54 protein-coding genes and 4 tRNA genes (1 of these 58 cut by a window edge) are annotated in these 56,215 nt (G+C 67.6%); 30 read left to right on the forward strand and 28 right to left on the reverse strand.

Annotation, left to right across the window (positions count from 1 at the left end; translation table 11 throughout):
- The coding region (locus H7I41_RS05355) for a GntR family transcriptional regulator (protein WP_264011537.1) at positions 1-456 on the reverse strand (456 nt) is incomplete at its 3' end.
- Positions 457-505: 49 nt separating this feature from the next.
- On the opposite strand from H7I41_RS05355, the gene H7I41_RS05360 reads away from it, so the two are divergent.
- Together H7I41_RS05360 and H7I41_RS05365 are read left to right on the forward strand one after the other, a co-directional pair.
- Positions 506-988 carry a carboxymuconolactone decarboxylase family protein gene (locus tag H7I41_RS05360; RefSeq protein WP_264011538.1) on the forward strand — a complete coding sequence of 161 codons (483 nt, stop codon included), beginning with the start codon at positions 506-508 and terminating at the stop codon, positions 986-988.
- Between the two features lie 431 nt (positions 989-1,419).
- A complete protein-coding gene (locus H7I41_RS05365; protein WP_264011539.1) occupies positions 1,420-1,758 on the forward strand; it encodes an aminoglycoside phosphotransferase family protein in 339 nt (112 codons plus the stop codon).
- Here H7I41_RS05365 and H7I41_RS05370 read toward each other — a convergent pair.
- The 5 genes from H7I41_RS05370 to H7I41_RS05390 all read right to left on the reverse strand — a co-directional run bounded on the left by H7I41_RS05370 (position 1,755) and on the right by H7I41_RS05390 (position 5,324).
- The gene (locus H7I41_RS05370; RefSeq protein ID WP_372503681.1) at positions 1,755-2,117 is read right to left on the reverse strand and encodes a TFIIB-type zinc ribbon-containing protein; all 363 of its coding nucleotides are present in this window, start codon (positions 2,115-2,117) and stop codon (positions 1,755-1,757) included. The two genes, H7I41_RS05365 and H7I41_RS05370, sit on opposite strands and share 4 nt — an antisense overlap.
- Positions 2,118-2,278: 161 nt before the next feature.
- Positions 2,279-3,109 carry a galactan export ABC transporter permease subunit Wzm/RfbD gene (gene wzm, locus H7I41_RS05375; protein WP_264011540.1) on the reverse strand — a complete coding sequence of 277 codons (831 nt, stop codon included), beginning with the start codon at positions 3,107-3,109 and terminating at the stop codon, positions 2,279-2,281.
- Entirely contained in the window at positions 3,106-4,008 is a 903-nt protein-coding gene (gene glfT1, locus H7I41_RS05380) for a galactofuranosyltransferase GlfT1 (RefSeq protein WP_264011541.1), read from the reverse strand. The genes wzm and glfT1 overlap by 4 nt, the downstream gene beginning before the upstream one ends.
- A complete protein-coding gene (wzt, locus tag H7I41_RS05385; RefSeq protein ID WP_264011635.1) occupies positions 4,005-4,811 on the reverse strand; it encodes a galactan export ABC transporter ATP-binding subunit Wzt/RfbE in 807 nt (268 codons plus the stop codon). Before wzt ends, glfT1 begins: the two co-directional genes overlap by 4 nt.
- A gap of 12 nt (positions 4,812-4,823) precedes the next feature.
- On the reverse strand, positions 4,824-5,324 hold the full coding sequence (locus H7I41_RS05390) for a bacterial proteasome activator family protein (protein WP_264011542.1): 501 nt from the start codon (positions 5,322-5,324) through the stop codon (positions 4,824-4,826).
- A 301-nt stretch (positions 5,325-5,625) separates the two neighbouring features.
- On the opposite strand from H7I41_RS05390, the gene H7I41_RS05395 reads away from it, so the two are divergent.
- A complete protein-coding gene (locus H7I41_RS05395; RefSeq protein ID WP_264011543.1) occupies positions 5,626-6,822 on the forward strand; it encodes a cysteine desulfurase-like protein in 1,197 nt (398 codons plus the stop codon).
- A gap of 12 nt (positions 6,823-6,834) precedes the next feature.
- Here H7I41_RS05395 and H7I41_RS05400 read toward each other — a convergent pair whose 3' ends face one another.
- A complete protein-coding gene (locus H7I41_RS05400) occupies positions 6,835-7,818 on the reverse strand; it encodes an NAD(P)H-quinone oxidoreductase (RefSeq protein WP_264011544.1) in 984 nt (327 codons plus the stop codon).
- A gap of 65 nt (positions 7,819-7,883) precedes the next feature.
- On the opposite strand from H7I41_RS05400, the gene H7I41_RS05405 reads away from it, so the two are divergent.
- Both H7I41_RS05405 and H7I41_RS05410 read left to right on the forward strand, forming a co-directional pair.
- Positions 7,884-8,396 carry a MarR family winged helix-turn-helix transcriptional regulator gene (locus tag H7I41_RS05405; protein ID WP_264011545.1) on the forward strand — a complete coding sequence of 171 codons (513 nt, stop codon included), beginning with the start codon at positions 7,884-7,886 and terminating at the stop codon, positions 8,394-8,396.
- A gap of 19 nt (positions 8,397-8,415) precedes the next feature.
- Positions 8,416-8,505 (forward strand) — tRNA-Ser (locus H7I41_RS05410).
- 14 nt (positions 8,506-8,519) lie between these two features.
- On the opposite strand, the gene pdxR is transcribed toward H7I41_RS05410, so the two are convergent.
- On the reverse strand, positions 8,520-9,908 hold the full coding sequence (gene pdxR / locus H7I41_RS05415) for a MocR-like pyridoxine biosynthesis transcription factor PdxR (RefSeq protein ID WP_264011546.1): 1,389 nt from the start codon (positions 9,906-9,908) through the stop codon (positions 8,520-8,522).
- A 47-nt stretch (positions 9,909-9,955) separates the two neighbouring features.
- Between pdxR and H7I41_RS05420 the strand changes: the two genes are divergently transcribed.
- Together H7I41_RS05420 and H7I41_RS05425 are read left to right on the forward strand one after the other, a co-directional pair.
- Positions 9,956-10,366 (forward strand): DUF4345 family protein, encoded by a 411-nt coding sequence (locus H7I41_RS05420; protein WP_264011547.1) that lies wholly within the window; start codon positions 9,956-9,958, stop codon positions 10,364-10,366.
- On the forward strand, positions 10,363-11,253 hold the full coding sequence (locus H7I41_RS05425) for an NAD-dependent epimerase/dehydratase family protein (protein ID WP_264011548.1): 891 nt from the start codon (positions 10,363-10,365) through the stop codon (positions 11,251-11,253). Before H7I41_RS05420 ends, H7I41_RS05425 begins: the two co-directional genes overlap by 4 nt.
- Here H7I41_RS05425 and H7I41_RS05430 read toward each other — a convergent pair.
- Together H7I41_RS05430 and H7I41_RS05435 are read right to left on the reverse strand one after the other, a co-directional pair.
- Positions 11,240-12,064 carry a crotonase/enoyl-CoA hydratase family protein gene (locus H7I41_RS05430; RefSeq protein WP_264011549.1) on the reverse strand — a complete coding sequence of 275 codons (825 nt, stop codon included), beginning with the start codon at positions 12,062-12,064 and terminating at the stop codon, positions 11,240-11,242. The two genes, H7I41_RS05425 and H7I41_RS05430, sit on opposite strands and share 14 nt — an antisense overlap.
- Before the next feature lie 21 nt (positions 12,065-12,085).
- Positions 12,086-12,532, reverse strand: a complete 447-nt coding sequence (locus tag H7I41_RS05435) for a hypothetical protein (protein WP_264011550.1) — start codon at positions 12,530-12,532, stop codon at positions 12,086-12,088.
- Positions 12,533-12,573: 41 nt separating this feature from the next.
- Here H7I41_RS05435 and H7I41_RS05440 point away from each other — a divergent pair, with 41 nt between their 5' ends.
- Positions 12,574-13,146: a TIGR03086 family metal-binding protein gene (locus H7I41_RS05440; protein ID WP_264011551.1), complete on the forward strand. Its 573-nt coding sequence runs from the start codon at positions 12,574-12,576 to the stop codon at positions 13,144-13,146.
- Here the strand turns inward: H7I41_RS05440 and H7I41_RS05445 are convergent.
- Positions 13,143-13,613 (reverse strand): DUF4334 domain-containing protein, encoded by a 471-nt coding sequence (locus tag H7I41_RS05445; RefSeq protein WP_264011552.1) that lies wholly within the window; start codon positions 13,611-13,613, stop codon positions 13,143-13,145. The genes H7I41_RS05440 and H7I41_RS05445 overlap by 4 nt on opposite strands.
- A complete protein-coding gene (locus H7I41_RS05450; RefSeq protein ID WP_264011553.1) occupies positions 13,610-14,665 on the reverse strand; it encodes a pyridoxal phosphate-dependent aminotransferase in 1,056 nt (351 codons plus the stop codon). Before H7I41_RS05450 ends, H7I41_RS05445 begins: the two co-directional genes overlap by 4 nt.
- 96 nt (positions 14,666-14,761) lie before the next feature.
- Here H7I41_RS05450 and H7I41_RS05455 point away from each other — a divergent pair.
- The 6 genes from H7I41_RS05455 (at position 14,762) to zwf (ending at position 17,889) form a co-directional block, all read left to right on the forward strand.
- A tRNA-Ser gene (locus H7I41_RS05455) sits at positions 14,762-14,850 on the forward strand.
- Between the two features lie 57 nt (positions 14,851-14,907).
- A tRNA-Arg gene (locus tag H7I41_RS05460) sits at positions 14,908-14,980 on the forward strand.
- A gap of 45 nt (positions 14,981-15,025) precedes the next feature.
- Complete coding sequence (locus tag H7I41_RS05465) at positions 15,026-15,409, forward strand: nuclear transport factor 2 family protein (protein WP_264011554.1); 384 nt, start codon at positions 15,026-15,028, stop codon at positions 15,407-15,409.
- A complete protein-coding gene (locus H7I41_RS05470) occupies positions 15,409-15,912 on the forward strand; it encodes a metallophosphoesterase family protein (RefSeq protein ID WP_264011555.1) in 504 nt (167 codons plus the stop codon). The genes H7I41_RS05465 and H7I41_RS05470 overlap by 1 nt, the downstream gene beginning before the upstream one ends.
- Entirely contained in the window at positions 15,905-16,318 is a 414-nt protein-coding gene (locus H7I41_RS05475) for an MmcQ/YjbR family DNA-binding protein (protein ID WP_264011556.1), read from the forward strand. Before H7I41_RS05470 ends, H7I41_RS05475 begins: the two co-directional genes overlap by 8 nt.
- Positions 16,319-16,365: 47 nt before the next feature.
- Positions 16,366-17,889 carry a glucose-6-phosphate dehydrogenase gene (gene zwf, locus H7I41_RS05480; RefSeq protein WP_264011557.1) on the forward strand — a complete coding sequence of 508 codons (1,524 nt, stop codon included), beginning with the start codon at positions 16,366-16,368 and terminating at the stop codon, positions 17,887-17,889.
- On the opposite strand, the gene H7I41_RS05485 is transcribed toward zwf, so the two are convergent.
- On the reverse strand, positions 17,886-18,224 hold the full coding sequence (locus H7I41_RS05485) for a winged helix-turn-helix transcriptional regulator (RefSeq protein WP_264011558.1): 339 nt from the start codon (positions 18,222-18,224) through the stop codon (positions 17,886-17,888). The genes zwf and H7I41_RS05485 overlap by 4 nt on opposite strands.
- A 94-nt stretch (positions 18,225-18,318) precedes the next feature.
- Between H7I41_RS05485 and H7I41_RS05490 the strand changes: the two genes are divergently transcribed.
- Genes H7I41_RS05490 through H7I41_RS05500 form a run of 3 tightly spaced genes read left to right on the forward strand, consistent with a single transcriptional unit; the run spans position 18,319 to position 21,976 of the window.
- Positions 18,319-19,191: an NAD(P)-dependent oxidoreductase gene (locus H7I41_RS05490; protein WP_264011559.1), complete on the forward strand. Its 873-nt coding sequence runs from the start codon at positions 18,319-18,321 to the stop codon at positions 19,189-19,191.
- A gap of 8 nt (positions 19,192-19,199) precedes the next feature.
- A complete protein-coding gene (locus tag H7I41_RS05495; protein WP_264011560.1) occupies positions 19,200-20,057 on the forward strand; it encodes an NAD(P)-dependent oxidoreductase in 858 nt (285 codons plus the stop codon).
- A gap of 41 nt (positions 20,058-20,098) precedes the next feature.
- Positions 20,099-21,976: an alkyl/aryl-sulfatase gene (locus H7I41_RS05500; protein ID WP_264011561.1), complete on the forward strand. Its 1,878-nt coding sequence runs from the start codon at positions 20,099-20,101 to the stop codon at positions 21,974-21,976.
- Between the two features lie 5 nt (positions 21,977-21,981).
- Here the strand turns inward: H7I41_RS05500 and H7I41_RS05505 are convergent, their stop codons facing one another.
- Positions 21,982-22,743: an SDR family NAD(P)-dependent oxidoreductase gene (locus tag H7I41_RS05505; RefSeq protein WP_264011562.1), complete on the reverse strand. Its 762-nt coding sequence runs from the start codon at positions 22,741-22,743 to the stop codon at positions 21,982-21,984.
- Between the two features lie 19 nt (positions 22,744-22,762).
- On the opposite strand from H7I41_RS05505, the gene H7I41_RS05510 reads away from it, so the two are divergent.
- Positions 22,763-23,362 carry a histidine phosphatase family protein gene (locus tag H7I41_RS05510; RefSeq protein ID WP_264011563.1) on the forward strand — a complete coding sequence of 200 codons (600 nt, stop codon included), beginning with the start codon at positions 22,763-22,765 and terminating at the stop codon, positions 23,360-23,362.
- A 45-nt stretch (positions 23,363-23,407) separates the two neighbouring features.
- Complete coding sequence (locus H7I41_RS05515; protein ID WP_264011564.1) at positions 23,408-24,460, forward strand: phosphotransferase family protein; 1,053 nt, start codon at positions 23,408-23,410, stop codon at positions 24,458-24,460.
- Here the strand turns inward: H7I41_RS05515 and H7I41_RS05520 are convergent, their stop codons facing one another.
- Positions 24,461-24,856, reverse strand: coding sequence for a LapA family protein (locus H7I41_RS05520; RefSeq protein ID WP_264011565.1), 396 nt, complete (start codon positions 24,854-24,856; stop codon positions 24,461-24,463). It lies immediately after the preceding gene.
- A gap of 199 nt (positions 24,857-25,055) precedes the next feature.
- On the opposite strand from H7I41_RS05520, the gene H7I41_RS05525 reads away from it, so the two are divergent.
- From H7I41_RS05525 to H7I41_RS05545, 5 genes are read left to right on the forward strand one after another with little or no spacing between them, the layout of a single operon-like run.
- Positions 25,056-26,009, forward strand: coding sequence for an ABC transporter substrate-binding protein (locus H7I41_RS05525; RefSeq protein WP_264011566.1), 954 nt, complete (start codon positions 25,056-25,058; stop codon positions 26,007-26,009).
- Between the two features lie 4 nt (positions 26,010-26,013).
- Complete coding sequence (locus H7I41_RS05530) at positions 26,014-27,123, forward strand: ABC transporter ATP-binding protein (protein WP_264011567.1); 1,110 nt, start codon at positions 26,014-26,016, stop codon at positions 27,121-27,123.
- Between the two features lie 3 nt (positions 27,124-27,126).
- On the forward strand, positions 27,127-27,804 hold the full coding sequence (locus H7I41_RS05535) for an ABC transporter permease (RefSeq protein ID WP_264011568.1): 678 nt from the start codon (positions 27,127-27,129) through the stop codon (positions 27,802-27,804).
- Complete coding sequence (locus H7I41_RS05540) at positions 27,801-28,571, forward strand: ABC transporter permease (RefSeq protein ID WP_264011569.1); 771 nt, start codon at positions 27,801-27,803, stop codon at positions 28,569-28,571. The genes H7I41_RS05535 and H7I41_RS05540 overlap by 4 nt, the downstream gene beginning before the upstream one ends.
- The gene (locus H7I41_RS05545; protein WP_264011570.1) at positions 28,568-29,167 is read left to right on the forward strand and encodes a putative glycolipid-binding domain-containing protein; all 600 of its coding nucleotides are present in this window, start codon (positions 28,568-28,570) and stop codon (positions 29,165-29,167) included. Before H7I41_RS05540 ends, H7I41_RS05545 begins: the two co-directional genes overlap by 4 nt.
- Here H7I41_RS05545 and H7I41_RS05550 read toward each other — a convergent pair.
- Positions 29,130-30,074 (reverse strand): prephenate dehydrogenase, encoded by a 945-nt coding sequence (locus tag H7I41_RS05550; RefSeq protein WP_264011636.1) that lies wholly within the window; start codon positions 30,072-30,074, stop codon positions 29,130-29,132. The genes H7I41_RS05545 and H7I41_RS05550 overlap by 38 nt on opposite strands.
- Before the next feature lie 110 nt (positions 30,075-30,184).
- Between H7I41_RS05550 and H7I41_RS05555 the strand changes: the two genes are divergently transcribed.
- The 3 genes from H7I41_RS05555 (at position 30,185) to H7I41_RS05565 (ending at position 31,358) form a co-directional block, all read left to right on the forward strand.
- Entirely contained in the window at positions 30,185-30,706 is a 522-nt protein-coding gene (locus H7I41_RS05555) for a tRNA adenosine deaminase-associated protein (protein ID WP_264011571.1), read from the forward strand.
- Positions 30,703-31,155 (forward strand): nucleoside deaminase, encoded by a 453-nt coding sequence (locus H7I41_RS05560; protein ID WP_264011572.1) that lies wholly within the window; start codon positions 30,703-30,705, stop codon positions 31,153-31,155. The genes H7I41_RS05555 and H7I41_RS05560 overlap by 4 nt, the downstream gene beginning before the upstream one ends.
- A gap of 112 nt (positions 31,156-31,267) precedes the next feature.
- A tRNA-Ser gene (locus H7I41_RS05565) sits at positions 31,268-31,358 on the forward strand.
- Positions 31,359-31,858: 500 nt separating this feature from the next.
- Here H7I41_RS05565 and H7I41_RS05570 read toward each other — a convergent pair.
- The 8 genes from H7I41_RS05570 to H7I41_RS05605 all read right to left on the reverse strand — a co-directional run bounded on the left by H7I41_RS05570 (position 31,859) and on the right by H7I41_RS05605 (position 40,775).
- Positions 31,859-32,371: an Rv2253/PknI dimerization domain-containing protein gene (locus H7I41_RS05570; RefSeq protein ID WP_264011573.1), complete on the reverse strand. Its 513-nt coding sequence runs from the start codon at positions 32,369-32,371 to the stop codon at positions 31,859-31,861.
- A 47-nt stretch (positions 32,372-32,418) separates the two neighbouring features.
- Positions 32,419-33,999 (reverse strand): MCE family protein, encoded by a 1,581-nt coding sequence (locus H7I41_RS05575; RefSeq protein WP_264011574.1) that lies wholly within the window; start codon positions 33,997-33,999, stop codon positions 32,419-32,421.
- Entirely contained in the window at positions 33,999-35,249 is a 1,251-nt protein-coding gene (locus tag H7I41_RS05580; RefSeq protein ID WP_264011575.1) for an MCE family protein, read from the reverse strand. Before H7I41_RS05580 ends, H7I41_RS05575 begins: the two co-directional genes overlap by 1 nt.
- The gene (locus H7I41_RS05585; protein ID WP_264011576.1) at positions 35,246-36,607 is read right to left on the reverse strand and encodes an MCE family protein; all 1,362 of its coding nucleotides are present in this window, start codon (positions 36,605-36,607) and stop codon (positions 35,246-35,248) included. The genes H7I41_RS05580 and H7I41_RS05585 overlap by 4 nt, the downstream gene beginning before the upstream one ends.
- Positions 36,604-37,698 (reverse strand): MCE family protein, encoded by a 1,095-nt coding sequence (locus tag H7I41_RS05590; protein ID WP_264011637.1) that lies wholly within the window; start codon positions 37,696-37,698, stop codon positions 36,604-36,606. The genes H7I41_RS05585 and H7I41_RS05590 overlap by 4 nt, the downstream gene beginning before the upstream one ends.
- Positions 37,698-38,723: an MCE family protein gene (locus tag H7I41_RS05595; protein ID WP_264011577.1), complete on the reverse strand. Its 1,026-nt coding sequence runs from the start codon at positions 38,721-38,723 to the stop codon at positions 37,698-37,700. Before H7I41_RS05595 ends, H7I41_RS05590 begins: the two co-directional genes overlap by 1 nt.
- Entirely contained in the window at positions 38,720-39,949 is a 1,230-nt protein-coding gene (locus H7I41_RS05600; RefSeq protein ID WP_264011578.1) for an MCE family protein, read from the reverse strand. Before H7I41_RS05600 ends, H7I41_RS05595 begins: the two co-directional genes overlap by 4 nt.
- A gap of 274 nt (positions 39,950-40,223) precedes the next feature.
- Entirely contained in the window at positions 40,224-40,775 is a 552-nt protein-coding gene (locus H7I41_RS05605) for a TetR/AcrR family transcriptional regulator (protein WP_264011579.1), read from the reverse strand.
- A 533-nt stretch (positions 40,776-41,308) separates the two neighbouring features.
- On the opposite strand from H7I41_RS05605, the gene H7I41_RS05610 reads away from it, so the two are divergent.
- The 3 genes from H7I41_RS05610 (at position 41,309) to H7I41_RS05620 (ending at position 44,516) form a co-directional block, all read left to right on the forward strand.
- The gene (locus H7I41_RS05610; RefSeq protein WP_264011580.1) at positions 41,309-42,607 is read left to right on the forward strand and encodes a cytochrome P450; all 1,299 of its coding nucleotides are present in this window, start codon (positions 41,309-41,311) and stop codon (positions 42,605-42,607) included.
- 89 nt (positions 42,608-42,696) lie between these two features.
- Positions 42,697-43,620 (forward strand): SDR family NAD(P)-dependent oxidoreductase, encoded by a 924-nt coding sequence (locus H7I41_RS05615; protein WP_372503683.1) that lies wholly within the window; start codon positions 42,697-42,699, stop codon positions 43,618-43,620.
- A gap of 5 nt (positions 43,621-43,625) precedes the next feature.
- Positions 43,626-44,516 (forward strand): alpha/beta hydrolase, encoded by an 891-nt coding sequence (locus H7I41_RS05620; RefSeq protein WP_264011582.1) that lies wholly within the window; start codon positions 43,626-43,628, stop codon positions 44,514-44,516.
- 474 nt (positions 44,517-44,990) lie between these two features.
- Here the strand turns inward: H7I41_RS05620 and H7I41_RS05625 are convergent, their stop codons facing one another.
- The 4 genes from H7I41_RS05625 to H7I41_RS05640 all read right to left on the reverse strand — a co-directional run.
- Complete coding sequence (locus tag H7I41_RS05625; protein ID WP_264011583.1) at positions 44,991-52,145, reverse strand: cadherin-like domain-containing protein; 7,155 nt, start codon at positions 52,143-52,145, stop codon at positions 44,991-44,993.
- Positions 52,146-52,471: 326 nt separating this feature from the next.
- Complete coding sequence (locus H7I41_RS05630; RefSeq protein ID WP_308214587.1) at positions 52,472-54,391, reverse strand: MMPL family transporter; 1,920 nt, start codon at positions 54,389-54,391, stop codon at positions 52,472-52,474.
- 420 nt (positions 54,392-54,811) lie between these two features.
- The gene (locus H7I41_RS05635; protein WP_264011584.1) at positions 54,812-55,498 is read right to left on the reverse strand and encodes a thioesterase II family protein; all 687 of its coding nucleotides are present in this window, start codon (positions 55,496-55,498) and stop codon (positions 54,812-54,814) included.
- A 13-nt stretch (positions 55,499-55,511) separates the two neighbouring features.
- A protein-coding gene (locus H7I41_RS05640) for a type I polyketide synthase (RefSeq protein WP_264011585.1) crosses the window boundary here: on the reverse strand, positions 55,512-56,215 show its 3' end. The gene runs 3,475 nt beyond the window's last position; the window shows 704 of its 4,179 coding nt (coding positions 3,476-4,179); its start codon lies beyond the right edge, outside the window — the gene reads right to left on this strand; it ends in the stop codon at positions 55,512-55,514.

The raw sequence follows: 56,215 nt of genomic DNA on the forward strand, positions 1-56,215 counted from the left end.
GGGCCGGCCGCGGGCGTCGCCCATCCGCAGCGCCTCGGTCGGCGCGGCCGTCAGGGCACGGCGCGCCGACGCCAGCCACGCCGACCGCGGGAACTGGCCGACGTCGGGCGAGCCGGGCAGCAGGTTGTGCCGGGGCGCACCGGGTGTCCCGCGCGGCCGGGCGGGCAGGCGGGCCGCGTTCGTGGTGACCACCCAGGTGCCTGCGCCCTGCCGGGAGGCCAGCCAGCCCTCGGCGGTGAGTTCCGCGTAGGCCTCCGCGACGGTGTTGCGGGCCAGCCCGAGGTCGGCGGCCAGAGTGCGCGACGGGGGCAGCATGGTGTCCGCGGCCAGCCGGCCGGACCGCACGGCGTCGCGCAACGCGTCGATCAGCTGGTCACGTACGCCTCGAGTGCCGGGGCGCACGGCGCGCAGATCGAGATGAAGATCGCGCGCCCCAGAATTGGCCCACGAAGTCATGCCCGGATTGAACCATGCGGATGGGTTTTTCCGCACTAGCGTTGGCGGCATGACACAGACACTCGACACCCGGACCATCGACCACAAGCCGAACCGCATCAAGATGTTCAAGGCCGCACCCGAGCTCTACGAGGCGATGATGCAGCTGTCGAACGCCTCGGCCAGGGACGTCGAACCGATCATCGGCGAACTGGTGAAGATCCGGGCGTCGCAGATCAACCGCTGCGCGTTCTGCCTCGACATGCACGTCCACGACGCCCGCAAGCTGGGCGAGACCGAGCAGCGGCTGGCGCTGATCGCCGCCTGGGAGGAGGCCGGCGACCTGTTCGACGAGCGCGAGCGGGCCGCTCTGGCGCTGGCCGAGGCCGTCACCGAGGTGGCCAACCGCGGGCAGGTGCCCGACGAGGTGTACGACCGCGCTGCCGAGGTGTTCACCGAGCGCGAGCTGGCGCAGGTGATCGCGATGGCGGTGACCATCAACGCGTGGAACCGGATCAATCTCGCCGCGCCGAACCCGCTGCCGCGTCGCTGATTACGGTGGACGGGTGCTGACCCGGTCCGGTGCGCAGATCGACGTCGTCGGCGACGTCGTGCACAAGCTGCACCGGGCCGGGACGGACCCGAGGGCGTTGACCGTCCGCCTCCGCATCGCAACCCGGCTCGCCGCGTCCGGGCCGGGTTGTCTGCTCGCTCCGCTGCGCGATCACCCGGACCCCGTCGGCGACCGCTGGCGCACGCGCTGGCCACTGGTGGATACCGTTGCGCAGGAATCGGATCGACTTCCTTGGAAGGCCGCCGCACGATTGCTGGCGACGCTGCACGCCGAGTCCCCGCAGGGGCCGGAGCGGCGGCTGCCGCACGGCTGGCCGGCCCGGTTGCGCCGGTCGGTGAACCGGACGCGGCTGCTCGGCGGCGGCGCTGCCCGAGGCGGCGTGGCGGGCCGGCAGCGCGGACCGGCCCGCGGTGCTGGTGCACGGCGACTGGCACCTCGGCCAGCTCGGCCGTCGCACGCCGGACTCGCCGTGGCTGCTCATCGACATCGACGACCTCGGCGTCGGCGACCCCGCGTGGGACCTCGCGCGGCCGGCCGGGTTCTGGGCGGCCGGGCTGATCCCGGATGACGACTGGGCGGTGTTCCTCGACGCCTACCGGGACGCCGGTGGCGTGGCACTACCCGCGGCGCCTGCCGATCCGTGGCCGGTGCTCGAACCGTTCGCCCGCGCGGCCGTCGTGCACGCCGCCGCCAACCACCCCGACGACGACCTGCTGATGGCGGCCTGCGCCAGGATGACGGCACGCTAGCTGGAGAAGAACAGCCCGCCGAAGCCCTGCTTGCGGTAGCGCTTGTTGCCGCGGTGGCCCCAGCCCGGCCCCTGGTCGTAGCCGTGTCCATGGCTCTGGCCGTAGCCCTGCGCATACCCCTGGCCGTAGCCCTGCTGCTGGGGCGGTGGCGGCGGCGCAACGAACCGGTTCTCCAGCTGGGTCAGCGACTCGAGCTCGCCGAAGTCCAGGAAGATGCCCCGGCAGGTGTCGCACTGCTCGAGGTGGATGCCGTTGCGCTCGTAGGTCTTCATGACCCCCGCGCACTTCGGGCACAGCAGCTGGGTACCGGCACCGGGCGACGACGCGGACGGCGGCGGTTCATATGGCGGAATGCTCATATGTCGACAACGGCCGAACCGCCTGAGAAGTGCCTGTACGTCAGATGGCTGCGCTGAGCGATCGACTAGCGCCGCGAGATACCCGCCGAGATCGACACCTGGGTCGTTGATATGGGCTGATCACGACCGTGATGTCGATCTCGCGGCGCTAGTGGCGGACCCTAGACCCAGTACGGCACCCGCGCGCGGTACTGCCGCATGGCGAACGCCGCCATGATCCAGCCGATCACGGTCAGCACGATCACCACCAGCCAGTGCCGCAGCTCCTGGTCGGCGCCGAGCAGCGGCGCACGCACGATGTCCAAGTAATGCAGCAGCGGGTTCAACTCGACGAGGCGGGCGTAGTTGCCCGCACCCTGCTGCTGCAGCGTCGCCTCGTTCCAGATGATCGGCGTCATGAAGAACAGCAGCTGCACCAGCGAGGCGAGCAGCGGCCCGATGTCGCGGTAGCGGGTGGCCAGGATGCCGAAGCACAGCGACACCCAGATGCAGTTGAGCATGATGAGGAACAGCGCCGGGAAGACCGCGAGATCAGTCCAGTGCCACGGCTTCGGGTAGATCATGGCGATGATCACGAAGATGATCATGTTGTGGCCGAACAGGATCAGCTGCCGCCACACCAGCCGGTACACGTGCACCGACAGCGGGGTCGGAAGCTGTTTGATCAGACCTTCGTTGGCGATGAAGACCTCGGACCCCTCGAGGATCGCGGCGTTGATGAGGTTCCAGACGATCAGCCCCATCGTGACGTAGGGCAGGTGCTCGGCCAGTTCGAGCTTGAACAGCTTCGAGTACAGCAGCCCCATCGCGACGGCGGTGGCGCCGGTGGCGATCGTGATCCAGAACGGGCCCAGCACCGACCGGCGGTACCGCTGCTTGATGTCCTGCCAGCCGAGCTGCAGCCACAGCTCGCGCTTGCCGAAGCCGCCGGCCAGATCGCCCCACGCCCTGCCGAAGGTCCGCGACTGGGCAGCCGCGTCGGTGAACGTCATCGAGAGAACCTTTCGCGTCGGCCCAACCGGCGCAGCCGCACCCACTCGCGCAGGCCCGCCGGATCGCGCTTCGACACCAGGAAGAACCAGCCGAACCGCACCCACTCCTGCACCTGCAGCTTGCGCAGGCCCGGTTGCGACAGCAGGTAGCCGCGGTTGCGGTAGGTGAAGAACCGTTTGGTGTCGTCGTCGGGGTACTGGGTGTGCATGCGCCCGCCGAGGATGGGTTTGAACTCGTCGCTGCCACACGGGTGCAGATAGCTGGTGTCCAGGCAGGTGCCGAACCGGATGCCGGAGCGAACCAGCCTGCGGTGCACTTCCACCTCGTCGCCCCGGACGAACAGCCGCAGGTCCGGAACCCCGACCGCCTCCACGGTGGCCGCGGACAGCAGCGCCCCGTTGAACAGCGACGCGATGCCCTCGAGCAGGTCGCCGCTGCCGTCGACGCGCAGTTCGTCGACCCGCCGCCGCCACACCAGCCCGCGGCGCAGCGGGAAGGCCAGTCGCGACGGGTCGTCGATGTCACACACCATCGGCGACACCTCGCCAAGCGAATGCCGGGCGGCGCAGGCCATCAGGGTGGCCAGCACGTCGGCGTCCGCAGGCCTGCCGTCGTCGTCGGCCAGCCACACCCAGTCGGCGCCCAGTGCCAGTGCGTGCAGCATGCCGAGCGCGAATCCCCCTGCGCCGCCGAGGTTTCGGCGTGAACCCAGATAAGTCGACGGCACCGGCTGGCCGGTCACCAGATCGCGCACGCGGGTATCCGAATCAGAGAAGTCGTTGTCGACGACGATCAGGTGGTCCGGCGGGCGGCTCTGGGAGGCCAGCGCCTTGAGCGACCGGGCCAGCGGATCGGGGCGCCGGTGGGTGACCACCACCGCGATCACATGCTCGGTCACGTGCGTCCCTCGCGCGCGCGCTCCTCCTCGAGCACCTCGCGCACGTGCCGCGCGGCGTCCTCACCTTCGTAGGCGCGCACCACGTCCTCGATGCCGCCGGTCATCTTGATCGTGCCGTGGTCCACCCACATCGCGGTCTTGCACAGCCGGGCCAGGAACTCGTTGGAGTGGCTGGCGAACACCAGGATCCCCGACCGCTCCACCAGGGCCGCCAGCCTGGTCTGCGCCTTGCGCAGGAAATCGGCGTCCACCGCGCCGATGCCCTCGTCGAGCAGCAGGATCTCCGGGTCGATGCTGGTGACGACGCCCATCGCGAGCCGCACCCGCATGCCGGTGGAGTAGGTGCGCAGCGGCATCGACAGGTACTCGCCGAGCTCGGTGAACTCGGCGATCTCGTCGACCTTGGCCATCATCTGCTTGCGGGTCTGGCCGAGGAACAGGCCGCGGATGATGATGTTCTCGTATCCGGAGATCTCCGGGTCCATGCCGACGCCGAGGTCGAACACCGGCGCCACCCGGCCGGTGACGGTGGTCGAGCCGCGGGTGGGTTCGTAGATCCCCGACAACAGCCGCAACAACGTCGACTTGCCCGCCCCGTTGTGGCCGACCAGGCCAACGCGGTCGCCGTGCTCCAGTGACATCGTGATGTCCCGCAGCGCCTCGATCACCACGACGTTCGACGAGTTCCGGCCGATCGTCCCGCCGGCCTTGCCCAGGAAAGCCTTCTTCAGCGAGCGCGACTTCGCGTCGAAGATGGGGAACTCCACCCACGCGTTGCGCGTCTCGATGCGCGGCTCGGAGATACCGGTCACCGCCTAGAGGTACTGCCCGGTCCCGGGGTGCGACGGTCCGCGCTGCCCCGGCGCCGCGATGCCCGGCGGCAGCGCACCCTGACGCATCTGCTCGAGCTGCTGACGGGCGGCCATCTGCTGGGCGAACAACGCGGTCTGGATGCCGTGGAACAGCCCCTCCAGCCAGCCCACCAGCTGTGCCTGCGCGATGCGCAGCTCGGCGTCCGACGGCGTGCCCTCCTGGAACGGCAGCGTGAGCCGGTCGAGTTCGTCGCGCAGCTCCGGCGCCAGGCCCTCCTCGAGTTCGCGGATGCTGGTCTGGTGGATGTCGCGCAGCCGGTTGCGGCTGGCATCGTCGAGCGGCGCCGCACGCACCTCCTCGAGCAGCTGCTTGATCATCGTGCCGATGCGCATCACCTTCGCCGGCTGCTCCACCAGGTCCGTCAGTGACCTGTCGTTGTCGCCGGAGTCGCCGTCCGGACCACCGATGATCTCGATGTTGTCGTCGTCGGAGCTCATAGTCATGTCCCTGAGGTTCCCTGTATTCCCTGTCTCACGCTGACTCTGGTCGTCGCCTGCGACAGTAGTCCGCGTCCCCGGAGCCCCATTGCCGGGGACGGGCCCGTCCCGACCTGCGCGTCGGGGCCACCAGCAACGACCGCGCGATTAGCACTCCGATCCGCGAGCTCCCTGCATTAGTATTACGGCCCAGGCGTCCGGCCCAGGCGCGCCTCGGGGATGTCGTCAGGCATCGGCAGGCGACGGCCGTGCGTCCACCGGCTTCGAGCCGGTTGTCGGGAATCACGGACCCTTTAAGGTGGCTGGCATGGCATACGACGTCGCCCGGGTGCGTGGTCTGCACCCGTCTCTGGGCGACGGCTGGGTGCACTTCGACGCCCAGCACGGGATGCTGCTGCCGGACTCGGTGGCAACGACAGTGTCCACCGCCTTCCGCGGATCCATCTCCACCACCGTCGGCCCGCACCCGTCCGCCCGCCGCAGCGCCGCCGTGCTGGATGCGGCCAGGCAGGCGATCGCGGACCTCGTCAACGCCGACCCGCGCGGGGTGGTGCTGGGCGCCGACCGTGCGCTGCTGTTGTCGTCCCTGGCCGACGCGTCGTCGGCCCGGGTCGGCCTCGGCTACGAGGTGGTGGTCACCCGCCTCGACGACGAGGCGAACATCGCACCGTGGCTGCGTGCCGCCAACCGCTACGGCGCAAAGGTGAAGTGGGCCGAGGTCGACATCGAGACCGGGGAGCTGCCTGCCTGGCAGTGGGAGGGGCTGATCAGCCGGCCCACCCGGCTGGTTGCGATCGCCTCCGGTTCGTCGACCCTGGGCACCGTCACCGATCTGCGGGCGGTCACCAAGCTGGTGCACGAGGTCGGCGGGCTCGTGGTGGTGGATCACTCGGCTGCCGCGCCCTACCGGCTGATCGACATCGAGGAGATCGAGGCCGACGTCGTGGCGGTGAACGCCCTGGCGTGGGGCGGGCCGCCGATCGGCGCGCTGGTGTTCCGCGACCCCTCGACCATCGACTCGTTCAGTTCGGTGTCGCTGAATCCCTACGCCACCGGGGCGGCGAGGCTCGAGATGGGCACGCACCAGTTCGGCATGCTCGCCGGGGTGGTCGCCAGCGTCGAGTACCTGGCGTCGCTCGACGAGTCGGCCAGCGGATCCCGGCGCGAAAGACTCTCGCTGTCAATGCAATCGGCGACGTCATACCTGAACCGGCTGTTCGACTACCTGCTGGTCTCGCTGCGGTCGCTGCCGCTGGTGATGGTGATCGGCAGGCCCGAGGTGCGCATCCCGGTGCTCAGCTTCGCGGTGCGCGACGTGCCCGCCGAACGGGTGGTGCAGCGCCTGGCCGACAACGGGGTGCTCGCCATCGCCAACGCCAACTCCCGGGTGCTCGACGTGATCGGCGTCAACGACATCGGCGGCGCCGTGACGATCGGGCTCGCGCACTACAGCACGACCGCGGAGGTCGACCAGCTGGTGCGCGCGCTGGCATCGCTGGGCTGAGCCCCCGGACATTCAGTCCGCTACGCGCAGAAGCACTTTCCCGGACACGTCGCCGGAGTCGAGCAGTTCGTGGGCGGCCTGCGCCTCCTGGACGGGGAACTCCGCACCGACGATCGGGCGCACCCGGCCGTCGGCGATCATCGGCCACACCTCGGTGCGGACGGCCGCGACGATCTCGCCCTTGCCGCCCGGCCCGTCCACCGGCCGGGCCCGCAGCGCCGTGCCGATCACGCCGGCCCGCTTGCCGATCAGCTTGCCGACGTTGAGTTCGCCCTTCAGGCCGCCCTGCATGCCGATGATCACCACCCGGCCGCCGACGGCGAGGGCGTCGACGTTGCGGTCCAGGTAGGAGGCGCCCATGATGTCGAGGATCACGTCCGCGCCCGCGCCGTCGGTCTCCGCGCGCACCCGCTCGACGAAGTCCTGTTCGCGGTAGTTGATCAGGATGTCCGCACCGAGTTCCTGGCACAGGTCCAGCTTGTTGGCCGATCCCGCGGTCACCGCCACCCGGCAGCTCAGTGCGAGTGCCACCTGGATGGCGTGGGTGCCGACGCCGCTGGCGCCGCCGTGGACGAGCACCACCTGGCCGGGCTGCAGGCCGGCCGTCATTACCAGGTTGGACCACACCGTGCACGCCACCTCGGGCAGTGCGGCCGCGAGGTGCAGGTCGACGGCGTCGGGCACGGGAAGCACCTGGGCCGCGGGCACCGCGACGAACTCCGCGTAGCCGCCACCGGCGAGCAACGCGCAGACCGGCTGGCCGACGCTCCACTGGGTCACGCCGTCGCCGGTCGCGGCGACGGTTCCGGACACCTCGAGGCCGATGACCTCGCTCGCTCCGGGCGGTGGCGGATACTTGCCTGCGGCCTGCAGCAGATCCGCCCGGTTCACGCCGGCGGCGACGACCCTGATGGTGATCTCACCGGGTCCAGGTGTGACATCGGGGACGTCGTCCCAGGTCAGGCGGTCCGGCGCGGAAGCGACAATGGCACGCATCAGCGCAACCCTACTACGCGTGCAGTTCGGCTCCGATCATCGCGGCGAAGTCCTACCATGACGCCATGGAGGGGATGATTGCGGGGCGCACAGCAAGTGATATGCCTGGTCTTGACATCGCTGAACAGCGGTCTTGGCAAATGTTTCTGGATTCCGCGCTTCGGATGTACGCGACCCTGAACCGGTCGCTCGTCGAAGCCCACCACCTGACGCTCAACGACGTCAGGCTGCTGGACATGCTGGACAAGTCACCCTCCGGGTCCGCCCGGATGGGAGACCTGGCCGACGGATTGATGTCGTTGCCGAGCCGGGTCACCCGGCAGATCCGGCGACTGGAAACGGCGGGGCTGGTGCAGCGCCGGGCGAGTCCCGACGACGGGCGCGGGGTGCTGGCGGCCATCACCGAGGACGGCCGCGACCACGTCCGCAAGGCGATGATCACCTACGGCGACGACGTCCGCGCCCATTTTCTGGGCAGGCTGTCGCGTCCGCAGGTCGCGGCGATGGGGGAGAACTGCCGCCGGATCAGCGTGGGGCTGCAGACCAGCGCGCCGCCCGCGAAGTTCGGGCGCGCGTAGAGCCCGTATTCTGTTGCGCGGTGGCGTGGCAGAGCGGCCTAATGCACTCGCCTTGAAAGCGAGAGACGGCTAACACCGTCCGGGGGTTCAAATCCCTCCGCCACCGCCACGCTGCGCCGCGGGTCAGCCCACCGCCAGCGCCAGTGTCCGCACGCCCTCGCCGATCTGGGTCTCGGTCAGGTTGGCGTAGCCCAGGATCAGGCCGGGCGGTGCGGCCGCGGGATCGTGGTAACAGGGGGCGAGTGCCTCCACCCGCACCCGCATCGCGCCCGCCCGTCGCACCACGTCGTCGATCGGAACGCCCGCGGGCAGCAGCACCGTCAGGTGCAGGCCCGCCGCGGCGCCGAGCACGGTGGCCTCGGGCAGATCACGATAGAGCGCACGCAACAACGCATTTCGCCGTGACACGTACCTGCGGCGCATCTGGCGCAGATGCCGGTCGTAGCCGCCCGAGGTGAGCAGCTCGGCCAGTGCGATCTGGTCCATCACCGGGCTGCCGGTGTCGGCCAGCCCCTTGGCGACGGTGACGGGGCCGACGAGGTCGGTGGGCAGCACCATCCAGCCGATCCGCAGGCCCGGGGCGAGCGTCTTGCTCGTCGACCCCACGTACACCACCCGGTCGGGCGCCATCCCCTGCAGGGCCCCGACCGGCGCACGGTCGTAGCGGTATTCGGCGTCGTAGTCGTCCTCGACCACCAGGTGGCCGGCCCGCGCCCAGTCCAGCAGGGCGGTGCGCCGCGCCGCGGTGAGCACCACGCCGGTCGGCGAATGGTGCGCCGGGGTGGCCAGCACCACGTGAGCGCCGCAGGCGGCCAGTGCCGCCACGTCCAGGCCGTGCTCGTCGACCGGAGCGGCGACGGGTTCGATCCCGTTGTGCTGCAGCACCATCCGGTGCAGCCAGAACCCGGGGTCCTCCGTGGCGAAGGGCCGGTCGGCCAGCACCCGGGCGAGCAGGGTCACGGCCTGCGTGACGCCGGACGTGAGCACGATGTGCTGTGGGTCGGCCTGCACGCCGCGGGTGCGCCGCAGGTAGTCCGCCAGCGCGGCACGCGTGGCGGGCACGCCCTGCGGTGCGACGTATCCGAGTGCCTCCGACGGGGTGCGGGCCAGGCCGAGGCGCAGCGCGCGCAGCCAGGCGTCCCGCGGGAAGCTGCCGAGATCGGGTGTGCCCGGCCGGAAGTCGACGTCGTAGCGGGGCGGCGAGTCGACAGTATGCCGCTCGGCCGGTGCGCGGGCGCCGTCGACGGCCGCCACCCGCGTCCCCGATCCCTGCCTGCTCAGCAGGAAGCCCTCGGCGGTGAGCTGGTCGTAGGCCTCCACCACCAGCCGACGGGACACGCCGAGGTCGGCGGCGAGCACCCGGCTCGAGGGTAGCCGGGTGCCCTCGGCCAGCCGGCCGGCGCGGATCGCGTCGCGCAGGCCGTCGGCGAGCTGGCGGTGCAGCGGAACAGGGCGGCCGCGATCCACGTGCACCAGCAGCTCCGGCCCCGAACTGGTACCCGAAACCGGCATGGAAGTGGAGCCTAGTACGGAGCCACCCGCGGGATAGCGTGATCGTCATGACCACCGCGACTGTCCGTGCCCCGTCGCGCTACGCCGAGGTGGTGCTGGTCGTGTTCGGGGTGTACTCGGTGCTCGTCGGCCTGTTCATGCTGGTCGCACCGGGAGCCTTCTTCGACACGCTCGGCAACTTCGGCGTGCGCAACGACCACTACATCTTCGACAACGCCTCGTTCGAACTGCCGCTCGGTCTGATGATGCTTGCCGCCGCGCGATGGCCGTCATGGCGGGTGCCCGCGCTGGCGTTCGCCGCGCTGCACTGGGCTGTGCACGCGGTCAGCCACCTCGTCGACCCGCACCACGGCGCCGGCGACTGGGTCGGCTGGCTGGAGGCCGCGGGTCTGGTGATCACCACCGCCATCCTGGCGATCGCGTTGCGTCACAGCATCACTGCGCAGCGGCGGTCATGAGGGTCCTGGTTGCCGGCGCGACGAGTGTGCCCGGCCTCCCACTGCTGCGCGAACTGCGCGCCCGCGGTCACGACGTGGTCGGCATGACCCGGTCGGCCGCCAGGACCGCGCAGATCGCCGCGACCGGAGCGGATCCGGTGGTGGCCGACGTGTTCGACACCGCCGAGGTCGAGGCGGTGCTCGCCGACGTCGCCCCCGAGGCGGTGGTCAGCCTGCTCACCACGCTGCCGAAGTACGGGCCGTTGCGGGCCAAGGACTTCGAGCCCGCGACCAAGCTGTGGAGCATCGGCGCACCGAATCTGGTGGCCGCCGCGAAACGGGCAGGCGTCCAACGGGTGGTGGCCGAGTCGGTGATCTTCGCCTACGGCTACCCGCCGGCCGGGCCGCCGCTGATGGACGAGTCCGACCCGTATCCCGGACCGCCGCCACCGGACGGCGCCGGGTTCCTCGGTGCGCTGCGCGCGATGGAACAGACGGTGCTCTCCGCCGACGGAATCGTGTTGCGCTACGGCGTGTTCTACGGCCCGGGCGTCACCCACGACGACCTGTTCCGGAAGCTCGCAAGGTTCTGGGCCGTGCCCGCGCTGACGGGCAGCGGGATCCTGTCCTGGGTGCACATCGACGACGTCGCCCGCGCGACCGCCGACGCGGTCGAGAAGGGCAGGCCGGGCCAGATCTACAACGTCGTCGACGACCGGCCGCAGTCGTTCGGCGACTACATCCGCGAACTCAACGCGAGACTCGGCAGGCCGAAGCCGTGGCCGATTTCCTCGAAGGTCGTCGGCCTGGTGTCGTCCTATCCGGCGACGGCGTTCGGCAACACCTGGCTACCGCTGTCCAACGCGAAGGCCAGGGCCGAGCTCGGCTTCGCGCCTATTCCCCGGTGAACTCCGGCGGCCGCTTGGCGAACAGCGCGGTGATGCCCTCGGTCAGGTCCTTGCTCGGCAGGAACGCCGCGTTCCACGCCGCGACGTAGCGCAGGCTCGCCGCGACCTGCGCGGTGCGCTGCTCGTCGAGCACGTCCTTGACGCCCTGGACCACCAACGGCGGGTTGGCCGCGATCTCGGCGGCGGTGGCGTGTGCGGCGGCCAGCGCGGCGTCGGCGTCGTCGTAGACGTCGTTGACCAGTCCGATGCGCGCCGCGCGCTGTGCATCGATGTCCTTGCCCGTCAAAGCCAGTTCGCGCAGGTGCCCGTCGGACAGGATCAGCGGCAGCCGCGCCAGGCTGCCGACGTCGGCGACGATGGCCAGCTTGACCTCGCGCACCGAGAACTTCGCGTCGGCGCTGGCGTAGCGGATGTCGACGGCGCTGATGAGGTCGACGCCGCCGCCGATGCACCAGCCGTGCACCGAGGCGATGGTCGGCGTCCGGCAGTCGGCGACCGCGGTGATCGCCTGCTGCATCTTCTTCAGGCGGGTGTGGAAGTCGGTGCGGGCCCTGGCAAGCGCACCGTCGGCGAGCATCGGGGTCAGCGTGTCGCCCATGGCGGCCAGGTCGAGGCCGTAGCTGAAGTTCCTGCCCGATCCCGTCAGCACGATGGCGCGCACGTCGGGGTCGGCGTCCAGCGCGGTGAACACCTCGGGGAGCTCGGCCCAGAAGGCCGGTCCCATCGCGTTGCCCTTGCCGGGGCCGATCAGCGTCACCCGCGCGACGTGGTCGTCGACGTCGACGGTGACCGACTCGTATGTTTCACCCATGCCGTGCAGGCTATCGCCCGGCTATCCGCCCGGTCCGAGCACGGCGTCGCGCACCGGGGAGTCCGGCAGGATCTGGCACATGGCGTCGGCCATGATCTGCGCGACCCACGGCTCGTCGATCCCGCTGGCCTGCTCGGCGAGTATCGCCTTGATCACCGCGAGCCGGGTGGCCTCGTCGAGGCCCTGGTACTCCGAGCACGTCATCGTCGTGGCATTCGGCGGGGCGGGCACCTCCGGCACCGGCGTCGACCCCGGCAGGCCCGGGATCTTGAAATCGGGCATGCCCGGAATCTGCGGCAGTCCGGGAATGGCGGGCATCCCGGTGGGTGCGTCCGGTGTCGACGGCGACGACAGCGGCGGGCCGGGCTCGGTGGTCTGTGCGACCGTGCCGGTGGTGGTGTTCGAGCAGCCGGCCAGGACGCCGGCGGCGATCAGCGCTGTCGCCGCCACCCGCATACGGGTCTTCATCTGGGCAACGATAGGCGGTCGGGCGTCGTAGCGTAGGAGGCATGGCCCCTGACTTGCGTCCCGGACCCGACTCGCCGCCGCTCGACGAACTGGACGCCGCTGAGAAATCCCTCGTCGTGTTGCAGCAGGTGGTGCACGGCATCGCCGAGGACGACCTGACCAAGCAGACGCCGTGCCGCGAATACGACGTCGCGAGCCTGACCGACCACCTGCTCGGGTCGATCACCGCCCTCGGTGGCGCCGCGGGTGCGGAGTTCGGCGAGCGCGACCCGCACGACTCGGTGGAGCGGCAGGTGATCCTCGCGGCCAGGCCGGCGCTGGACGCCTGGCGCAGGCGCGGGTTGGACGGCAAGGCGGGCTCGCGGGAGACGCCCGCGACGGTGCTCGCAGGGATCCTGTCGATCGAGTTCCTGGTGCACGGCTGGGATTACGCCCAGGCGACCGGTCGCCCGTTCGACGCCCCAGACTCGCTGACCGACTACGTCTACGACCTGACGCGCAAGATCATCACACCCGAGGGCCGCAAGACCGTTGGTTTCGACGATCCGGTCGACGTGCCCGACGACGCCGCCCCGCTGCAGCGCCTGCTGGCCTTCACCGGCCGCAGCGTCTAGACCCGCTCGAGCCAGAAGTACAGGTAGCGGGTGCCGTCGAGCGCGCCCTTGCCGTTCATGATGCCCAGCATCGTGTTGTCGTCCACCTTCTTGAAGTGGTCGTGCACGGGCCTGCCGTCGTAGACCATCGTCGCGGTCACCTCGCCGCGGAACTCCTCCATCCAGAGGCTGGCCTCGCCCTTCATCGCCTCGGTGTTGGAGAACTTGTTGCCGTCGGCGTCCAGGCACACCAGCGGCTTGGCGTCGGCGGCCGAGTGGAACGTCTTGCCGAACCAGTTCAGCCGGTTCATGAAGCCGTTGGCCTTGTGGCCGGTCTGGAACTCGCCGCCCTTCCACTCGCCGATCAGGAAGTCGATGGTCACCGGCGCCAGCGTCGCCCAGAACTCGTCGAGTTCCGCGTCGGCGATCTCGCCGGTTCGCGAGGTCAACTCGACGAACTGCTGACGGGCGGTGGTGGTGTCGGTCATCGGTCTCCGATCCAGGCGGTGGCGAATTCGAGGAAGGCGTCGTTCTCGGCGGGTGAGGCGACGGTGACCCGGACGCCGTCCTCACCGTAGGGGCGCACCACCAACCGGTTGTCGGCGGCCCGCGCCACGAAGTCCAGCGTGCGGCCGGCCAGCGGCAGCCACACGAAGTTCGCCTGCGACGGCGGCAGGTCGTACCCGGCGTCGCGCAGCGCGGCGCTCACCCGGGCGCGTTCGGCGACGATGTCGTCGGTGCGGGCCAGCAGCTCGTCGGCGGCATCCAGGGAGGCGATGGCCGCGGCCTGCGAGATGCTGCCTGCACTGAACGGGACGTAGACCTTGGCGAGCGCGGTGGCGACGTCCGGGTCGGCAACCGCGTAGCCGACGCGCAGGCCGGCCAGGCCGTAGGCCTTCGAAAAGGTGCGCAGCACCACCACATTGCGGTGCGCGCGGACGAGACCGAAGCTGTCGGGCAGCAGACCGTCGCGGATGAACTCGACGTAGGCCTCGTCGATGGCGACCAGGATGTGCGGCGGCACCGCGGCGACGAAGCGGGCCAGCGCCTCGGGGTCGACGACGGTGCTCGTCGGATTGTTCGGGTTGCAGACGAAGATCAGCCGGGTGCGGTCGGTGATCGCGGCGAGCATCGCGTCGAGGTCGTGGGTGTGGTCGCGCAGCGGCACCTGCACGGGGGTGGCGCCGGCCGTGCGGACCTGCAGCGGGTAGATCTCGAAGCTGCGCCAGCCGAACATCACCTCGTCACCGACCGAGGAGGTGATCTGCACCAGCTGCTGGCACAGGCTGACCGAGCCGCAGCCCACCGAGATGTTCTCGGGCGCGAAGCCGGTGTACTTGGCGAGGTGTTCGCGGAGCTCGACGTTGCCGTTGTCGGGATAGCGGTTGACGTGGCCGGCGGCCTGCTCGATCGCGGCGCGCACGCTGGGCAGCGGCCCGTGCACGGTCTCGTTGCTGGCGATCTTGATGGCTCCGGGCACCGTCTTGCCCGCTGTGTATGCCGGGATGTCGGCCAGCACGGGACGGAGGCGGGCGGTCACCTGACCAGCATAGGGGCGGCGGGTTTCGGCCCGGGAAGTGACTTTGCTTCCACCGGTGGCCGGTGTGTACTCTGTGCGCTCGGCGGTAATTCGTCGGGAGGCGTGCCAGAGCGGCCGAATGGGACTCACTGCTAATGAGTTGTCCCCCTTAAAGGGGACCGGAGGTTCAAATCCTCTCGCCTCCGCCGCGGCTGACTCGTCAGCCACACACAACTGAATTGGCAAGACAGAAGAACACGCAGGCGCCCGTAGCTCAACGGATAGAGCATCTGACTACGGATCAGAAGGTTAGGGGTTCGAATCCCTTCGGGCGCACACATCTCCCTGCTCGCCGCGCGGCACCCGCGCTAATCTCGCTGCATGACACCCCCGGTGATCCAGCGCTGGATCGACACCGTCGAAGGCGACGGCGACGCCCGGATCGAGGATCTGCTCGCCGATGACGCCGTGTTCTACTCGCCCGCCGTGTTCACCGCGCAGGAGGGCCGCGACAAGACCGCCATGTATCTGCGGGCGGCGGCGAAACTGTTCGGTGGTAACGACTTCCGCTACGTCGGCCAGTGGTTCGGCGAGCGTTCCGCGGTGCTGGAGTTCGTCGCGGACATCGACGGCGTCCACGTCAACGGCGTCGACATGATCACCTGGAATGAGGACGGGCTGATCACCGAGTTCAAGGTGATGCTGCGGCCGTTCAAGGCGCTGCAGACCGTGATCCCGAAGATGGCCGAGCTGCTGGGCGCGTGATGCGGCTGCTGCTCATCTCCGACACCCACCTGCCGAAGCGGGCGCGCGACCTGCCGCAGCAGGTGTGGGACGAGGTCGAGCGCGCCGACGTGGTGATCCACGCCGGCGACTGGGTGCAGGCGGCACTGCTCGACGAACTGGAACAGCGCGCGAAACGGCTGGTCGCCTGTTGGGGCAACAACGACGGCGACGACCTGCGGTCCCGGCTGCCCGAGCGCGCGGACGTCACGCTCGGTGGCGTCAGGTTCACCGTCGTGCACGAGACGGGCGCATCGGGCGGCCGCGACGCGCGGATGGCGCGTGAATACCCCGACACCGACGTGCTGGTGTTCGGCCACAGCCACATCCCGTGGGACACGACGGCGGAAACCGGACTGCGACTGCTCAATCCGGGCTCGCCGACCGACCGCCGCCGTCAGCCGCACTGCACCTACATGACGGCGACGATCGCCGACGGAACCCTGTCGGAGGTCACGCTGCACCGCCTGGAGCGCCGTGCGTGACCGCCCGGCCCGGGTGAGCGACGTCCACGAGATCGCGTCGGCCATGCCGCACACCACCCGGGTCGAGGGCCCCAAGGGCAACGCCATCTACCAGGTGGGCGGCAAGTCGTTCGTGTTCTTCCGCACGCCGCAGCCCGACGCCGCCGACCCGGACACCGGTCAGCGCCATCCCGACGTGATCATGATCTGGGTGGAGTCGGAGATGGACAAGCTGTCGCTGATCCAGGATCCCGGGTCGCCGTTCTTCACCACCGAGCGCTTCGACGGTCACCTCTCGGTGCTGGTGCGCGGCAGTGAGATCGGCCGGATCGGGCGGGCTGAACTGACCGAGCTGATCCAGGACGCCTGGCTGTCGCGGGCCTCCAAACGCCGTGGTGAACGCTGGTTGGCCGATCGGGGCGACTGACGGCAACGCCCTGCGTTGACGCCCGCGGGGTGACATCATCGGCAGGCGTGGCCACCGAGACGACGAATCCGCAGTCCAAGCCCCAGTCGATCGCCTACCCGGCGCCCGACTCGCGCCCGCACCGTCGTGACGGCGAGAAGATCGATCCGCACGTCATCGTGCTGTTCGGCGCCACCGGCGACCTCGCGAAGCGCAAGCTGCTGCCCGGCATGGCCTACCTGGTGCTGTCGAAGCTCGCGCCGAAGATCCGGGTGGTCGGCACCTCGCTCGAGGACCTGTCCTCCGACGAGTTCCGACAGCTGACCAGGGAGGCCGTCGACGATTTCGGCGACCACGCGATGACCGACGAGCAGTGGGAGGGCTTCGCGAGCCGCATCACCTACGTGCCCCAGGGCGCGGGTCCGGACGCGTTGGCGGCCGCGGTCGGCGAGGCCGAGGCCGAATTGGGCGAGGACACCCGTCGGCTGCACTACCTGTCGGTGCCGCCGAAGGCCGCGAAGGCCGTCATCACCATGCTCAAGGACGCCGACCTCGTCGACCGGTCCCGGGTGGTGATGGAGAAGCCGTTCGGCACCGACCTGGACAGCGCGATCGAGCTCAACGACTTCGTGCACGAGACATTCGCCGAGATGCAGATCTTCCGCATCGACCACTTCCTCGGCAAGGAGGCGGCGCAGAACATCCTGGCCTTCCGGTTCGCCAACGGGCTGTTCGAGCCGATCTGGAACCGCAACTTCATCGACCACATCCAGATCGACATCCCCGAGAAGCTCGGCCTGGACCAGCGGGCCAACTTCTACGAGAGCACCGGCGCCTTCAAGGACATGGTGGTCACCCACCTGTTCCAGGTGATGGCGTTCGTGGTGATGGAACCGCCGACCGCGCTGGAGCCCCGGGCGATCAGCGAGGAGAAGAACAAGGTCTTCCGGTCGATGCTGCCCATCAACCCCTCGCAGGTGGTGCGCGGCCAGTACGCCGGTTACCGCAACGAGGACGGCGTCGCCCGGGATTCGGAGACCGAGACGTTCATCGCGCTCGAGGTCGGCATCGACAACTGGCGGTGGGCCGGGGTGCCGATCTACCTGCGCACCGGCAAGAAGATGGCCGAGGGGCAGCGCATCATCTCGATCGCCTTCAAGGAGGCGCCGCGCACGATGTTCCCGACGGGTTCGGGTGTCGGCTCGCAGGGGCCGGACCACCTGACGTTCGACCTGGCCGACAACTCGAAGGTGTCCCTGTCGTTCTACGGCAAGCGTCCGGGGCCCGGCATGAAACTCGAGAAGCTGTCGATGCAGTTCTCCACGCAGGAAACGGAATACGAGGCCGACGTGCTCGAGGCCTACGAGCGGCTGATCCTCGACGCGATGCGCGGCGACCACACGCTGTTCACCACCGCCGAGGGCATCGAATCGCTGTGGGACCGGTCGACGCCACTGCTGGAGGACCCGCCCGCGGTGAAGCTCTACCAGCCGGGCACCTGGGGCCCCAATGCGATTCACCAGTTGGTCGCGCCCAATGCGTGGCGGCTGCCGTTCGAGCGGGCCTGGCGCGAGAAGAAGAACGGAACCTAACCCGTTTCGGGGCAGCTGATCAGGTCGATGTGCCGCTCTGCCCAATTGCCGAGCGGCTCGAGCGCGGCGAGCAGTTCGACGCCTGCCGGGGTCATCGAGTACTCCACCCGCGGCGGCACCTCGTGGTAGCTCTCGCGGTGCACCACGCCGTGCCGCTGCAGTTCCTTGAGGTGCTGCGTCAGCATCTTCTGCGAGATGCCGACCAGGCTGCGGTGCAGCACGTTGAACCGTTTCGGCCCGCCCTGCAGTTCCCACAGGATCAGCGGCTTCCATTTGCCGTCCACCACGGCCATCGCCGCGTCCAGCCCACAGGTGAACTGCCCCATCTGCGCCATCGCCGCTCCTCAGCGCCATTACTTACTTTTCGGTGAGTATCGCACTTTTTAGTGGGTACTTGTCGAAAACTCCGCGTGTTTCGACGATGGTGCCATGACATCGACAGAGAGAGTCACCTTCCTGGGCACCGGCGCAATGGGTTCCGCCCTTGTTCGCGCCGCCCTCGACGCGGGTCACCGCGTCACCGTCTGGAACCGCACTCCCGACCGTGCAGGCGCACTCGCCGGCGACGGGGCACGCGTCGCGGCGACAGTCGACGAGGCGGTCGACGGCGCCGACGTGATCGTGGCGTGCCTGTTCGACGCGGCGTCTGTGCGCACGGTGCTCGACCCGGTGGCCGACCGGCTGAACGGCCGGCGGCTGGTGAACGTGACCACGACGTCACCGAACGGGGCGCGCGAACTCGCGGCCTGGGCGGCCGAACACCACGTCGACTACCTCGACGGCGGCATCATGGCCGTGCCCGAGATGATCGGCACGCCCGGCTCGCTGATCTACTACAGCGGATCGCGCGCACTGTTCGACGACGCCCGGCCGCTGCTGCAGACCTGGGGCACAGGAGAATATTTCGGCGACGACGCCGGGTCGGCGTCCCTGCACGACCTCGCGCTGCTGTCCACCATGTACGTGATGTTCGCCGGCTTCTTCCACGGCGCCGCGCTGGCGGGCACCGCAGGCATGCCCGCCAAGGAGTTCGCCGGGCGGGCGATCGGGTGGCTGCAGACCGTGCTGCCCGCGCTCAGTGAATACGCCGAGGTGATCGACGGCGGTGACTACACCGTGCCCGGCCAGCAGAGCCTGGACTTCTCCGACATCACCGAGATCGTCGACGCCAGCCGCGGCGCCGGTATCAGCACCGAGGTGGTGGACGTGGTGCAGCGGCTGATCCACCGCCAGATCGACAGTGGCCACGGCGCACAGGGGTTCGCCCGCGTCATCGAGAGCATCAGGCGGCCCGCAGCATGAACAGAGCGATGAGCACAATCACCGTCCTCGGGCTCGGACCGATGGGGCAGGCGCTCACCGGCGCCCTGCTCGACGCCGGTCACCGTGTCACCGTGTGGAACCGCACCGCATCGAAGGCCGACGGCGTGCTGGCCCGCGGTGCGGACTGGGCAGGCACTCCGGCTCTTGCAATCGCCGCGAGCGACCTCACGCTGATCAACGTCGTCGACCACGGCGCCACCGACGCGGTGCTCGACATCGCCGGGGACGCCGTCGACGGCCACACCGTCGTCGGGCTGAGTTCCGACACCCCCGCCGCGGCGCGCGCCACCGCGACGGTGGTGGACAAGCTGGGCGGGCGCTACCTCGACGGCGCCATCATGACGCCGACCGACACCATCGGCAGCCGCGACGCGAGCATCCTGTTCGCCGGGCCGCGGCAGGAGTACGAGACCCACCGCGACGTGCTCGAGGCACTCGGCAGAACTTCCTGGGTGGGTGAGGACGTCGGGCGCGCCGCCGGCTACGACATGGCGCTGCTCGACTTCTTCTGGACGTCGATCAGCGGTGTGCTGCATGCCTTCTCGGTGGCCGGCGCCAACGGCATCACGCCGCGGGAGCTGCTGCCGCACGCGCAGGGCATCGTCACCATCCTGGCGCCGATCGTCGACGAACTCGCCGGACGCATCGAGGACGGCCGGCACGGCGACGTGACCGCCCCGGTGTCCTCGCTGGCCGCATCGCTGGCACACCTGATCGCGGCGTCGCGCGACGCGGGTGTCGACGCCTCGGCGCTGGAGGCGTTGCGGCGCTACACCGACGCGGCGCTCGCCGACGGGCACGGCGGCGACGAGATCAGCCGGGTGGGTGCATATCTGAAGGCCTGATCCGCACCCGCGGCACGCCATTCGGTGGCAGGGTCGTCAATATGGAGCAGAAGCCGCCGAGCGCCGTCATCGAGTCCGCCCACCGGCAGCACCTGACGTCGTTGCCGTTCGACGACACAAGAGATTTCGAGGATGCCGACCGGGGCTTCATCGCCGCGATGCAACCCTGTGTGGTCACCGCAGCCGACGGCCGGGTGGTTTGGGACAACGACAGCTATTCGTTCCTGACCGGGGACGCCCCCACCTCGGTGCACCCGAGCCTGTGGCGGCAGAGCCGGCTGGTCGCCAAGCAGGGCCTCTACGAGGTGGTCGAAGGCGTCTACCAGGTGCGCGGCCTCGACCTGTCCAACATCAGCTTCATCGAGGGCGACACCGGCATCATCGTCATCGACCCGCTGGTGTCCACCGAGACCGCCGCCGCGGCGCTGGCGCTGTATCGCGCGCACCGCGGCGAGCGGGAGGTCCGGGCGGTGATCTACACCCACAGCCACGTCGACCACTTCGGCGGCGTGCTCGGCGTGACCACGCAGGCCGACGTGGACGCGGGCAGGGTCGCCGTCATCGCACCCGAGCACTTCACCGAACACGCCGTGCAGGAGAACGTCTACGCCGGAACGGCGATGGCGCGGCGCGCGGGCTACATGTACGGCGCCGCGCTCGACCGCGGACCGCGCGGGCAGGTCGGCTGTGGACTCGGTCAGACGCCGTCCACCGGTGAGGTGAGCATCATCGTGCCGACGATCGACATCCGGGCCACCGGGGAGAAGCACACCGTCGACGGCGTCGAGATCGAGTTCCAGATGGCGCCAGGCACCGAGGCGCCCGCCGAGATGCACTTCTACTTCCCGAGGTACCGCGCGCTGTGCATGGCCGAGAACGCCACCCACAACCTGCACAACCTTCTGACGCTGCGGGGTGCGCTTGTGCGTGACCCGCACGGCTGGGCCGGGTACCTGACCGAGGCCATCGACACCTTCGTCGACCGCGCCGACGTGGTGTTCGCCTCGCACCACTGGCCGACGTGGGGCCGCGAGCGCATCGTCGAATACCTTTCGCTGCAACGGGATCTATATGCCTACCTGCACGACCAGACGCTGCGGCAGCTCAATCAGGGGCACACCGGCATCGAGATCGCCGAGACCTTCGAGATGCCGCCCGCGCTGCATCGGGCCTGGCATGCGCACGGCTACTACGGCTCGGTGAGCCACAACGTCAAGGCCGTCTATCAGCGTTACATGGGCTGGTTCGACGGGAACCCGGGCAGGCTGTGGCAGCATCCGCCCGAGGCGGCGGGGCCCCGCTACGTCGAGGCGATCGGCGGTCTCGACCGGCTCGTCGAGATCGCGCAGCAGGCGTTCGACGAGGGCGACTACCGCTGGGCGGCAACGCTACTGGATCACGCCATGTTCACCGACCAGACACACGCCGCAGCACGCGCTCTCTACGCCGACACCCTGCAGCAGATGGCCTACGGCGCGGAGAACGGCCCCTGGCGCAACTTCTTCCTGGCCGGCGCGACCGAACTCAGCGACGGCAACTTCGGCACGCCGACCGCGACCGACGCGCCCACCCTGCTGGCTCAGCTGACACCCGAGCAGATCTTCGACAGCCTGGCCATCAACATCAACGGGCCGAGCGCCTGGGACCTCGATCTGACCCTCGACATCACCTTCGCCGACCTCGACGCCAACTACCGGTTGACGCTGCGCAACGGGGTGCTGGTGCACCGCAGGGTCATCGCCGATCCGGCCACCGCCGCGGTCACCCTGACCGCGCAGACCAAGGGCCGGTTCCTGGCGCTCGCCGCCGGCGATTTCACCTCGCCCGGCCTGGGCATCGGCGGCGACCCGGCCGTGCTGCAGCAGTTGGTGAGCGTGCTGGACCGGGCCGACCCCGACTTCGACATCGTCACCCCGTAGCGGAGCTAGGGCAGGCCGCCGTCGGCCCGCAGGATCGAACCGGTGGTGAAGCTGGACGCGTCCGACATCAGGAACAGTGCCGCGCCGACGATCTCGACCGGCTCGCCGGCGCGCTGCAGGGCCAGGTGGCCGAACGGGCGCTCGACGTCCGAGAAGTCCCACGCCTTGCTGACATCGGTGAGGAACGGCCCGGCCATCAGCGTGTTGACCCGCACGGTCGGGCCGAATGCCTTGGCCAGGCCCTCGGTCAGGGTGTTCAGGCCGGCCTTGGCGGCGGCGTAGGGCAGCATGTGCGGGTCGGGACGCAGCGACCCCGAGGAGCTGACGTTGACGATCACCCCGCCGCCGTCGGCGACCATCCGCTCGCCGATCAACGCCGAGAGCCGGAACGGCCCTTTGACGTTGAGGTTGAACACCGCGTCGTAGAGCTTCTCGGTGACCGACGGCAACGAGTCGTACAGCGGTGACATGCCCGCGTTGTTCACCAGCACGTCCAGCCTGCCGAACCGGTCGTAGACGGCGTCGACGAGGCCGTCGAGCTGCTCCCACCGGCCGACGTGCACCTGATAGGCCAGCACCGAGCGACCGGTCGCCGCCCCGATCTCCTCGGCCGTCGCCGCACACGACTCGAGGTCGCGACTGGCGATCACCACGTCGGCGCCGCACCGCGCCGCGCCGAAGGCGATCTCGCGGCCGAGCCCCCGGCTGCCGCCGGTGACGAGCACCACCCGGCCGGTGAGATCGAACAGTTCGTCGGCGTAACCCATGGCCCCCTATGGTGTCACGGTGCAACTGCTTGTGATCCGACATGCGCTTCCGCATCGCAGCGAACCCGGCCAGGGATCGGACCCCGAACTGTCCGAGGCAGGTGTCGAGCAGGCCGCGCGGCTGCCCGAGGCGCTCAAGCGTTTTCCCGTCACCCGGCTGGTGAGCAGCCCGCAGCGCCGCGCCGTGCAGACCGCGCAGCCCGTCGCCGACGCCCTCGGGCTCGCCATCGACATCGACGACCGGCTGGCCGAGTACGACCGCGACCTGTCGCACTACACGCCGATCGAGGAAGCGTCGCAGGAGGACGTGCAGCGGCTCATCGACGGCCACCTGCCCGGTGGCGTGGACGAGGAGGCCTTCATCGCCCGGGTGCTCGACGGCGTCGCCGACATCGTCGCGGCGGCGAACCACGAGGACACCGTCGCGCTGTTCAGCCACGGCGGCGTCATCAACGCGCTGGTGCACAGCCTCATGGAGACCCGGCGACTGCTGTGCGTGCAGGTCGACTACGCGGGAATCACCCGGCTGTTGTCCTCGCGGGAGGGAAAGCTCGGGGTGGCGTCGGTGAACGGGACCGAACACGTATGGGATCTGCTCCCCAGGAATCTTCGGTGGTGAGCGCTTGCGCGAACCGCCCATCAGGTGCGGTGGTAGACAAGTGCCGTGACAACGGATGTTTCCCCTGAGGGTGCCGGCCCACTCGAAGGTCTCGACCTCGACGCGCTGGACCGCCATCTGCGCGGCGAAGGCATCGCCCGCACCGGTGAGTTGCGGGGCGAGCTCATCGCCGGCGGCCGGTCCAACCTGACCTTCCTGGTCTTCGACGACGCCTCGAAGTGGGTGCTTCGCCGCCCGCCGCTGCACGGCCTCACCCCGTCGGCACACGACATGGCCCGCGAATACCGGGTGGTCGCCGCGCTCGCCGACACTCCGGTGCCGGTGGCCCGTGCCGTCACCATGCGCAACGACGACTCCGTGCTGGGCGCGCCGTTCCAGATGGTCGAGCACGTCGAGGGCCGCGTGGTGCGCACCGCCGACGAACTCGAGGCACTCGGCGACCGCGAGACGCTCGACTGGTGTGTCACCGCGCTGATCCAGGCGCTGGCCGACCTGCACGCCGTCGACCCCGCGGCGGTCGGGCTGTCCGACTTCGGCAAGCCCGACGGCTACCTCGAACGCCAGGTCCGGCGGTGGGGTTCGCAGTGGGAGCTGGTCCGCCACGACGACGATCCCCGTGACGCCGACGTCGCCCGGCTGCATCAGGCGCTCGGCGCGGCGGTGCCGGCGCAGAGCCGGGCGTCGATCGTGCACGGAGACTTCCGGATCGACAACACCATCCTGGACGCCACCGATGCCACCACGGTGCGCGCGGTGCTGGACTGGGAGATGTCGACCCTGGGCGATCCGCTCAGCGACGCCGCGCTGATGTGCGTGTACCGCCACCCGACGTTCAACTACGTGCACAACGAGGCGGCGTGGGCGTCGCCGCTGCTGCCGACGGCCGACGAGATGGCCGAGCGGTATTCGACGATATCGGGTCAGCCGCTGGCGAACTGGAGCTTCTACATGGGGCTGGCGTACTTCAAGCTGGCGATCATCGCCGCGGGCATCGACTACCGGTCCCGGATGGGCGCAGCGGGCCCCGACAACGTCGGCGAGGCGGTCGCCCCGCTGATCACCGCCGGTCTCGAGGCGCTGACCACCGAGGGTTGGTGACTATCGCCGCGCGGCCTTGAGGTTGCGTTTGGCGGCTTTGCGCAACTGGAAGAGGCGCACCGTCCCGACGGCGACGGTCAGCAGCCCACCGCATACCGCGGCGCCGAGGATCGCCACACCCAGTGGCAGGCTCCAGCTCCAGCCGAGGAACGCGAACTGCGCCGACTCGGTGTTCTGCGCGATGAAGATCAGCAGCACGATCAGGATCAGCAGCCCGATGATCACCGCCGACCACAGCGCGGCCGCCCGGGTGAACTTCACTTCCTTCACATCGGCCGCCGCCGCGGGCTGGTGCGGCAGCGGTTCGATGTCACCCGGGCTCGGGGGACCGGGGTTCGGCGGGCCGAGGGGTTGGGGTGTCGACCCCGTCGGCGCCCCGTAGGGATCGGTGCTCATAGCCTCATCATTGCCCCTTCCCAGGGTTTGCGAAACCACCCGCACCTGCCGTAACCGACGTGTCATCGGCGCTGTTCGCCGGGCGTGGCGCCGTCCGCGGAGTCCTGCTCAGCGTGCACCAAAGCCCGGCAGCACCGCCCGCATGCCGCTAGGGTCCTGACGAGCGCAGGCCCCCAAGGTTCCGGAGAGGACGTTCGCCATGTCGAGAACGCGTAACCGGCTGGCGGTGGCCGCAGGCCGGGCGGCCGTGGTGGTGCTCGCGGTGGTGCTCACCGCATGTGGTAGTTCCAACCCGCTCGGTGGCGGCGCCGTGTCGGGCGACCTCAAGACGATCGCGGTGGGCTCCGCCGATTTCACCGAGTCCAAGATCCTCGCCGAGATCTACGCGCAGGTGCTGGAGACGAACGGCTTCACGGTGCGCAAGCAGATGGGCATCGGCAGTCGCGAGGTCTACATCCCTGCGGTGCAAGACCATTCGATCGACCTGATCCCGGAATACACCGGCAACCTGCTGCAGTACTTCGACAAGGAGGCCGAGGTCACCACACCCGACGCGGTGGTGCTCGGGCTGCTGCGGGCGCTGCCGGGCGATCTGTCGATCCTCAATCCGTCGCCCGCCGAGGACAAGGACACCGTCGCGGTCTCCGAAGCCACCGCTCAGCGGTGGAATCTCAAGACGATCGCCGACCTGGCCACCCACTCGCCGGAGGTGAAGATGGGTGGCCCGTCGGAGTGGCAGACCCGCAAGGAGGGGCTGCCCGGCCTCGACGCCAAGTACGGGCTGAAGATCGCCCCCGGCAACTTCCTGTCGATCAACGACGGCGGCGGGCCGGCGACCGTGCGTGCGCTGACCGACGGCACCGTCACCGCCGCCAACATCTTCAGCACCTCGCCGGCGATCGAGAAGGACAACCTCGTCGTGCTCGAGGATCCCAAGAACAACTTCCTCGCCGCCAACGTGGTGCCGCTGGTGGCCTCGCAGAAGATGTCCAACGACCTCAAGACCGTGCTGGACGCGGTCAGCGCCAAGCTGAGCACCGAGGGGCTTATCGAACTCAACGGCTCCGTCGAGGGCAACCAGGGCGTCGACCCCGACGAGGCGGCCGAGAAGTGGTTGCGCGACAACGGCTTCGACCAGCCGATCGGGAAGTAGGCGAATGATCACCTTCACGAACGTCACCAAGCGCTACCCCGACGGCACCGTCGCCGTCGACGACCTGACGCTGGAGGTGCCCGCGGGCACGCTCACCGTCTTCGTCGGGCCGTCCGGCTGCGGCAAGACCACGTCGATGCGGATGATCAACCGGATGATCGACCCCACGTCCGGCACGCTGACCGTGGACGGTGAGGACGTCACCAAGGTCGACGCGGTGAAGCTGCGACTGGGCATCGGGTACGTCATCCAGAGCGCGGGCCTGATGCCGCACCTGCGCGTCGTCGACAACATCGCCACGGTGCCGGTGCTGCGCGGCGAGTCACGGCGCAGCGCCCGCAAGGCGGCGCTGGGCGTGATGGAGCGTGTCGGGCTGGACCCCAAGCTGGCCGACCGGTACCCGGCGCAGCTCTCGGGCGGTCAGCAGCAGCGCGTCGGGGTGGCCCGCGCGCTGGCGGCCGACCCGCCGATCCTGCTGATGGACGAGCCGTTCTCGGCGGTCGACCCGGTGGTGCGCGAGGACCTGCAGGCCGAGATCCTGCGGCTGCAGAGCGAACTGCGCAAGACCATCGTCTTCGTCACCCACGACATCGACGAGGCGGTGAAGCTCGGCGACAAGGTGGCGGTGTTCGGCCGTGGCGGGGTGCTGCAGCAGTACGCAGAGCCCTCGTTCGTGTTGTCCAACCCGGCCAACGAACTGGTGTCGGGGTTCGTCGGCGCCGACCGCGGCTACCGGGGCCTGCAGTTCTTCCAGTCCAGCGGGCTGCCGCTGCACGACATAAGGCACGTCACCGAGGCGGAGATCGACGGGCTGGACCTCGGCCGCGACGAGTGGGTGCTGATCACCCACGCCGACGGCAGACCGTATGCCTGGATGAACGCCGAGGGCGTCGAGCTGCACCGCAAGGGCAACGACCTCTACGACTGCACGATCGGCGGTGGCTCCTTCTATCGCCCGGACGGCACGCTGCGGCTCGCGCTGGACGCGGCGCTGTCGTCGCCGTCGGGGCTCGGCGTGGCCGTCGACGAGGACGGCCAGCTGATCGGGGGGGTCCGCGCCGACGACGTGCTGGCGGCGCTGAGGGAACAGCGGCGCGTCCCGGAGCTGGGCTGACCTGTGCGATACCTGCTCACCCACCTCGACGACCTGTGGGCCCTGACGATCATCCACCTGCGGCTCTCGCTCATCCCGATCGTGCTGGGCCTGGTGATCGCCGTGCCGCTGGGTGCGGTGGTGCAGCGCACCACGGCGCTGCGCCGGCTGACGACGGTCACCGCGAGCATCATCTTCACCATCCCGTCGCTGGCGCTGTTCGTGGTGCTGCCGCTGCTCATCCCGACCCGGATCCTCGACGAGGCGAACGTGATCGTGGCGTTGACGCTCTACACCGTCGCGCTGCTGGTGCGCGCGGTGCCCGAGGCGCTGGACGCCGTGTCGCCCGCCGTGCTCGACGCCGCCACCGCCGTCGGTTACAAGCCGCTGAGCCGGATGATCAAGGTCGAACTGCCGCTCGCCGTCCCGGTCCTGATCGCGAGCCTGCGGGTGGTGGCGGTGACGAACATCTCGATGGTGTCGGTCGGTTCGGTGATCGGCATCGGCGGGCTCGGCACCTGGTTCACCGAGGGCTACCAGGCCAACAAGAGTGACCAGATCATCGCGGGCATCATCGCGATCTTCGTGCTGGCGATCGTCGTCGACACCCTGATCATGCTCGCGGGCCGCGCGCTCACCCCGTGGACGAGGGCGAACCAGGCGCCCCGGGTGGCCCGCCCGCAGACGGGGGTGGCGGCATGAACTTCCTGCAGGAGGCGCTCGCCTACATCTTCACCGGCGCGAACTGGTCGGGCGCCGACGGCCTGACCGCGCGGATCGTCGAACACCTCGAGTACACCGCGGTCGCCGCCGTGTTCTCCGCACTGATCGCCGTTCCGGTGGGCATGCTGATCGGCCACACCGGCCGCGGCACCTTCCTGGTGGTCTCAGGCGTCAACGCGCTGCGCGCGCTGCCCACACTCGGTGTGCTGCTGCTCGGCGTGCTGCTGTGGGGGCTGGGCCTGGTGCCGCCGACGGTGGCGCTGATGCTGCTCGGCATCCCGCCGCTGCTGGCGGGCACCTACTCCGGGATCGCGAACGTCGACCGCACGGTGGTGGACGCGGCGCGGTCGATGGGCATGACCGAAACGCAGGTGCTGCTGCGCGTCGAGGCCCCCAACGCGCTGCCGCTGATCCTCAGCGGGCTGCGCACGGCGACGCTGCAGATCGTGGCGACCGCGACGGTCGCCGCGTACGCCAGTCTCGGCGGGCTCGGCCGCTATCTGATCGACGGCATCAAGGTGCGCGAGTTCTACCTGGCTCTGGTCGGCGCATTGATGGTGACCGCGCTCGCCCTGATCCTCGACGCGCTGCTCGCGTTCGCGGTGTGGGCGTCGGTTCCTGGCAGCGGACGGCTGCCGGGCGGCCGGCGCCGGATGCCCCAGCCGTTCCTCGGCGACGAGATCGATCTGGAGTCGCGGCCGTCCGGTTACGCGCGGGCGCACCCTTCGCCTACGGTAGAAGGGTGAGTGAAGCAGATCGCTCTGAGCAGACGTCGAAGTGGCCTGCGGTGCTGACGTGGCGAGCGCACGACGTACCGCGGATGGAGTCTGTCCGCGTGCAGCTCTCGGGCAAGCGCATCAAGGCCTACGGCCGGATCGTCGCCGCCGCCACGGATTCGCACCCGGCGTTCTCCGCGTCCTACGACCTGGTCACCGATGACCGGGGCGGGACGAAACGGCTCTCCCTGACGGTCACCCTCGCCGAGCGCGAGCGGCAGCTGTCCATCGCGCGGGACGAAGAGAACATGTGGTTGATCCAGGACCACCAGAACCAGACGAAGCGGGCGGCTTTCGACGGCGCGCTGGACGTCGACGTGATCTTCAGCCCGTTCTTCAACGCGCTGCCGATCCGGCGCACCGGCCTGTACCAGGCCGCCGATTCGATCGTCGTGCCGGTGGTCTACGTGCGGCTGCCGGAGCTGTCGGTGGAGTCGGCGTCGATCAGCTACAGCAGCGACGGCCCCGGCGACATCAAGCTGCATTCGCCGGCCGCCGAGACCACGGTGAGCGTCGACTCCGACGGCTTCATCCTCGACTATCCCGGACTTGCAGAGCGGATCTGATCACCCCGCCGGCGCGGCCGGCGGCGGCGAGCTCCTTGCGCCACCCGTCCGCGCCGATCGTCGTGGCGACGATCTCCGGACGGCTGAAGCTGTCGTAGCGCATGCGGGCGGCGTGACCCGCCTCCACCAGTTCCGCTGTCGACGCGTGGGCGGACAGCGCAGCGCGGGCGTGCGTGAGCTGGTCGATGGTGCGGTCGAGGGCGGGCAGCAGCTGGTCGGCGTTCGCCTCGCACATCGCCCGCACCAGGTCCGGCGCGGTGGCCGCCACCCTGGTGCCGTCCCGGAACGAGCCGGCGGCCAGCGCGAACGCCAGCGGCACCTCGCCCGCGGTGACGGCCAGCGCCTCGGCCAGCAGATGCGGCAGGTGCGAGATCGCGGCCGCCGCGGCGTCGTGCTCGTCGGAGCGGGCCGGCACGATCACCGCATGGCATGCCAGGGCGAGGTCCATCACCAGCGCCCAGACGTCCGGGTCGACGTGGTCGTCCACACTGATCACCCACGGGGCGCCGACGAACAGCCGGGCGTCGCCCGCCGTCCAGCCGGAGTGCGCGGTGCCGGTCATCGGGTGACCACCGACGAAGTTCGCGGTCAAGCCGAACTCGTCGACCTCACGCAGCACCGCGGTCTTGACGCTGATGACGTCGGTCAGCGGGCAGTCCGGGGCGACGTCGCGGATGTGGCCGAGCATGATCGGCAGCGCGGGCATCGGCACGGCGAGCACGATCAGTGCGCCGCTGTCGGCCGCCCGGGTGAGCACCTCGCCGAGGTTCTCGCCGGCGTCGAAACCGTCGAACCGCGCGGCCTGGGCGGACTCCACCGACCGGTTGTAGCCGAAGACCTCGCGCCCGGCCGCGGCGACGGCACGCATCACCGAACCGCCGATCAGACCGAGACCCAGAACGCACACGGGGACAGTTGTCACCGTTCCAGGTTGGCACACCGCGCGGGGCGGCAGAGGGCGGGCTCGGGCCGGCCTTTCTGGTCAAAGTCCCTGGTCGGCGACTAGCGTAGGCCCACATGGGAGCACAGCGGGCACCGGCGCAGAACCAGGCTGTCGACGCGCCCGACGGCTTCGGAGTGGCCGTCGTCCGCGAGGACGGCAAGTGGCGCTGCACGGCGATGCGGCGGGCGGCGCTGCGCAGCCTGTCCGCGGCCGAGACGGAGCTTCGCGAGTTGCGCAGCGCGGGTGCGGTGTTCGGGCTGCTCGACATCGACGACGAGTTCTTCGTCATCGTCCGGCCCGCGCCCGCGGGCACCCGGCTGCTGCTGTCCGATGCCACCGCCGCGCTCGACTACGACATCGCGGCCGAGGTGCTCGAGGAGCTGGACGCCGACATCAGTGCCGAGGATCTCGACGACGCCGACCCGTTCTCCGAGGGTGATGTCGGGCTGCTGTCCGACGTCGGCCTGCCCGGCGCGGTGCTCGGCGTGATCCTCGACGAGACCGATCTCTACGCCGACGAGCAGCTCGGCCGCATCGCCCGGGAGATGGGGTTCGCCGACGAGTTGTCGGCCGTGCTCGACCGTCTCGATCGGTGAGCTCCGACGAGCAGCTGATCCGCGCGGCGCTCTCCGCGGCCGCCATGGCCGGGCCGCGCGACGTGCCGATCGGGGCGGTGGTGGTGGCCGCCGACGGCACCGAACTGGCCCGCGCCGCCAACGCCCGCGAGGAGTTGGGCGACCCGACCGCACACGCGGAGATCCTGGCACTGCGGGCCGCCGCGGCGCTGGGAGTCGACGGCTGGCGGCTCGAGGGCGCGACGCTCGCGGTGACCGTCGAGCCCTGCACGATGTGCGCGGGCGCGCTGGTGCTGGCGAGGGTGGCCCGGCTGGTGTTCGGGGCGTGGGAGCCCAAGACCGGTGCGGTCGGGTCGCTGTGGGACGTGGTGCGCGACCGTCGGCTGAACCACCGGCCGCAGGTGCGCGGCGGCGTGCTGGCCGACGAGTGCGCGGCGCCGCTGGAGGCGTTCTTCGCCAAGCAGCGGTAGCAAGTGGTCGCCGTTTTTGCGCCAGTGGCTGTTGCGTGCCCCGATCGACGACCCTCAGCGCAAAAACGAACGCGATTAGGGCCGTCCGGCGAGCTTCGGTAAGCTGCCACACGGTGGCGTGTCCGAGCGGCCTAAGGAGCACGCCTCGAAAGCGTGTGACGGGTAACCCCCGTCCGAGGGTTCAAATCCCTCCGCCACCGCCATAGCCCTCCTCCTGATCATGCAGGTGGAGCGGCTATGCCTCGGTGATGGTGTGCATCGCTGCTTGCCCACAGCTTGCTCACATCTTCCGGTGACTACCGGGCATGAAAAGCAGCTCCGACAGCATCCAGATCGTCGTCTTAGAGGTCCGCGTAGGTGTCCAGGGTTACCTCGGCGCTCTTGTGTCCGAGCATCCGCTGAAGCGCCAACACATTGACGCCAGCGGAGACCGCGACCTCGGTCGCAGACAAAGCCCGTTCGACCCTCTGCCCTCCGCAGATTGACGATGTCCGAGTCGAAGAGCTGCTGGGAGTCGTTGATCTGGATGGGCGTGATGTACTCGACAAGCTCCGGGAGGGTCGCCTCTTCGCAACCGGCGTCGGAGAGCGCGAGGACGAACGCCAGAGCGTATTGACCACTTCAGTTCGCTAGAACTGTGGTTCAGTCGATCACGACGTGGCGGACCCGTAGACGTCGAAGTCTGCGGGGGTTGCACGATCAGTCAGCTGATCCGGGTCAGCTTGAACGGTAAGGAAATCAGCACGGGTCTGTTGATTCCGCACGCGCCGCTGGGGCCGGTGGTTTCGTCGAGGCCGGCGAAGAGGTCGGATTGACTGTTGTCGACCTGTCCGGTTTCGCTAGAGACAGGGTAGAAGCGGTAGTGCTGTAGCCCATCGGCGGCCGTTCCGTCGGGGCAGGGTAGCCACCGCGGCACGGTGTGCCTGATGTTCCACAGACCCGACGTCTTGTATATCACTGCGCCCCAGCCTTGATCGCTGCTGACCTGTCCGGTGCAATCGGTCGGGTTGGTGCAGGTGCTGGTGATGGTCCAGGTCGCTGTCACTGTTTCTTGGGCGTAGTACATTTCGTTGCCCTTTGCCCAGTCGCCGTTGGACTGAGCGCGGAATGTGCCGTTGAGGGCCCCTTCCAGTTCGGAGGTATCGGCGGTCGCCGGCGAGCTGATGGCAACGAAGGTGGCGGCGGCCGCGACGCACGTCGTGATGGCTGTCTTCATGGCGGTTCCTGGATGTGAGGGGGTGGGCTGTGGCCGCTCGGCGTGAGTCAATGCGGCAGCAGATCGGTCCACGTTGATGGGGTTGGTGCGCCACTGAGATCGGCTTGGGTGTACAAAGCGCCGTCAGTGCCCAGATAGTTGCCTGTGCGCGGGTTGTACTGCGCAACAGCGAAACCGGGTGGTTGTTGCCCTGGTTGGTAGGCGCTGGGCGCGACCGTGGGGGCTGTGCCCGGTGCCATCTCAGGGGGCGGCGGCAGCTGCGGCGGCGGCGGAACTCCCGCCGGAGTGTCGGCGGGAACGCTTCCTGGTGGCGGCGGCGTGCCGGTGGTGGGGCCGAAAATGTTGTCGTCTCGGGAGACTCGTGAGTCGGGCGGTATGCCCTGGGCGATGAGGTTGGGGTCGAACGGGTAGGGACCTAGGATGTGGGGGCGCGCGGACAGTGGTTGGAAGCCGTTGGGGTCGTTGCACAGCTGCACGGTCGGCGCGCGTTTGCCGGGGTGGGCGATGCACGGGTAGTTGCGGGCGCCGCGGACCGTGGTCGGGGAGTCCTGGGGCAGCTTGCAGTACAGCCCGTCGGGGGTGTCGATGTCGCTGAGGTCGGCCGGGGAGCGCCATTGAGAGGGCGGCAGGAAGCCGACGGTGCACGGATTGGGGTCGCCTGCGGTGATCGCGAATTCACCGCCGGTGGGTATTCCGGTGGCGTTGTTGCGGGGCATCGCGGCTTGGATAGTGGACACAAACGGCGGTAGCAGCACCAGGACCTGCTCCAGAGAGGGGTTGTAGGTGACCGCGATCTGCCCGATGGTGGTGAGGTTGGCCAGCAGGACTGGCAGGGTGGGCTTCATCTGGCTCAGCAGTGCTGAGATTTCGTCGGCGGCCGCCGGTCCCTGGCTGAGCAGGGCGCGAATGTGCGGGTCGTTGTCGACCAACTGAGTGGTGACGCCGGCCAGGCTGCGGCTCCAGGTGCGCAGCGCGTCGGTGCTGGCGTCCTGTGCGTCCAGCAGCGGAGCGCTGTCATCGATGAGCGCCTGGGTGCGGTCGGCGACTGTGTTGAGGTCGCCGGTCAGTCGCGATGTCGAGTCGGCCAGTGATCCGAGGTCGAAACCGGCGCCGTTGAGGCCGGTGAATGTCTCGTCGAGGAGGGCGTTGAGTTTTTCTTTCGGGATGCTGCTGAGTAGGGCGCTCGTTTGATCGAGCAGGGGCCCGACTTGTTGGGGCACGGTGGTGTCGGTCATGGCGACGACCGAGCCTTCGCGAAGGTAGGGCGGCGCGTCGGTGTGGGGTACCAGGTCGACGTATTGTTCTCCGATCGCGGAGATGCTATGCACTTCGGCGGTGAGGTCGGCGGGGATCTTGACCGAGCTGTTCAGCGTGAGTTGGGCTTTGGTGTGGGTGGGGGGTCCGGGATCAAGGAGGACGGCGCTGACCTTACCGACTTGCACCCCGCGGTAGGTGACGTTGGCGAAGCGGTACAGTCCGCCGCTGTTGGGCAGTTCGACGGTGACGCTCATCCGGCCGATGCCCAGCATGGTCGGCAGTTGCAGGTAGTTGACCAGCATCACCGAGACGCCGACGACAGAGGCGATGGTGAAGATCACGAGTTGGATGCGGACGAAGCGCGAAAGCATCAGTTCCCGCCCCCAGTCGGTAGCGGCGGCGTCGGCGCTTCGGCCGGCAGCGAGGGCGGCCCGGTCTCTGGCGCCGTCGGCGAGCCGGCCGACGGAGGTCCGGCGGGGGCCGGTGTGCCTGGCGGCGCCGTCGGCACGGTCCTGGTCAGGGGGGCGTTGAGCGGGTCGTAGGTGTATTGCAGGTAGTACGGGTCACCGGGAGCCGGAATCAAGTCGGCGTCGATGTCTTCGAACCGGGTGCCGCGGAAGATGGTGCGTTTCAGCCTCGGGTAGGTCAGATCGACGACGGCGTAGAGGTTCAGGTAGTCGCCACGCACTCCTCGGTCGATCACGTTCTGGGGGAAGGGGAATGTCGGTGCCAGGGCTAGCGCGGCGTCGAGCTTGGGGCCGACGTCGGCGAGCGCTTTGAGGGTGGGTTGCAGATTGCGCAGATTCGCCAGGAGGTCGGCTTGGCTGTCGTTGATCAACCGGGTGGTGATGTCGCTGAACTTGCCGAGTTTGGTCAGCGCCTCGGTCAGTTTGGGCCGTTCGCGGTCGAGCACCTCGAGTGCGGGTGGGATGTCGCGCAACGCGTCGGTGAGGGTGTTGGTTTGTCCGGCCAGGATGCCGGTGAGGCGGTCGAGGTTGTCGATGGTGGCGGCGAGGTTGTCGCGCTGACTGTCCATGGCGCCGATGACGGTGTCGAGTCGGGTCAGCGCGCCACGGATCTGCTCCTCGCGGCCCTGCAGGATGGCATTGGTGTTGTCGATGATGTCGCCGATCTGGCCGACACCGCCGGAGTTGATCAGCACTGACAGCGTAGAAAGGGTTTGTTCGGTCGAAGGGTAGGTCGACGCGCGGTTGAGTCCGAGCGTGGAGCCGGGCGCGAGCCGTCCGGTGGGTGTTTGGCCGGCGGGGGGGTCCAGTGCGAGGTGCATCGAGCCGAGCAGGCTGGTTTGACCCACCGTGGCGACGGCGTTGGCGGGGACGATGACGTCGGGTTTCAGTGAGACGTCGACGTTGGCGTGCCAGTTATCAACTGTCATCGATGCGATGCTGCCGACGATGACATCGGCGATGAGCACGGGAGCGTTGGGTTCGAGGGTTCCCACGTTCTTGATCTGAATGTGAAAGACGGCGGCGTCATGACCGCGGCCGACGGCGCCGGGCAGCGGCAGGGAATTGACTCCCTGGAAGGCGCAGCCGGAGGCGGCGACCGTAATGGCCGCGAGAAGGCACAGGAGGCGACGTGAACTGCGGATCAGGGTCATGAGGGTGGCTCGGGGACGGCCGCCGGAGTTGGCGGGGAGGGGATTTCTGCGGGAAGCAGCGGTGGCGTGGCGCCCTGCGCTGGTTCGGGGGGTGTGCTGGGCAACAGCAGGGTTTGCAGCGGCGGCGCCGCCGGTGCGGGGTAGGCCGACAGTGCGGGTGGCTGCCTAGGTGCGGTGGGGGCGGGTCCTGATCCGCCCGGGGCGAGTTTGGGATCGGTGTAAATGATGTTGTCGCGGCTGTAGGCGGGAGCCAGGAACGGGTTGATCGGGAATGGCAGCCCGTTGAAGTTGAGCAGGTCCAGGCCGGGCCCGAGGTATTGGGCGCATAGCTTGGCGGTCTCGGGGGCGGTGATGTTCTCCACGGCACCGATGGCCCCGCAGATGAACTGGACGGGGTTGGAGAAATTGGTCAGTACGAAGGAGCCGTTGACATCTCCGGAGTCGGGGTTCCAGATGTTGTAGGCGTTGGCGACCGCGTTGGGGGCGATGTGCAGTACGTTCTCCAGATCGGTGCGGTGATCGACTAGGTTCTGGGTGACGTTCGCGAGGCGTTGGATTTGTTCGGAGGTCTGGTTGCGGCTCCCTGCGATGAACCTCCGTACATCGGTGATCGCCGAGGACAGGTGGGTCACCGCGGCGTCGAGATCGGAGCGGCTCTCGTCGAGCACACTGGTCAAGGTGGCGAATCGGTCCTGGAATTGCACGATTTGGGTGTTGCTGTCGCGCAGTGCGGTGACGAAGGTCTGCAGATTGGTGATGATGTCGACGATGTCGCCGCTACCGTCGGCCAGTACCCGCGCCACACCGGAGAGCTGGGCGATGACGTCGCGCAGCCTGCCGCCGTTACCGTCCAGTGCGGCTGCGGCACTGTCGATGAACCGCGAAATGGACGGCGGCGCATCAGCGCGGGGTCCGAGGTCGGTGGCCAGTCGCATCAATTGGTCTTTGACTTGATCCCACTCCACGGGTACGGCGGTGCGTTGCAGCGGGATCTGGGCGCCATCAGCCATGAGCGGCCCATCGCCGGGCTCGTAGGCCGGGGTCAGTTCGACGTAGCGGGCCGCGACCAGGTTCTGTGACACGATGACCGCCTTGGCATCAGCGGGCACAGGAACGCCCCGGTCCAGCTTCAGCGTCATCCTGGTGCGGGTGCCTTCGGAGTCGATCGCGTCGATACGCCCGACTGTCACCCCGGCGATCTGGACGGTGTCACCGGGATAGATCGCGATGGCCTTGGTGAAGTACGCGGTGATGGTGGTGGGCCCCAAGAACGTTTGGCGAACCAACAGCGTGATCCCGCCGGCGAGAGCGACCGCCAGCGTGAGGGCTGCGATGGTGACAAGTCGGCGTCTGGTCATCGTGGCGGCAGATCTCCGGGCTGGGGAATCCCGTTATAGGGGAACGGGATTTCAGCGCGTGGTCCGACGTTGTCGGGGGGTTGGCCGTTGTTGGTGCCGCGGCGGAAACCGAACGCGTAGTCGAGGAAGGGCTGCAGGACTTCCGGTAGCGCCAGGTTGGGGATGTAGGCGTTGTAGTAGTATCCGTTGGCGACCGTCTCTCCCTGCGTCACTTGGTATTTCGCCAGTCCGGGTAGTGCCTTGGCGATGTTGTCGCGGTTCTCTTCCAGCATGGCCGTCACTGAGTTGAGTTTTTCCAAGGTGGGTGCCAGCTGCTTTTCGTTGTCGGCGACCAGTCCGGACACTTGTTGGGCGACCACGGAGGTGTTGGCCAGCAGGTCGACAATGGCCTGACGGCGTTCGGCGAGCACCTCGATGAGGTAGTTGGCGTTGAGAATCAGCGCGTTGAGTTGACCGCTGCGTTTGGCGAGCACATCGGTGACGGTGCTGGTGTGGCGCAGCAATTCGGCCAGGGTCTCATCGCGGCTGTTGATCGAGCGGGACAACCGCGACACCGCATCGAAAGCCGGCCCGATCTGGGGCGCGATCTGGTCGAGGGTGGTGCTGAGGGTGTCCAGGGACTGGTTGAGCGCGGCGGTGTCGGTGCCGGCGGCGTTGGTGGTGAGCTCACCCACGGCGTCGGTCAACGAGTACGGCGATCCGGTGCGTGACAACGGGATAACCGTGTTGGGCCGCATCGTGGTGGTGCCAGAGGACTCCAGTGTCAGGACGCGTTGCCCCAGTAGGGAGCCGGTGCGGACGTGGGCGGTGGTTGCCGATCCCAGTGCAACTGCGCTGTCGACGGTGAACGTCACCATCGCTTTGCCTGCCTGCAGCGCAACGTCGGATACCGTTCCGACGTTGACTCCCGATACTTTGACGTCGTTGCCGATGACCAGTCCGCCGACGTGTGCGAACATCGCCTGATAGCGCACGCTGGTAGCCCAGGTGATGATGCGTTCGGGGTTGAGCCCGACCGCGATCACCATGATGATCAACGTGACGCCGATGAATCCTGCACGGATGAGACGTGTGCCCCGGTATTTCAACATCAGGGTTCTGCGCACCTTCCCGTGTCCTGCTTGATCCACGGGAACACCACGGTGCGTCCTTGAAGATCACTGGCGCGGAAGCTGACTGCGCAGATGTAGTAGTTGATGAAGCTGCCGTAGGCACCCAGCCGCACCAATTTGCGGTAGTTGTTGGGCGCCTTCTGCAGAGCGGTGTCGAGGAGTTCTTTGTCCTCATCAAGCAGCGGCGCGAGCCGGTTGAGCTCATCAACGGTGCCCTTGAGCGGAGGACGGGCCTGGGTGAGCAGATCGGCCACCGACGCCGTACCGGTTTCGAGGGCCTCGATGGCGGTACCAATCGGATCGCGGTCAGCGGACAGACCTTCGACGAGCTTGTGCAGTCGGTCGATGCTCTCCGAGAAGCGGGGACCGTCATCGGCTAGCGTCGCGGCGACGGTGTTGAGATTGTCGATGAGCCGCTCGACGGCTTCGTGGCGATCGGCGATCGCGGTGGAAAACGACGAGGTCTTCGACAAAATGGACTCCAAGGTGCCGCCTTGGCCCTGAAAGATCTGGATGAGCGACGAAGTCAATGCATTGACGTCTTGGGGGTTCAGTCCGCGGATGACCGGCTTGAGCCCACCCAGCAGCACATCGAGATCCAGCGCAGGCTCGGTCCGCTCGCGCGGAATCTGCGCCCCGGCAGCCAGCAGCTGGCTGGCCCCTGGAGCGTCGACCAATTCGAGGTAGCGGTCACCGACGAGGTTGAGGTAGCGCACGGCCACCTTGGTGCCGCTAGTCAGCACCACCTTACGATCGGCGTCAAAGTTGACAACCACGGTCTTGTCTGACTGCAACGCAATTTTCGACACGGTGCCCATACGGATGCCCGAAACACGGACGCTGTCACCGGTTTTCAAACTCGATACGTCGGTGAACACTGCCGAATAGCTGTTGGTGGAGCCGCTGCGGAACTGGCTGAACGTGAGAAACAGCGCGGCAGTGAGCACCACCATCACCGCGGCGAACGCGCCGAACTTGACCATGGTCCATCCGGATCGGTTCATCCGGGTTGCCCGATCTGGGCGGTGTTACGGGGTGGACCGTCAATGGGGCCGAAGAGCAGCTGTTTGAGCCCGTCGGAATTGAGCACGATACCTTGGTTGCCGTATTGCGTGGGGTCGGCACCGATATCGGCCAAAACGAACTTGGGCTTGAACCCCGATGGCATATCCGGTAGGCCGATGTCGCCGCAGTGAGGACCGCCGGTCGCAGCGACCTTAGGCAGGTTCGACGGATACCGGTAACGGTCCATGCCGAACGAAAAGCCCAAGCTGGCCACCACACCGGGAGCCGGGGAGGGCGGGCTTTCGGTAATTGGAATGAAACCTGCTAACGCACAATAGATCCCCTCGTGGTAGCGGCTGGTCAGATCGGTTGTCGGCACCAACAGATCGAGCACGTCGGTCAGCGGCTGACGATTAGCACCCAGCACGTCGGTTCCCACATCCGCCAATCCGATCGTCGACATCAGCACCGCGTCCAGGTCCTGTTGGCGCTCGACGAGAGTGGAACTCAATCGGGTGGTATTGGCGACTGTGGTCAGTAGATCCGGGGCGGCGTCGGCGAGTGCGCCGAATACGGGAGCAGCTGTGGCGATGTCGTGTTCGAGGGTGGGTAGGCTTGGTTCCAGTCGGGCCAGGAAGGCGTCGAGGTCGGCGAACGCCTGACCGATTTTCTGTCCTCGCCCGGAAAGAGCCGTGGAGATCGCCTCGAGGGTCGCGTTGAGTTTGCCCGGCTCGATCGAGGACAGCAGCAAGGTCAACTTTTCGAACAGCGTGTTGATTTCGACGGTCACTTGCTGAGCCGCTAGCACCTGCCCGCTGCGCAGCGAACGAGTCGACGGGTCAGGCGGCAACACCAGCTGGACGTACTTGGCGCCGAACACCGTCGTGGAGGCGATGTCGACGACCACGTTCTCCGGGATCAGCTTCAACTGCCCGGGGTCTATCGCCAGGTGCAGCGCCGCTTGGCCGTCGGGGCGCGATTCGATCGAGGTGACCCGACCCACCTCGACGCCGAGCAGCTTGACCTTGGCATCGGGATCCATCACCAATCCTGCGCGGGAGGACAGCACCGTGACGGGCTCGGAGGCGATGAAGTCCCCACGGAACATCGCCACACACAGCGTGACGATCACGGCCAGACACACCGTGGTGATCAACCCTGCCAGAGGTTTCACCGCCGCCGGCGAAACCAGCGCTGACCTGCGAGACGACCTATGCGCGGACACAGTTCAGGCCGAGCCTTGAGCACCGGTTTGTCGCACCGTGGTCACCACCGGCCCAGCTTGAATTTCTCGAGCCGAGGGAGTCAACGCGCCGCGAGGAAGATGACAACCGGTTGCCGGAACACGCAGCCGTTCGAAGTGGACGGCGCCGTTCCGACCAGCGAAGAAGAGTGAGAATTTGTCCGCCATTTCTCTCACTCCGCGAAAACGGGTTTCGCCGATCACCGACTTGGTCGCAGCAGGCGAAGTCCTTGCGGTCGGGCGTCGCGAGGGAAGGTCAGCGGCGGTCGTCGAAGCATGGGCCGATGAATCGTGCGGCGATCTCGCGCTCGGTGGCCCGGTCTTTGACCGGCCAGTACCACAATGCCAGCGTCGCGCGGATGAGCCACTGGGCGGCCAACGGGTCGCTGCGGCCGATCATCTGTCCCGCGAGGCCTGTCACCACCGGAGAGGCGGTGAGCCATCCGCTGTCGTGGTCTGGGCGGATCGTGCCCATCATCAACGGCCCCAGCGGCTCGGCGCGGATGTGGTCCAAAGCGACGAGGATGGCCGTCACGACGCGTTCGGCGCCGTCGAGGTCAGCGATCGCGTCTCTGACCTGGGCAACGATGCGCATCGACATTTGGTGCACAACGCCTTCCAGGATCGCCGCCTTGCCGCCGACGTTGCGATAGATGGTGGCCTGCGAGCAATGCACCTTCTCGGCCAGCGCGCCGATCGTGAACGCTTCGAATCCTTGTTGGGAGACCAGCTCCGCGGCGGCGGAATAGATGCGTTCGACCGCCTCGGTGCGGCGGTCGGCTCCCACCAGCCAGTCCGTTCGCGCCATCGCACCTCCCTCATTTACGACGATGTCTCGACAATCAGCATTATCACGATGAGAAGTTTCTGCGGCCGGTTTGCACGATAGTGCGAGTTCCGCAGGCCACGACGCGACACAGATGGGTATGCCCCACCCTCGCCCGTTCTCACATTCGGCGATGGATATTGACGGCTCAGACGCTGGCTCGCAGCCTGAACCCATGACGCCGAACCTCCGCCCGCCCCGATCGGGCGCGCCACGACCGTGGCGGCCCGGCAGTCTGAGACGTGGCGGGGCCAGGTCGCGTTGAACTCCACGATGTCGTCCGACGACTATCACCCTGACTTGCGCGCGAGGGCCCGTATCGGCATCGGCGGCCTTAGTTCCGGCGCGGGCGCCTTTCGCGGGTTCGGCACTGTCGTACCAAAAAATTGCAGTCGCACAGACAATTGTTTCGCCGAATACTCTCTCAGCCTTCACAACACCCGCGCGACGCGTGACCCTCCCACCCCTCGCCCTCCAACCCGACGTCTGCCACTCTTCGTGAAAGGCCACCCGAGATGACCGCGACCAACCCCGCCCAAGGCGCCGCGTCCATGCTCAAGCCGCTGACGTCGGCAGTGCGGCTGAACGTCTCGGCAGCGATCCGTATTCGCCGGCTGGGATATCGTGGATGGACCGGCGCCGTCAACACCGCCTATGATCCGCTGGATCCCAACACGGCCGCGCACCCGTTTGCTGCCTACGAGGCGCTGCATCGAGGCGGACGGGTGCACTACAACCCGCGACGGCAAACCTGGATATTGCATCGGCTCGACGATGTGCGCGCCGCCCTGCGTGACACCGATCGAGTAACCAGTAGCCAGGGAGTCACCAGGATCCGGATGGCCGCAGATCTCGTCGTGGTCACCGACGGTGCTGAACACAGCCGTCTCCGCAAGCAAGTCCAGCCGGCTTTTACCAAGCGAGCGTTGGACAGTTGGAATTCCACCGTCGATGACCTGGCTGTGGAGCTCGTCGACGCCATGATCGCCGAGCCTGGCGGCGACGCGGTGCAGACGATGGCTGTGCCGATGCCGCTGCGCGCGATCGCCGCCATCCTGGGCGTCCCGGGTACCGACATCGCCGACTTCAGGCGTTGGTCGGAGGAAAGCGTGCGCCTCATCGACTTCTCGCCCACCCTCAAAGGTGTCGTCAACACCACTCGCGCGTTACGCGCCGCCATGGCACTGCGCCGATACTTCCTCGATCACCTTGCTGCCGGCGAGATGAAGGGATCCACAACGGTTCTGGGACGGCTGCTCGAGCACAGCGACGACGGCAGTCTGACCGACGACCAGCTCTTCTACATCGCGATCCTGCTATTGATCGCTGGAAACGAAACCACCACCAACCTCCTCGGTAGCATGATCGACACCCTGGCGCGGGACCCCGAGCAATACGACGCAATCCGCGCCAATCCCGACCTGATCCCCATGGCCATCGAAGAACAACTCCGCTACAGCAGCCCAATCCAGAACCTGTATCGCTACACCCGGGCTCCCTACGAAGTCGGTGATGTGACGATCCCCGCGGGTTCTCGAATCCTGATGTCGTTCGGTGCCGCGAACAGGGATCCGCTCGTTTTCGACGACCCGCACATATACCGGGTGGACCGTAACCCCCGCATGCATATCGCGTTCGGCTACGGCGCGCACATGTGCGTCGGCGCCCCGTTGGCGCGAATGGAAGCCCATGCTGTCCTGCGCGAGCTCGTCGCTCGCGTCACCCGCATCTCGGCCGACGGACCCACGACGTGGTCGACCAACAGCTCCCTGCGGGGACCTACCCTGTTGCCCGTTACCCTCCACACCCGCTGAGAGGCATCGATCTACTGCTGCCTACGAGCGGAGGGCCCGAAGTGCGCAGAAATACCCAAGTACAAGCGTTCACGAAGCGGGGCATGTCTATGTCGAGGAAGAAGAGTTGGGTCGAGGCGGACGTACCCGACCAGACCGGTCGAGTCGCCGTTGTCACTGGGGCCAATACCGGTCTGGGCTACGACACAGCGCGCGTTTTGGCCCAGCGCGGCGCCAAAGTGGTGCTCGCAGTGCGCAATACCAACAAGGGGGCTGCCGCCCGGGATCGGATTTTGACCACCGCGCCCGGCGCCGAGGTCATGGTCGCGGCTCTCGACCTGGGCTCGTTGCAGTCGGTCCGGGACGCGGCGGCGACCCTCTTGGCGGCCTGTCCACGTATCGACCTGATTGTCAACAATGCCGGCGTGATGATCCCGCCCAAGGAGGTCACCGTCGATGGCTTCGAGTTGCAGTTCGGCACAAACTATCTCGGTCACTTCGCGTTGACCGGGCTGCTGCTCGACCGCCTGATGTCGGTCGACGGGTCGCGGGTCGTGGTCGTCAGCAGTAACGCCCACAAGATGGGCGGTGCGATTCATTTCGACGACCTGCAGTGGGAGCGCAGCTACAAGCGTGGCGCCGCTTACGCGCAGTCGAAGCTTGCGAACTTGATGTTCTGCTATGAGCTACAGGCACGCCTGGCCGCCGCCGGTTCGGCCACGATCGCTGTTGCCGCGCACCCTGGGTTCACCGATTCGGAGTTGATACGTCACGTGTGGAAGCCGGTCGCTCCGTTGATGAGGTGGGCTGGGCCGTGGGTGGGCCAGAGTCCTGCGATGGGAGCGTTACCGCAGCTGCTCGCGGCGACCGGCCCGCAGGTGCGCGGTGGCCAGTACTGGGGGCCGGATGGACCGTTCGAGCTCAGGGGGTACCCGACGTTGGTGAAATCCAGTGCGAGATCGCATGATTTGACTGTACGCAGGCGACTATGGGCTGTTGCAGAGCAACTCACTGGCGTCACGTTCCCGGTCTGATACCGGTGAGTGAACCATTCCACCCCGACCTGCGTGCGCGTGCGCGTGTGCTGCCGCGGGGTGCCTTCAACCGATACACGTTGCCGATTATTCGACCGCTCAGTCGACTGCAGGCGCGGCTGGCTCCACGGGGTGCCGCTGCGGCGGTCCTGTCGAGCGGAGCGACCATTCGGCTGCACCGTCCCTCCCATGGCGGGGACGGGAGTGGTGCGCTGTTGTGGGTTCACGGTGGTGGTTACGTCATCGGGTCGGCGGCCCAGGATGACCGGCTGTGTCAACGTTTTGCCGACCGGCTCGGAGTGCCCGTCGCCGCGGTGGACTACCGCTTGGCGCCAAAACACCCGCATCCCGCGGCGCTGAAGGACTGCTACGACGCGTTGGTGTGGTTGAGTCAGCTTCCCGGCGTCGACCCCACGCGGATCGCGATCGGCGGGGCGAGCGCCGGCGGAGGCCTGGCCGCGGCGCTGGCACTGTGGGCACGCGACCGCGGTGAGCGCGCGCCACTCTTCCAGCTGCTGGTGTACCCCATGCTCGACGACCGCTCCAGCGATCGGCCCGGTATCGACTCTCGGCACCATCGGATGTGGAATGCCAAGACCAACCGGTTGGGATGGGCCGCCTACTTGCGCGACGCCGACGTGAAGGCCGCGGTGCCCGCGCGCCATGACGATCTGTCTGGTCTACCGCCGGCCTGGATCGGAGTCGGTACCCTCGACCCACTCCACGATGAAAACGTCGAGTACGGCCGTCGTCTCGAAGAGGCCGGCGTTGCCTGTACCACCTATGTCGTCACCGGCGCGTTTCACGGGTTCGACATCGTGGCCCGCACCGCCGAGGTGTCGCGTACCTTCTTCGACCGGCAGTGCGAGGCGCTGCTCGCGGCGTTCGCTTCCTGAGGGCGCCGCACGTAGTCAGTGCTTGGTGGCGATTGCGACCATCTCGGCGCGCTCGGTGAACTTGACGCGTGGCCGGCGCAGGAGCGGCCACGTGAATTGCGGTCTGCACGTGATGCGCTGCCGGGAGCACTGCCCACTTTCTGCCCACAGTTGACCATGATCGGCTGTAATCACACGTGATCAGCCATAGCCTATTCCCGCACTTCAGGGAAGAAAAGCGACGCCACCACGGATTGAGGATAGGGTTCAAATCCCTCCGTCACCGCCATAGCCCCGAACCTGTTGATTCAGGTGAGGGGCTGTCCGACGTCACCCGTAGACCGATGGGCTTCTCAAAGCTGCAGCGAGGCGAAGTCACCTGCACCAATCGCATCATCCGCGATCGGCGGTGTTTCCTCGCATCGCCGATCGACTGACGTTGCATCGATCCGGTCGAGCAGCGCCCGTGCATCGCTTCAAGGACAGATGCTCCGGCTAGACCGGGGGTATACCGATCTGGGTACGCCCCAGGTTGGCACCCTCGTGGTAGAGCATCGGGGTCTCACTTGATCCGTTTTGCTGGACGGCCTCGTCTTTGCTCATCACGTCGAGGGTGACCACAACGCCGTCCACCAGGACGGGGGCTACCGTCTTGACAGCTCGCGCACCTCGTGTGGCCGGCTTGCCGGCAACACCCACCGGGTTCAGGTTCTCCAAGCCCCAGAGCGTTAGAGCCGCACCTTCGCCGAGGGACGAAGCGGCTCTACGCCGCGCCTCCTTGCGGTTGAACTCCTCTCGCATGTTATCTTCATCGATTTGCAGTGCGGTGTCGGCAGATTCGGGGATCTCGTTGTTGAAGATGTAACCGCCGACCACGCCCGGAATGCGGGTGTGAAACTGATCCTCCGGGAAAGTGCCAGGCATGAAGGCCATCGCTTCGTAAGTCACGGTGAAGCGGTCCGTTTGGTTGTAGTCCTGCTTCACCGTGATGTCCTCACCCACCCTCATCTTCCTCCAACCGAGGACAATGCGGTCTCCCGATTGAGATCCGGGCGGGTTCAAAAGCGCCAACACATAGACGTCCGGAGAAACCGGCATTCCCGTTTCCGGGTCCGTCTGGAGTGGAGGCGCCTTCACGAGCTTGCGGTTCTGTATCTGATAGTCCCAACCGCGATCACCGGATCCGCAGTCGTAGTTGACACAGGGATCTCCGATGACATCCCGTCCATTCTTCAAGAATGCTGCGAGCGTCGTGACATCGAATGTGCCTACTTGGTGCCAGTCGGACGGATCAATGTAACCCGGTAGAGCGATGAGGTCGTGGGTGCTCACCGGAGGAAAGACGACTTCCTGCGTCGGATAGTTCGCCGGAAGTATGGGCGCCGAGACCGGAATGTAGGACACACCGCCCTGGCTGTCAGCCGCCTTGACGAAGAAATCGACGTAGCCGGCAGTCTTCTGCGCTTGGACATATGTCCGCGCTGCTGCCGAAGGGGTGAATGTGTAGGTGCCATCTGGATTGACCACGACAGTTCCGAGTGGTCCGGTCGTCGAACCGGAGTACTGCATGGTGCTCGTCGGGTCGGAGTCCGGCGGAGCCTGTGTCACGCTACCGGTCACAACGCCCGTGGCGGCGACTGGCCGCTGTTGCGTCACCGACGAGCGCAACGGAGGGACCGACACCTCATCCGACAGACTCACCTGTGTGGTGGGGTTTCCGCCCTGCGCCGACTCTGTCACAGAGGTCAGGATGACTTTGCCGCTATCGCTAATCGACACAGCCGGTGACTGGGCTTGGGAGCCGAGCGCTGCGACTGCGGCAGTACCGGCAACCGTCTTGACCACCGTCACACTGGCAGCGGTGATCGCCCATACCGTGGTGGTTGCCGTGGCTCCGAAGCCCTTCTGTACGGTCACGTAAGCCGTTCCGTTGTTTCCGAATGCGATCGGTCCTACGACAGTGCCCCCGTAGTCGACGACAGTGCCGGTGATGTTGCCGTAGCGGTCGATCCGCGTCACCAGGGCTTCTGAATTGTTGGACACGAGGTAAGCGGTGCCGTCCGGTCCCACCTGAAGGTGACCGGTGCTGGCGTTGATCGGATCGCTGGAGCCTGATGTGAAGAATCCGTCGGTGGATGCGTGAACGACGTAACCATTCGCCGTCTGCACTAGGGCGTACGCCGTGCCGTCGTCGGCGAAAACGAGTTTCTCTTCGCCCGAAAACGACGGTTCGACGTCTACGTAGAACGGCAGCGCTCGCTGGAGTCCCGACGGCGCGACGACAACGAGCGCATCCTGGCCGTTCACCCGCAGATTCAGGTAGATGTTGTTGTCGGTTCCAATGACGTGCGGTACGGAGAAGTCGAATTCGCCGATTTCCACCGTCTTCATCGAGGCGTTCGGTCCCACGATGAGCAACCGATTCACGTCAGCATCGCTGTCCGGATTGAGCACGTAGAGTGTGCCGTCGGCGGCGGCTCCCAATGCCGTTGGCCCGAAGAAGGATGTGAACGATGGGGTGCCGACGACTCCATTCGTGATCACGTAAACACGGTGTTCTTGGGTGCCGAATCTCTCGGTCAGCACATAGGCGGTGCCGTTGGGAGCGACGATGACGTCCTGCGTCGGCGTGAAACCGTCGATACGTCTGGTGGTGAAGCCGCCGGACGACCCGAAGACGAGCACTTCGGTCGCTTCGCCGGAGGGCGTCTGCACCACCGTCGCCAAGTACGCCGTGCCATTCGGTCCGGCCGTGACGTTGCCCGTGGCGCCCCCGACGTGACTGCTCGGAATAGTGAGTGTTCGTGCGTTTCCGTCAGCGTCGATCGCCACTATTCTGGCCGAGGGATTCTGCGCTGTCCCGCTGACCTGCAGCGCCGCGGCACTACCGTCCGGCCCGAAACTCGGGTCCATGTCGATCACGTATGCCGTTGCAGGACCGGCCGTCAGAGAGAGCAATCGGGCCCGTCCGCGATTCTGAGCCGCGTCGAAGTAGGGCACCAAGAGGTAGTCCCGTCCGTTCTCACCGACTACCGCGAACCCGACCTCTGCTGTCACCGTTGTCGCTGTGACATTCCCGGACGCGCTGATGATCCGAACCGTCGCGGTCTTGGCCGCCTCGTCGTAGGTGATTAGGGTGATACCGCCGTCGGTCCGGGTGATCGGCGGTGCGGGCGTCCCAGTGAACGCCGCCGTGGTGGCGATGACCGCGCCGGACGGCTGGTACACCCGCACGACCGTCGAGACGGTGCCGTTGGCCGAAACGGTGACCACCGGCTGGAAGATCCGGCCGGTCGACCCGACGATCGCGTTCCCCAATGGAGATCCGTTGATCGGCGCCGGATTCACTGAGGTCACCGCAGGTGCCACGGACACCTGGACAGTTACCGTCGTCGTCCCGCCGTGGCCGTCGGTGATCGTCACGGCGAAGGTGTCCGTCTTGGCGGCGGCTGGCGCGTTCGGGGCAGCGGCCGCTTCGCGCGCCGCGTCCGTCGGCTTGTACGTGTAGACGCCGGTCGTGGCGTTGAACGTCACGGTGCCACCCTTGGCTGAGGTGCCTGGCGCGCTCATCGTGAGCGCGTCCCCGTCGGTGTCGCCCGACGTCACCGTTCCTGTCACCACGGCCGATGCGTTGGGGTCTGAGGCGGTGAATGACCCTGTGGGAGCGGTGTTCTTGGGATCAATGTCCACGGTGACCGCGAACTGGTGAGTGCCGCCGCGCCCATCACTGACCGAGATGCTCACCGTGTCCTGAGTGACTGTGGTCGTCGCGCCGTCCGCCGAAGCCGCATGGCGGGCCGCAGGCGTCGGCGTGTAGGTCAACGTGCCGTTCGACGTCACGTTGTAGGTGCCCTTGTCAGTGGTCCCGCTACCGCTGTAGGTGAGCGGGTCACCGTTGGGATCGCTCGCGGACACCTTGCCGGTGACCACGCCAGTGGTCGAATTCGGTTGTCCTGTAGGGGTGTACGATCCGCCGGTCGGTGCGGCATTGATGTTGGTGGGAGCGATGCTCACCTTCACGGTGACCGGCGTGACGCCTCCGTGGCCGTCGTCGATGGTGACGGTGAAGGTATCGGTCTTGGACGCCGCTGGTGCTCCGTTCGCCCCGGCGGCTTGCCGTGCTTCTGGAGTGGGCGTGTACGTGAAGCTGCCATTGCCGTTGTGAACGACAGTGCCCTTGGCGGTGGTGGTTGGTGCAGCGAAGGTGAGGGTGTCTTTGTCCCTGTCGGTACCGGTGACCGTCACGATGACGTCGCCGTTCGCGTTCGGCGCCTTGGCGGTGGCCCTGCCGGTGGGCTTCGCGTTCGCGCCGAGGATGTCGACCTCGACTGTGACACTGCCCCATCCGCCGACGCCGTCCTGGACGGTGACTGTGAAGGTGTCCTTGGTGAGCGCCGAACCCGCAGGAGCGCCAGCCGCGGCGTGACGGGCGGCGGCGGTGGGGGTGTAGGTGTAGACGCCGGCCGCCGTCACCTTGACCGTGCCCTTGGCCGTCGTGGCGGGGACGCTGTAGGTGACTTTGTCGCCGTCGAGGTCGGAGCCGGTGATTTTTCCGGTCACTGCGCCGGATGACGTACTGGGTGGATTCGGGACCTCGGCTACTCCGGTGGGAGCACGGTTCCCAGCCGCGACGATCTGTGCGGTCATGGTCACCGTGGAGGTGCCGCCATGGCCATCGCTGACCGTGATGGTGAACGTCTCGGTCTTGGCGGCGGTGCCCCCGGTGCGCACGGCAGCCCGCGCCTGGGGGGTGGGGGTGTAGGTGAACGTGCCATCGGCGTTGACGACCAGGGTGCCCTTGGTCGTGGCGGACGTGCTGTACGTCAATACGTCGCCGTCACCGTCGGTGGGCGTGATCGAACCCGTGACCACTCCGGAGCTGTTGTCGGGCCGTTCAATCGAACCGGATGCCGTGGGTGCGGTGTTCTTTGCCGCGATGGCCACCGAAACCGCCACTGCCTGTGTCGAGCCGTGCCCGTCGTCGACGGTGATGGTGAACGAATCGGTCTTCGCGCCGGTGGGCGTGGCCGCCGCATGGCGGGCATCCGGCGTCGGTGTGTACACGAACTTGCCCTTGGCATCGACAGCGACTGTGCCCCACTGGGGATCACTGGTCTTGGTGTAGGTCACCGCGTCTCTGTCGGCATCGGTCGCGGTCACGCTTCCGCTCACCACGCCGGTGGCGGCCACGGGCTTGCCGACGGTCTGTTTGATCGTCGGGACCTTGTTCGCCGGCTCGATGTTCACCGTCACCGTCTGGGTGACCACGCCGCGGCGGCCGTCGGTCACCGTGACCGTGAAGGAGTCGAATGCCAGATCGCCCGCGTCGTCTGCGGCGGCCACGTGACGCGCTGCCGGTGTCGGGGTGTAGGTATAGGTTCCGTTCGGGTTGACCACCAACTTGCCCCGTGCCGGACCGCTCACCACGGTGTACTTCAGCGTGTCATCGTCGGGATCGGTCACGCCGAAGTCGCCGGTTACCGCTCCGGTCGCGGGCGTGACGACGCCCGGCGTGGGTGTACCGACCTCCGGCTGGGTATTCACTGGCACCAGCGAAACAGCCTGTAGAACACCGTCACTGGTGAAGTACAGTTGCTGGCCGTCGGGTGAGAACTTCGCCTCGGGGAAGTTGATCTCGGTGGTGGCGTTGGTGGGCACCGACCCCATCTGCGTGTAGCCGGCCGCGATGTTGTAGATGTCGATCGCGTTGGTCTGGAAGTTGAGGACCATCAGCATGGTGCCGCTGGGATGCACCACGATCTCGTCGATCGACTCGGGGCTTGTGGTGAAGGAGGTGACAACGGCATTGGTCGCGGCATTGACCACCGAGATGGTTCCGGTGTTGTAATCGCCGATGTAGACCAGCTTGTTGTCCCGGCTGACAGCGACCGCCTCCGGTCGGTCGCCCACGCCGACGATCTGCTTCGCAGTGGATCCCGTCGCCGAGAAGACGAATACGCCTGTCTGGTAGTCGCCCTCGCTCTCTACTTCGGCGATCACGTAGATGTTCTTGCCATCCGGACTGACTGTGATGCCGTAGGGCACCAGACCGACGTTCTTCACCGCTCCGGCGATCTTGTTGGTCGCTGTCGAGATCTTGGTGATCTCGCTGGACACCACGAGACCGTCGTCGTCGTAGACAGTGGTTGTCACGTACAGCGTCTTGCCGTCGGGACTGATTGCCATCAGTTGCGGGGAGCGCTGGCCCAATTGGATCTGCGCGGTCACCTGCCGCGTCGCGGTGTCGATGACCGAGACGGTTCTGGTCGTGGCGCTGGTGACGTAGAGCTTCTTGCCGTCCGGCGTGAGGGCGATACCCATCGGCTCGTCGTCGACGTCGATGTCGGCGAGCCACTGACCAGTGACGGTGTCGATCACCGTCACTGTGCCCGCGTCGGTATTGCTGACGTAGGCGCGGTCGTTGGTGACTGCAAGTCCGTAGGCGCCGTCACCGGTGGCAACGTCGCCGATGTCGGTGATCGACACCGGATCGACGGGGACACTGAGCGTCTTTGCGATCTTGGTGGTCCCGTAGGTGACGGTCACCACGACCGCGACGGTGTCGTCAGGTATGGCCGAGAACCCGGCCAGCACCCGTTGCGCAGCGGTGGGGGTGTAGGTGAATGCACCGGTGGTCTTGTTGATCGTGAAGGTGCCCGATCCCGGTGGCGTCGTCACCGCATAGCTCGGCTTCCGGTTCTGGCCAGTCGGGTCGGCCGCCACCACCGTTCCGGACACCGCACCGGTCAGCGGGTCGATGATCACCGTGCCGAGATTCGGGTCCACAGCGGTGGTGACCAGACTGTTGGTCACCTCCGTGGTTGTGGCGAACGTCGAGATGTTGTTCGTGTCCTGGCCCACCTCGCGCCGCGCCGCGGCCAGTAGAACCCATTCAGCCGGCGAATCCATCGGCGCCTCGGGAGCGTTCTCGCCGAACGGGTTCAACAACCCCGACACCAAGCTGGCCACCGCCCCAGTTGGGGGCTCACCAGCCGGCTGCTCGGCCGGCGGGTTCGCCAGCACTCCGTCATCGAATGCGTGCGTGATCACGGGCGTACCCGCGGCTGCCGGCGGTTGTTCGCTCACCAGTGTGCGCTCGCGGCTCGGAGCGACCGTGACCTCAGCCGTGGAAGCCGCCGCCTGCTCGGGCTTCCCCGCCGGGGTTGCGACGGCCGATGAAGCGATCTCGGCTGGCTTGTCTTTGCGGCGATTGGTCGGCCCTTGCGCCCTCTGATCGCCGACGCTGACTGCCGGATCGCCACCCGTTGCGTCTTCGTTCGGTATCTGGGCTACTTCTTCCTTCCCTTGGTCTTCGTCTTCTAGCTGTGCGTCTCCGCCCTCGGCACCGACCGGGGCACCTTCGCCGGGCTCGTCTGGTTCGCGCGATTCGGACTGGCCGTCGTCCTCGTCTGCGTCCTCGTTGTTGTCGTCGTCCGTTTCCGCGTTGTCGCCCGTTGCTGTTGATGCCTTACCCGTAGATCCGGTTGAGTCATTGCCGGTAGCGGAACTGTCGGTCTTGTTGTCCGCGGACTGGGTATCGCGATCATCGGCCGAAGCCACGCCCGCCGAAGCTGCCACCGCTGTTCCGACACCCAAGGCCACGGCCAGGGCACCCACACGACCGATATAACGCGAGTAGCCCATGGCCATCCCCCCGAATTTCTGCTGATAGTTGGTCTGACGCTACGGCCGGAAGACCTGCTTCGGTATGAGTAAGTCGTTTGCTGAAAGAGGTGGCTTTACTTTTCAACATTCGATTCTTTCGACTGAAAAGAGTTTCATTCCACTTGGCCTGTGTTTCGGCAGGTTCGAGAATTCTCGATGACTCAATAGCCATTTCGGCCCCAGGCTGGTCGGTCTGCAACTTGTCCACGACAGGCACCGTTTGCTCGGAGCCTCGCGTCAAAGTTGCCGATTTTCGCCTGGCTCTCGATCAGGAGCTGAGTTTGATGGCTGGGTGACCGAGAGATGCCCGCTCATCGCGGCGGGCGGTGCACCCTCGGCGCCCGGTGCCGCACCGTGTCGGCTTCCGACCCACCTGCCGGCGGGAGTCGCACGGTGTCCTCGTCGCGTCGGAGCAGGGGTGCATGCTTCGGCGGGAATCGCACGGTGTCCTCGTCGCGTCGAGGTCGCGAAAGCCGGACCGTGTCCGGTTCGGGTGCGCGCACCGCCGGAACCCGCACGGTGTCCTCTTCCTGCACCGGTGGCGCTCCAGCCGGCGCCTCGCTGAAGCCGATGCGCGCGTGCAGCCGCTTCAGCGGCCCGGGCGCCCACCAGTTCAGGTCACCCGCGACGCGCAGGAACGCGGGCACCACGACACCGCGGATCACGGTGGCGTCGATGACGATGGCCAGTGCGGTGCCGATGCCGAACATCTTCATGAACGACAGCCCGTTGGCGAACGACAACAGCGTGATGGTGAGCAACAGCGCTGCGCTACTGATGATCCGGCCCACCCGGGCCAGGCCGACGACGATGGCGTCATTGTTCGACAGCCCCGCGTCACGGGCCTCCTTGATCCGGCTGAGCAGGAAGATCTCGTAGTCGACGGACAGGCTGAACGCGATGCAGCAGAGCAGCACGACCATCGACAGGTTCAGCGGCGCGGGGGTGACCCCGAGCAGCGAGGCCAGATGCCCGTCCTGGAAGACCCAGACCATCGTGCCGAGCACCGCGCTCAGCATCAGCAGGTTCAGCACCAGCGCCTTCAGCGGCACGACGATGCTGCCGGTGAACAGGAAGAGCAGCACGAACGTGGCCAGCGCGATCAACAGGATCGCCGTCGGAAGGCGGTCACCGACCGCGGCGCTGGTGTCGATCAGCGTGGCGGTCGGCCCGCCGACCTGCACCTGACTCTCGACGGCGTCCGACCGGATCGCGTGCACGACCTGCTGCGCGGCGTCTGACTGCGCGTCGACCGACAGGTAGACCAGACCGTAGGCGGCGCCGTTGTTCTCGAAGCCCGGCGCCGCACCGGCGATGCGCTCGCCGCGCTCGTAGGTGCCGCCGGGCGCGACCACCCGCACCACGTCGTCCATCGCCGACGCCGATGCGGCCAGCTCATCGAGTGCACGAATGTCGTTGCGGGCCAGCAGTGTGACCGCCTGTGAGCTGTCCGCCGCGAAATCCGTCTGCAGCGATTCGGCCACCAGCCGGGCATCGGAATCGGCAGGCAGTGCGCGTTCGTCGGGCATGGCGAGTTGGACGCCGAGGAAGGGAATGCCGAGCAGCAGCAGCACCGCGATCACTGGGAGTGCGCACTGCAGCGGCCTTTTCGTCACTGCCTCGGCGCATCGCCGCCAGAATGCCGACTCCGCCGAGAGCGGGACTTTCCGCCGGATCACCGCGAGTGAGTCGATGCGTCTCCCGAGCAGGGCCAGCAGCGCAGGCAACACGACGATCGCACTGAGTGCCGAGAGGATCACGACGGCACTCGCGGTGAGTGCGGTCGACCGCAGGAAGTAGAGCGGGAACACCAGCAGCCCCGACATGGCGAGGGTGACGGTCGCGGCGCTGAAGATGATCGTCCGGCCCGCTGTGGTGACCGTGGCGACGATGGCCGCCTCGTGGTCCCTGCCCAGTGCGCGTTCCTCGCGGAACCGCGACACCATCAGCAGGCCGAAGTCGATGGACAATCCGAGCCCGAATGCCGTTGCGACGGTGAGCGCGTGCACCGACACGTCGGTGACGGTGACCATGATCGCCAGCACCAGCAGCGTCATGACGATCGATGTGATGCCGATGGCGAGGGGGAGGAAGGCGGCGACGAGGCCGCCGAAGACGATCACCAGCACGGCGAGCAGGATGGGTAGCGCGATGCTCTCGCTGACGACGAGGTCCTTGCTGACCCGGTCCTCGATCTCCACCGACACACCCAGCGGGCCGCCCGCACGCACGTCGACCGCGGCGTCGTCGGGGGGCAGCCCGTCGATGATCCGGATCGCAGTCTTGGTGCACGTCGTCGGTGGTGCCGCCGACGTGCACCAGGATGGCGGACGGCCGGCTCAACGAGCCGACCACCTTCGCCGTCGGTTCGGTCTCGACGACTTGTCGCACCCGGTCGGCGGCCGCCGCGACCTCGGGACTGTCCACGGCGCCGTCCTGGTTGACCAACTCCAGCACCAGGTTCGGTGTCGTGGGGAAGTTCTGGTCGAGGAACTCGGCGACCTGTGACGACTCCGCGGCGGGGTCGACGAACCCGCCGACGCCGAGCTTCTGGGACACGGTCGCGCCGAAGACGAGGCTGACGCCGAGCAGAGCGAGGACGGCCAGCAGGATCAGCTTCGGCCGCCGCACCGTGAGAAGGGCCAGCCGGGTCAGCATGTCCGGCTCACCGCCGGGAGCCTGGCCAGCAGCGGCAGCAGTGCGGTGAACAGCGGCGGTCCGTCTTCGAGATAGAAGTGGCCGCCGCGCAGCATGTGCACGGAGCACGCCCCCGTGGTGCGTGAACTCCACTCCTGCAGATCGGATTCCGTGACCAGCGGGTCGTCGCTGCCGCCGAAGGCGTGGATGGGGCACGTGAGCACCACGGGTCGGCTCCCGTCGTCGGTGCTGCACAGCCGCAGGTCGATTCGAGCCGCTCTCACGGCACCGTCCCGCAGGGCGGGCCATTCGGCGATCTCCGGCGGGATGCCGCCGAGGTCGGAGAGCAGCGCCGTCATCTGGTGATCGTCGAGGTGGTGGGGGATCGGTGGCGGCAGGTGCGGGGGAGGGAAGGAGGACACCACGAGTGCACGCGGCATCGGGGCGCCCGACGCGGCGCGCACACAGGTCAACCGGTAGGCCAGCAGGGCCCCGAAGCTGTGGCCGAAGAACGCATGAGGGCCGTCGAGCGCAGGCCGCAGTTGATCGTCGAGGTGGTCGACGAGTTGGCTCAGCGTGGCGAATCGCTCGCGGTTGTGCACCTCGACCGCGACGACGTCGACCGCCGGGCCCAGCGCCTTGTTCCAGCCGTTGAACATCGCCCCGGCGCCGCCGGCGTGATGGAAGCAGAACAACCGCATCGTGACACCCGCCTCAGTGGGCTTCCGTGAGGAACGCGAGCTCCTCGGCGAGCGCTTTCACCGTGTACCGGATCTGCTCGTCGGAATGGCAGCTGGTGACGAAGAAGCGCAGTCGCGCTTTGTCCTCCGGCACGGCCGGGTAGATGATCGGGTTGGCGTTGATGCCGCGGCCCAGCAGCGCGTTGGACAGCTTCAGCGCGGTGGCCGAGCTGCCCACGATGCAGGGGACGACGGGTGTGCCCGCGCTGTCGCCGGTGTCGAGGCCGGCTTCCCGGGCGAGCGTGAGGAACAATGCGGACAGCTCGTGCAGCCGGCGCAGGTGCTCGGGCTCGCTGCGCATGATGCGGATCGCGGCGAGTGAGGCCGCCGCGGTCGGCGGTGGCATGCCGACGCTGTAGACGAAGCCCGGCGTCGTGTACTTGAGGAACTCGATCAGCTCCCGGCTACCGCCGACGTAGCCGCCGCAGCCGGCCAGCGACTTCGACATCGTGCCGGACCACAGCTCGACGTCGGTGCGGTCGACGCCGAAGTGTTCGCCGATGCCACCACCGGTCTCGCCGAGCACGCCGATGCTGTGCGCCTCGTCGATCATGAGCAGCGCCTGGTGCCTGCGCTTGACGTCGATGAAGGCGGGCAGGTCCGGGATGTCGCCGTCCTGGCTGTAGACGCCCTCGATGATCACCAGCACCCTGCGGTACTGGTGACGGATGCCGGTGA

The organism is [Mycobacterium] manitobense (assembly GCF_025821665.1).
In the GTDB taxonomy this organism is placed as follows: Bacteria; Actinomycetota; Actinomycetes; order Mycobacteriales; family Mycobacteriaceae; genus Mycobacterium; species Mycobacterium arseniciresistens.

Excerpts from the sequence above, each read along its gene's own strand:
- H7I41_RS05470 (WP_264011555.1), top strand. The coding sequence starts at position 15,409 with ATGCGGCTGCTGCTCATCTCCGACACCCACCTGCCGAAGCGGGCGCGC.
- H7I41_RS05555 (WP_264011571.1), top strand. The coding sequence starts at position 30,185 with ATGGGAGCACAGCGGGCACCGGCGCAGAACCAGGCTGTCGACGCGCCC.
- H7I41_RS05400 (WP_264011544.1), bottom strand. The coding sequence starts at position 7,818 with ATGCGTGCCATTGTCGCTTCCGCGCCGGACCGCCTGACCTGGGACGAC.
- H7I41_RS05495 (WP_264011560.1), top strand. The coding sequence starts at position 19,200 with ATGAGCACAATCACCGTCCTCGGGCTCGGACCGATGGGGCAGGCGCTC.
- H7I41_RS05525 (WP_264011566.1), top strand. The coding sequence starts at position 25,056 with ATGTCGAGAACGCGTAACCGGCTGGCGGTGGCCGCAGGCCGGGCGGCC.
- H7I41_RS05590 (WP_264011637.1), bottom strand. The coding sequence starts at position 37,698 with ATGTTGAAATACCGGGGCACACGTCTCATCCGTGCAGGATTCATCGGC.
- H7I41_RS05440 (WP_264011551.1), top strand. The coding sequence starts at position 12,574 with ATGGCCCCTGACTTGCGTCCCGGACCCGACTCGCCGCCGCTCGACGAA.
- H7I41_RS05520 (WP_264011565.1), bottom strand. The coding sequence starts at position 24,856 with ATGAGCACCGATCCCTACGGGGCGCCGACGGGGTCGACACCCCAACCC.
- H7I41_RS05390 (WP_264011542.1), bottom strand. The coding sequence starts at position 5,324 with ATGACTATGAGCTCCGACGACGACAACATCGAGATCATCGGTGGTCCG.
- H7I41_RS05435 (WP_264011550.1), bottom strand. The coding sequence starts at position 12,532 with ATGAAGACCCGTATGCGGGTGGCGGCGACAGCGCTGATCGCCGCCGGC.
- H7I41_RS05615 (WP_372503683.1), top strand. The coding sequence starts at position 42,697 with ATGTCGAGGAAGAAGAGTTGGGTCGAGGCGGACGTACCCGACCAGACC.
- H7I41_RS05465 (WP_264011554.1), top strand. The coding sequence starts at position 15,026 with ATGACACCCCCGGTGATCCAGCGCTGGATCGACACCGTCGAAGGCGAC.
- H7I41_RS05595 (WP_264011577.1), bottom strand. The coding sequence starts at position 38,723 with ATGAACCGATCCGGATGGACCATGGTCAAGTTCGGCGCGTTCGCCGCG.
- H7I41_RS05485 (WP_264011558.1), bottom strand. The coding sequence starts at position 18,224 with ATGGCGCAGATGGGGCAGTTCACCTGTGGGCTGGACGCGGCGATGGCC.
- H7I41_RS05430 (WP_264011549.1), bottom strand. The coding sequence starts at position 12,064 with ATGGGTGAAACATACGAGTCGGTCACCGTCGACGTCGACGACCACGTC.
- H7I41_RS05505 (WP_264011562.1), bottom strand. The coding sequence starts at position 22,743 with ATGGGTTACGCCGACGAACTGTTCGATCTCACCGGCCGGGTGGTGCTC.
- H7I41_RS05580 (WP_264011575.1), bottom strand. The coding sequence starts at position 35,249 with ATGACCCTGATCCGCAGTTCACGTCGCCTCCTGTGCCTTCTCGCGGCC.
- H7I41_RS05490 (WP_264011559.1), top strand. The coding sequence starts at position 18,319 with ATGACATCGACAGAGAGAGTCACCTTCCTGGGCACCGGCGCAATGGGT.
- H7I41_RS05605 (WP_264011579.1), bottom strand. The coding sequence starts at position 40,775 with ATGGCGCGAACGGACTGGCTGGTGGGAGCCGACCGCCGCACCGAGGCG.
- H7I41_RS05585 (WP_264011576.1), bottom strand. The coding sequence starts at position 36,607 with ATGACCAGACGCCGACTTGTCACCATCGCAGCCCTCACGCTGGCGGTC.
- H7I41_RS05540 (WP_264011569.1), top strand. The coding sequence starts at position 27,801 with ATGAACTTCCTGCAGGAGGCGCTCGCCTACATCTTCACCGGCGCGAAC.
- H7I41_RS05425 (WP_264011548.1), top strand. The coding sequence starts at position 10,363 with ATGAGGGTCCTGGTTGCCGGCGCGACGAGTGTGCCCGGCCTCCCACTG.
- H7I41_RS05405 (WP_264011545.1), top strand. The coding sequence starts at position 7,884 with ATGGAGGGGATGATTGCGGGGCGCACAGCAAGTGATATGCCTGGTCTT.
- H7I41_RS05570 (WP_264011573.1), bottom strand. The coding sequence starts at position 32,371 with ATGAAGACAGCCATCACGACGTGCGTCGCGGCCGCCGCCACCTTCGTT.
- H7I41_RS05395 (WP_264011543.1), top strand. The coding sequence starts at position 5,626 with ATGGCATACGACGTCGCCCGGGTGCGTGGTCTGCACCCGTCTCTGGGC.
- H7I41_RS05625 (WP_264011583.1), bottom strand. The coding sequence starts at position 52,145 with ATGGCCATGGGCTACTCGCGTTATATCGGTCGTGTGGGTGCCCTGGCC.
- H7I41_RS05500 (WP_264011561.1), top strand. The coding sequence starts at position 20,099 with ATGGAGCAGAAGCCGCCGAGCGCCGTCATCGAGTCCGCCCACCGGCAG.
- H7I41_RS05530 (WP_264011567.1), top strand. The coding sequence starts at position 26,014 with ATGATCACCTTCACGAACGTCACCAAGCGCTACCCCGACGGCACCGTC.
- pdxR (WP_264011546.1), bottom strand. The coding sequence starts at position 9,908 with ATGCCGGTTTCGGGTACCAGTTCGGGGCCGGAGCTGCTGGTGCACGTG.
- H7I41_RS05420 (WP_264011547.1), top strand. The coding sequence starts at position 9,956 with ATGACCACCGCGACTGTCCGTGCCCCGTCGCGCTACGCCGAGGTGGTG.
- H7I41_RS05610 (WP_264011580.1), top strand. The coding sequence starts at position 41,309 with ATGACCGCGACCAACCCCGCCCAAGGCGCCGCGTCCATGCTCAAGCCG.
- wzm (WP_264011540.1), bottom strand. The coding sequence starts at position 3,109 with ATGACGTTCACCGACGCGGCTGCCCAGTCGCGGACCTTCGGCAGGGCG.
- H7I41_RS05445 (WP_264011552.1), bottom strand. The coding sequence starts at position 13,613 with ATGACCGACACCACCACCGCCCGTCAGCAGTTCGTCGAGTTGACCTCG.
- H7I41_RS05360 (WP_264011538.1), top strand. The coding sequence starts at position 506 with ATGACACAGACACTCGACACCCGGACCATCGACCACAAGCCGAACCGC.
- H7I41_RS05575 (WP_264011574.1), bottom strand. The coding sequence starts at position 33,999 with ATGCTTTCGCGCTTCGTCCGCATCCAACTCGTGATCTTCACCATCGCC.
- H7I41_RS05635 (WP_264011584.1), bottom strand. The coding sequence starts at position 55,498 with ATGCGGTTGTTCTGCTTCCATCACGCCGGCGGCGCCGGGGCGATGTTC.
- H7I41_RS05370 (WP_372503681.1), bottom strand. The coding sequence starts at position 2,117 with ATGAGCATTCCGCCATATGAACCGCCGCCGTCCGCGTCGTCGCCCGGT.